This window comes from Amphritea balenae, from assembly GCF_003858655.1.
Classification (GTDB): domain Bacteria; phylum Pseudomonadota; class Gammaproteobacteria; order Pseudomonadales; family Balneatricaceae; genus Amphritea; species Amphritea balenae.
This window is the reverse complement of the sequence record NZ_RQXV01000004.1, coordinates 1-57,671: the sequence shown is the minus strand read 5'-3', so window position 1 is coordinate 57,671 and position 57,671 is coordinate 1. Positions and strand designations below refer to the sequence as shown.

Sequence of the window (57,671 nt, the reverse complement as noted above, 5' to 3'; positions counted from 1 at the left end):
GGCAAGGTTTACATTAATTCCTGCCGGAAACAGAGCTTTAAAGCGGCTATTCATATAGTGCCCTATATGATCGACCAACCAGGTACCAAAACTCTCACGACGATCTTTTATGGACCATTGCTCTGAGCTGCCAAAAATATAATCTGCCAGTTCAGGAATAGAGAAATCACTATCGGGAAAAATCACCAGATGAGGTTCACCGGTAAAGACCAGATAAGCGTTCATATACAGCTCAGTTTCTTCACTGAACGCTCGAAGGTCTCCCGCTCTGAACTTGATTTTAAGTTCGGTGTAACGATCAATTGAATGACTAAGAGGGTCGGTATTTGAAGGAAGAGCCAACTCGACGGGCGTTCTGCGCGGATGCCCCAGATTAACCCAGCCACCCAGCGTATTTTCACCGGCACCGATCTCTATCGTTTTCGGTTGCGCTAAGGGAATCTCAGTCATAATAGATGCGGAGGAAATATTATGAGCATTCAGGAGATGACCGGCCACACAAATAAGACCATTACCGCAACAAAGCGCTTCTTCGCCATCAGGCTCAAACATTCTGAATAGAAAATCTGCGCTATCCTCACCTGGAGGCCAGCGCCAATAAGGCCGCTCCTTTGCAATATTCTGTAAAACTTCTTTGGTGCAGCGCTGAATAACTAACAGGTTATCGCAACCAACGCCAAAACTGGTGTTAGTTGCCTGAAAAGCAAAACGTGACTTTTCAGCTTCATTCAGAAAAGAGTGTTCAGTCTCATCAACAATAACAAAGTTGTTACCACATGAGGTGTATTTCACAAACGGAATTATCTTCATTACTGGCATCCGATAGCTATTGTCGGTCAGACCGACCTTTGTTTTATCAGTACTGCAGCCAACACATCAGAAAGATCAACCAACAGTCTGACTGACTGGGAAGACAATGCATCAACCAAAAACAAACGTACGTTTTAAATTATCACACAAAGCTAAGCAATCTATCACCACCCGACAGCAATGATCAAACAAGAGATACCCAAAATGGGTCAGAGTTAATTAAAACAGAAGCGAGACATACAGAATGAGACTTTCATCAAAAAGCCTCAGCTTTTAACACAGTTACGACCGTTTTCCTTAGCCTGATACAACTTTTCATCCGCCCGGTGAAGTGCTTCTTCAAAACCGGTATCCGCACTCCAGACAACCACACCTGCACTGAACTTTACCGAGAGTAAAATACCGTCATCCAGCCCGATCATCGTTTCAGCGCAAGATATGCGTAGTTTATCTATCAGTTTAACCGCACTTTCAGGACTGGTATCAGGTAGCAGGATAACGAATTCTTCTCCTCCTATCCGGCCCACTATATCGGTCTTTCGCAGTTTCTCCTGCAACATATCAGCAAACTGTTTCAAAACCAGATCGCCTGCTGCATGGCCGTAACGATCATTAATCTGTTTGAAGTAATCCAGATCGAGAATAGCCAGGGAAATACCATATTCAGACCGGCTCGCTCTGTGTCTTTCGTTAATTGCTTCCTCAATAAGCGCCCGACGGTTCAATAAGCCAGTTAACTCATCTACACGGGCAAGACGCTGAAGCTCGTTCTCACTTAGCTGCAACGCCCGTGTCATTCGGTTAAAAGCCCGAGCCAACTGACCTACTTCATCATTACTGGAGATGTCCGCCTGAACCATCAGATCCCCGGCCTCCACCTTAGCGACTGAGCGTTTAAGCTTCACGATTGGCCTGACAATATTTCTGGCTAAAAAGAACACCAGCACAAACAAAAACAACAAGCTTAATAACAGCCATACAGATACTTTCAGCAACAAACGCTTACTAGTCTCATGCCACTCTTCATCGGCGATAAACACTAATAAGGACATCGTTGAAAAACGATCTATATACTCTTGATACTCTGCAGCAGAAACACCTTGTTCAGTGGCGTCAGCGCCTTCCATCAACTGATTCAACACTTTGGCATCCGCTATCGGCTGGATAGCCAGAAACCCACCAAACTTACGCTGATATCCCGCGCTCGCCGACATCTTTACTATTCCATGCAAACTACGATCAGTCAGGTAGCGGGTTTCCGTTTCATACTTTTGCGACTCCCTGTTCATCAACGCAATATCAACCTGATGGATACCCCGGTCATATAAACTCTGGCGTAGCTCATACAAGATATCTTCTATCTGGGTGCGGTCCAGAAACGCGGTGATATAGCCAGCAAGCTCACCTTCACAGGACACCAGAGGGCGGGTAAACAGAAAGGTATCTCGACGATATGGTAGCCCCATTACCTCAGCATGGAGTCCACCATTAAAGTAGATAACTGCAGGAGGCTGTTTCAAAAGATTGGTTATATTGAAGATCTGAGACTGAATATTATTGTACTTTGAAGAATTAATTTCCCCACGACGCTCCAGACTCAGCGCCTCTAGAAAAAGTTTACTCTTTTCTTTACGTAGCAGAGGAGCTTTCTCCTGCCATATATTAAAACCTGAGTTGAGGCGCTCTAACTGGGCTGCGGTAAACAACCAGCTATTCGCCAAAGAGCGAGGTAACATAAAGCGGTTACTGGGAGTTCCTGCCACCTGACCTAACTGAACTTTACCATCAATGCCAGAAACGATTAAGGCAGAGAATCCCCTGCTTTGCTGTAACGCATTCCGGGCTTTTAGCTGATAGAGCTCTTTGCTTGGTGAGCTTTCGCAAACAGCAAACTTTCCAGAGATAAGCGTAAACTCACTGGCTCGTAAACGTAGAAAATCATTCAATCGCTGCGCACCCGAGGCAGATACTAAAACGCCAACATTCCCGGTATGTTCTGCCCCGGCATCCAACTGAGCCTGATAATAACTCCAGGTAAACCCCATCACCGGCAGCGCTATAGGAAACATCCACAGCAGAATTTTGGTCAGCAGATTCATCAGGGCGATCCCTGCAGGCGTTGATCAGAGGGACTCACCACCCCCAGTTCTTGAATCACCTTTAAGCTTCCTTGCCGAAACTCTCCCAGATACATCGGTAAGTCAAAATGATGATCCTCACGTAGCATAACTTCCTGTTCAGGATCGGGCTCCAGTTGCAGACTGGCATCAATCACTTTCTCTCGATCCAGAACACCTGCTTTTTCAATAGCATCCCTGAGTAAATAGGTTAATTGATAGCTGGCTTTACTCGCATACGTAGGCACACTTTTATCACCAAACCGGGCCCGATAGTTTCTAACATACTGCTCCGTATCTGGACTCTTATGGCTATTGAAAAAATGTAAAGCCGTCATCACCCCCTCCAAAGCCTGCGGGGTAACAGATTGAAGATAATTTTCATCGGCAGCATATGCCATCACCCTGATATTACGATCAAAGGGATAGCGGGAAAATTGCTCTAGAAAACGAAACCCGTCCGGGCCCGCTAACAGAAGCATCAGATTGTCTGCACCTGATCGATTTATCCGTTCCAGTACTTCCAGATAGCTTGATATACCGAAAGGGGTGAACTCCCGTCCAACCACGACCCCTTCACCTTTATTGACCTCTGAAATGATGGATTTAGCTATAGATTGGGGCCAGATGTAGTCATAGCCAAAAATATAGAAATTATCACCGGAAATCTGTTGCAGGTATGGTACAACGGGCTTTACATAATGATCCGGAATAGCGCTCAGACAATACAAGTATCTTGAGTATTCTCCGCCCTCATAATCGATGCCATAAAACATCGGTATCTGGTGCTTTTCTGCAACCTCGAGTAATGCATTGCGCGCATTACTACTCACCGGGCCAAAGAGTGCAAATACATTATCTATCTGTATCAATTCCCGCCCCAGGCGAACGGTCTCAGATGGGCTGGTGTTATTATCCCTAACGATCAATTCCAGAGGCCGGCCATTCAGCACACCTCCTGCTTCATTAATTTCGGATACAGCAAGGCGAATACCATTCAGCCCCTGCTCACCATAAATTTTAAAATCTCCGGTTAGGGGTAGTACCACACCAATTTTTATAGACGACTGAGTCTGATCGCATCCTGTCAACAAGCAAAACAAAACAGAGAACAACAGAGCTTTCATGTGACGCCTCCACCAAAGACCAAAGCTGCGCAATAGCTTTAAGACACTCTAAAAACAACATTGCTTCGATCTCAGCAAACAAAAATAGCCCGCAAAAAAACCTGTATTTTTTGCACACGCATGTTACAGCCTAACGCGAGATAGCAAATTCCGAACGGTCAAGCTCATCAAAATGGGAGGTAGTAGTCTGTAGTCAAAAAGGGATTAACAGGCAGAATGGTGGGTCAGGCGAAGCCTGCTACGTAAGCGGCGAGCAAAAGTATCAACACCAATATTCACCAGAGCAGATATAAGAATCAACAGGATAGCGACATCAAAACGAATATCCTGAATTGCACTATCGACAAAGAATCCTAAGGTGTGAATACCAAGAATACCAAGAATCGCAGTCTCCCGAATAATCACTTCCCAGCGGTAGAAAAGAAATGCCAGAAACGAACTGTAGATACGAGGCAATATCTCATAGCTATAACGGTTAACACCCACCGCAGTATCCTGCCGTAATTTAAGTTCATTACTGCGCTGACCGATCAGAAAACCGATCAGGCTGCCATTATGAATAGCCAGCGCAACAATAGCCGGCAACATTGAAGGCCCCCATAGCTGGAGCAATATATAAGCCAGCAGATATTCAGGCGTTGAGCGGGCGACTATCAACAAAAGATGACCAGCAAACCGCCCTTTAGCAGAGACAAGTTTGCGTGATACCAGAGGAAACAACAGCAGCGTCAGGATTGCGGTTAGCACCAGAGCTATCTGGCTAAGCACTAAAGTATTCCAAAGCCCGGGCAGTGCCTGAGTCGACAGAATATCTTGCAACCAGTAGACAAACTCTAACCAGGTGTCAGAACTCCATAGGCTATCAGCCCGCCGTAAAGGCGCAGGAACAATATCCTCACTAAAGAAACGGCCGACATTACTCCAGATAATCGGTAGTCCCTTATCCAGCATAAAAGGTGCAATCAATATCATGGGCGGTATTAACCAGCCCTTGAGCCAGAATCGCATGGTGCCGATTAACAGATAGAACAGCAGCAATAAAGTCGCAACCTCGGAATAAAGCCCCTGAGCAAAGGAGGACTCCAGGTAATATCCCAGCGTCGGCATGCCGACAAATCCCAGAATAGCACTGGTACGAATACCGCATTCCAGGCGATAACGAGTGTAACTGACGAGATGAGGCCAGGCCTGTGGGATACGGGTATACAACAGAGCAACCAGTCTACCACTGCCATTAGGTAAGGTTCGCTGCGGAATGGTGGACGTTTCATCCAGAATTTCGGCATAAATCTTGGCAAACACGCCACTATAAGGGATAGCGATCGCCAATAAACCTGTTAATGGGTGCAGACCAAAAAACTGTAGAAAAATCAGTGCCCAGAACAGTTCATGAACAGCTCTTAGAAACGCCGTTAGACCGCGAACCCAGCGATGATGGTAGATAAGCGCCAGCAGAAAGCCACCCACAGCGGCCAGTGCGACCCCCAGAAAGGCAAATGCCAGTGTCGTGATCAGGGCTTTACCGACAACGCTGAGTATCATCAGATCCGGCGCTAGCATACCGCCGACAAAACGCCCCATTTCCAACCAGGGATTATATGAGGTAATCGATATGTCGGCGACAAAAAGACAAAGTATGGCGCTGATCAGAAAGCCAATACTGACCCGCAATCGGGGAGAAAAACTGAATTTATTCCGGACCGTCATTGTCTCAGTAAAATTCCAGCAAAGATTGCTGCGACAGCTTTTGCACCGGCTGATCTAACATTATCCGCCCATCACTGATGCCGATAATTCGCTGCCCATAACGCAATGCCAGATCGACATCATGCAGCGCTATCAGCGCGGTGGAGTACTGCTGCGTCAAACAGGCCATCACCTGATCAGCTTTCGGCCCATCCAGCGCCGAGACAGGCTCATCAGCCAGCAAAATCTCGGCCCCCTGATGCAACGCCCGGGCTATCGCTACCCGCTGTTTCTGGCCACCTGATAGCTGATCAACTGACTGCCAGATTTTGTCGTCTATCGACATTCTCTTTAGCCAGGGCCGAACATTATCAACCTGTTCAGAAAAAGGCCTGATCAAATTGATAATGTTGTACCAACGAGAGTGTTGGTCCAGCTGCGCCATATAAACATTGTGGTAAACCGATAAGGTATCCACCAGCCCCAGATCCTGAGGTAACCAGGCAGCCCGATGCCGCAACCGGTCATAAATCTGACTCAGCAGCGTTGATTTACCACAACCGCTCTTGCCAATAACCACCACAATTTCACCGGGTTTAAGTTCCAGTGACAAAGGGCCTAGTACCTGACGGTTATCATAGCTAACACTAATGTCCGTAAGATGAATAGCTGTCATCAGTCCCGCAGACCTACCCGTTTAAGCAGCGTTGATTTACCGCAGTTGCTCTTGTCAAAAACCACCGCAAAGTCACCGGAAGTAAGCTTCAGCGACAAAGGTCCCAGTACCCGAGGGTTATCATAGCTAACACTAATGTCCGTAAGATGAATAGCTGTCATCAGTCCCGCAGACCTACCCGTTTAAGCAGCGTTGATTTACCGCAGTTGCTCTTGTCAATAATCACAACAACTTCACCGGCCATAAGCTCCAGTGACAAGGGCTTCAGCGACAAAGGTCCCAGTACCTGAGGGTTATCATAGCTAACATCGATGTCCGCTATATGGATAGCTGACATTAGTCCAGCAGACCTACCTGTTTAGCCACTTGACGAATCGGCTCATAATCTTCATTTACAGCAGGAATAAACCCTTTACGAGGAAAACTAGCGAGCAGTTCAGGGTCATTCATACCGATCAATACCTGCGACACTTTTTCAGTAAAGCCTGTACCAAATAACGCATCCAGATCACCACGGACAGTCCACTGATAATCAGGATAAGCCGGTGTTTGCCAGATCACACTCACCGCATCGGTATCCACTTTACCTTCAGCAACTGCGCTCTCCCATACCTGGTAATTAACCGCACCTACCTGATAAGCCCCTGACTCCACCAAAGCGATAGTACGGGAATGGTTACCGCTAAAACCAACCCGACTGAAAGTTTCTTCAGGGGCCTGAGCAAACTGCTGACGCAGGTGAAATTCCGGCATCAGGCGACCGGAAGTAGAACCTTTAGAACCGAAGGTAAAGGTTTTACCTTTCAGCCCATCTTCCAGCTTATCTGCCGGCTTAAGGCCGGTACTCTTGTGAGCAATAATATAGGTTTTAAATTCAGGGTCTTCAACACCCTGGGCAACCGCCTTAGAACCTGCGACAAGCTCACGGGCTTTAACACCGGACAAACCACCAAACCAAGCCAGCTGCACCTGATTGTTACGAAACGCAGTAATTGCAGAGGCATAAGACTTTACCGGCACAAAACGTACATCAACTTCCAGTTGTTCCTGCAGATAATCTGCCACTTTCTGAAAACGCTGCTGAAGCTTAGTCTCATCCTGATCAGGAATCGCTGTAAACACAAAGGCAGGCGCCGCATGTGCAAGATTGGCAATGCACATTAGTGCAAACGCCCTTAGTAGATGTTTTATCATTGTTAATCCATATAAAAGTAATCTGAGCGGCGCTATTCTCGCATAAAGCGATAGTAGTTTTCAGCTTGCTTAAATGGATTATTCCGCTATCAGCTAATAACCAACCTAAACACTTGTTTAATCAACATCTTATCTTTTTCTAAGCAATCTAATCTGAAGCGACTATTCTTGTTATGCAAACTAAATTTACTGGACAGGATTTCACTCGCAATAAAGTAACCCATTAAGCAGTAATACTATGGATGGCTTTTAAAGGTAACAAGGACTGAGATAAGTAGGTATATGTTCTGTTCTTAGCAGCTTTTATAGAGATACTTCGGTAAATAATTTTATGCCCTGTTCCTTGTTAAGAACAGTCTGCCTCGGAATGAAACTATTACTGGTTTCACTCTCCGTCAACGCCACGGACCTACAACCGGTCAGTCTGCAACTTCTCTGGAAACATCAGTTCCAGTTTGCCGGCTATTATATGGCCATCCATAAAGGTTATTACCAAAGCGCCGGTATCGATCTCAGTATCCACGAATATGAAAACAATACCGATCCGGTTGAGATTGTCCTTAAAGGCCAACGGGACTTTGCTATAGGCCGTTCCACGGTTCTGGCACAAAAAGCTCAGGGAGCCAGAATCGTTGCGCTTATGAGCGCTTATCAAAGTTCACCGCTAATGCTACTCACGACTGAAGCATCAGGTATCACTAAACCTGGCGACCTTCGCGGTAAGCGAATTATGATGACCACTGATGCTGAACAACAGGTCGAATTATTGGCGATGTTACGTCAGGCGGGCTTAAGTAATGATAATTTCATTCGCCAGGACCACAGTTTCAACATCGACTCTCTGATCAAGGGTGAAACCGACGCTATGGCATCCTATGTATCGAATGAGCCTTATCAACTGCAAGAAAAAGGCATTGGCTATAACATTATCCATCCTAAGAACTTTGGCTTCAGTATGTATTCGGATCTGTTATTTACATCTGAAGACTTCCTGGCAAACAACCCGGATCTGGTGAAGCGGTTTCATCGTGCAACCATTGCCGGGTGGGTATATGCCTTTAATAATATCGAAGAAACTGCCGACCTGATTATTAACAAATACAACTCTCAACAGCGCAGTCGAGAGGCGCTGATTTTTGAAGGAAAAAAGCTGGCCGAACTGGCCTTTGATCAGGAAGGCAACTTTGGTTCTATTTCGGCAGAACAATTGAAATTAATGTCCAAACTGTATCTGCTGTTCAATATCATCGATCATGAATATTCATTTGAACAGTTTATTTATGACCCAAGACCCGGAAAACAACTGCTGCTGACTAAAGAAGAGCAGTCCTTCATTCGTTCGTCACCGGCCCTTAATATCTGCGGAGACCCCCTCTGGGAGCCCTATAGCCAGCTAACCTATAACGGCTATGAAGGTATCATTCCAGACTATATTGAACTCATCCAGCAACGCTCAGGCTTAAAGTTTAAAACCGTTAACACCCATAGCTGGAATCAAACGGTTACGGCAATGAAAGTCGCTAAATGTGATCTGATTGATGGGGCGATGCAAACCCATAACCGCGCCTTGTATATGGATTTCACCCGGCCTTATATGAGCATGCCAGCGGTACTTGCTGTATCAAAAAGCTATAATGGTGAGCTCGACCTGCAACGCCTGTTGCGACACCCGGTCGCTATTGTAAAAGAATCAGCATTTCATGAAATCATACTGGCCAGATACCCTGAGACTAAAATAGTACCGGTTGCCTCCCTCCTTGAGGGCCTACTGCTTATTCAGCAGGGTGATGCTGTTGCGATAATAGATGCAGCAGATAGCATCAGCAGTGTGGCCAGTAACAACAACATCAGTGAGATAAAAATTCTCAACCTGGTGCATGATAGTTTTGATATTAGCATCGCAATCAACCCCAAGTTAGGACACACACCGCTGCGCAGCATTCTTAATAAAACCATCGATAGCATTACCCCGGAAGAGAAATCGGCTATTCGTAATCGCTGGATTAAATTAACCTTTGAGCACGAAACAAATTACGACCTGATGTGGCAGATAATTTCGGTTGTAGCGCTACTTGTTATTTTTCTAGCCTACCGTTATCGCATAATCCAGTTACACAATTTACAGCTACAAGAGATGGCACGACATGATCATTTAACCGGCCTTTATAATCGTCGAATGTTGAGGGATATGCTCAACGACACTACTGCTATTTCAAATCGATATAACCGGCCAGTCTCACTTATCTTTTTTGATCTGGATGATTTTAAACAGGTAAATGACAATCTTGGTCACAATGAAGGCGATAAGGTATTACGAACGATTGCTGATATCTTAAAAAATAATTGCCGACTCACGGACTACTTTGGACGCTGGGGCGGGGAAGAGTTCCTGATTATTCTGCCCGAAACTGATCTCAGTGCGGCAGAACAAAGTGCTGAAAAGCTTCGCACTGCAATTGCATCACACCCCTTTAATCTGACTCAGGAGGTGAATATTACCGGCAGTTTCGGGGTGACGGAATACAAAACCCGTGAACCTATCGATAGTTTTGTTCACCGGGCAGATCAGGCACTTTATCGCGCTAAAGCCGCCGGTAAAAACTGCATCTGTAAAGATGAGCTTATACCGGATGGTCCGCGATAATTTACCCTACAGATTACTGCCCTGCGGCTTCCCGCATTTTAGTAATGCCTGCGACAAAGTTACTCAACGTATTAGACAGATCGCCCGATTCTATAATTGCTTCTATTAGATAGAAATTATCTTCATCCGCTACCGCAGTCCCTAACGCTGTTTGTAACTCAGCACGATTTGTCACCCGTTGACCAACCCCTCCCAGCTCATTGCCAATACCTGCATAATTAAGCTGTGGCAGATCATTGAATTTAGATTCTGGTTGAAAGGTTCGCAACATCTCCCAGCTGCTGTTATTAAAGACAATAACGATCGGATTCCAGCCATAGCGCCGGGCATTCAACAACTCCCAACCGGTCATCTGAAAAGCACCATCACCCACCAGTACGATAGGCCGTTTACCCGTAGCTGCCTGCATACCAAAACCAGCAGGTACGCCGAAGCCCATAGTGGCATAGAAACCAGGAGCCACAAGGTCAGTCTCTTCGATATCCAGAGTGGTAAAGAAGCAATCTCCCATATCCGCAGCAATAGGCATCGCACCTTGCTTATGAAACAGATCATTAATCGCTGCGGCTATATCGGTCGGCGTTATTTTCTGCTCATCGGCTTGCAGGTTACATGGGTAATTCTGTGCTACCGGTAACACCGGCTTACTGGCAGATTCAAGATTGTGTGCACGACGATTCAGTTCAGAAATAAATGACTGCAGCGGAATCTCCGGATAAATATGATAGCCCATAGAAACATTGCCATCACTGGCCAGAATAATCTTACGGAAGTCCATCTTTTTCTCTGATACGCCGAAATTACCATCGGTCAGTATTACACCTAACAATACCGGCATATCCGACTCTTCAACCAGCCGGGTAAGTTCCGGATCGCCGGCGCCGCCCAGATAAGTTCCCTGTAACGGCACATCCATACCGTTCAACAAACCCCGCCCCATCAAAGTGGTCACGACAGGAATCCCCAGGCGCTTGGCCAGCGCCGCCGTTTCCTGTTCAATACCGAAACGACGAATCTCAACACCGACTACCAATACCGGCGATTTCGCCCGTTGTAGCTGTTCAAGTGTGGCAGATACGCAGGCATCCAGAGCCGCTTCATGTACCTGCTGAGTATCAGGCTTATATGACACAACCTCTTCACAGTCATGGAACACCAGATCCCGTGGAATCTCGATATAAACAGGCCGGGAATGTTTAATACAGCTCGCAAGTACCCGGGCTATATCTTCAGGCGCTCGAGCAATATCATTCAAAATCACCTGATCACAGGTGACCTCCTTATACACTTCCAGCTGAGAATTAAGGCTTTTCGCCTGATGATGAACCAACAGACCTGTGCTTCGGTCCCCCTCACCGGGTCCACCAGAAATAACCACAACCGGAGATTTTTCTGCATAAGCAGCGGCTATCGGATTGACCATATTGAAGCCACCCGCACCATAAGTAATCGCCGCTACCGATGGCTTACCATGGCAACGGGCTGCGGCGTCGGCTGCATAGCCAACCGTCGGCTCATGGCTGAAAGTATAGAGTGGTAGAATTTCAGATTCTTCCGCCACTTTAAAAAATGGTAATGCGAAATCTCCTGGGATACCAAAAATTTCCTCTACACCATGATCTTTCAGCGCGTTAAGCAGTACTTCAGCCAGATTCATCGGATAACCTCTCTAAGAAAATTACGCGGCTTTAATCATACAAGTAGTGATGAAAGTACTAATACAGGCAGTAAGAAAAGCAGCTAAAAAACACTGCCATCACACTACTCGCCAAGCTGATCTAAAAAAAGCATAATAAATCACTCAACACTATCAATTATATTGATCATTAGGAGCCTTGCTATGCGGGTCGATATCGAAGCCCTACACGTTCTGGATGTCGTCATCGAACAGGGCAGTTTTGCTAAAGCGGCCGTTAAGCTACATAAAGCTCAATCGGCAATCAGCTATCAGATAAAGAAACTGGAACAACAATTTGATGTCGCCATCTTCGATCGCAGCAGTTATCGGGCTGAACTCACCCCTCAGGGGCGCGCACTATGGCAGGAAGGTCGCCAGTTATTGCAACAGGCAATGCGAATAGAAAACCTGGCCGACCAGTATTCCAAAGGCTGGGAACCGACATTTGAACTGGTGATTGATGGCGCCCTGCCCCTCGAGCCGGTAATGAAAGCGATGAAAGCCCTGGCCGATAAAGAGATCCCCACCAAGATTCAAATTAAGGTCGAAGCTCTGGGCGGTGTGCAGATGCGTTTCGATCAGGATGAAGCCAACATGATGTTGGTGGTTGATTACACTCCCAACCAGAAACTGAACGCCATACCCCTGCCTGAAGTGCCTATGGTGCTGGTGACCGCCAGCGACCATGCCCTGGCAGGACAACCTGATATCGATCTGAACCAGTTACTAAATCATGTCGAACTGACTATCCACGATTCCAGTGAAACCACTACCGGAAAACAGGATTTGTTGCAGTTTGGCGGTGATAAAGTATTTTACCTGCACGGTTTCGACAGTAAAAGAACCTGCCTGTTAATGGGCCTGGGCTATGGCTGGATGCCACTGTCGCTGATCTCTGAAGAACTGGCAACCGGCAAGCTGATCGAGCTGAATTACCTGGGTGGCTCACGCCATGCTTTTACCCCGCAACTGGTCTATTCCGCAGAACAACCACTAGGCAAAGCCGGCGAAGTCATTCTCAACGAGGTACTGTCAGAGTTCGCCGCGTACAGTCAGTAGCCCTTCAGTCTCATCTTCTACCAAGCCGAACATCATCTAATTAATAGATGATGTTTAGCTAAATATTATTCTTTTTATTTATATTGGCCCCATTAAAATTGATTTAAGTCAATTTTAGTCCGCTGTTACGCCGATCTGACATAACAGCGCTGATCTAACACCAAAATAAAAAAAAGGAAAAACCATGGCTGATCAGAATAATCCTCTGGGTTTACAAGGCATCGAATTTACCGAGTTTGCCAGCACCGATTCCGGTTTCATGCACGACGTCTTTACCGCATTTGGCTTTTCCAAGTTAAAGCAACACAGCACTAAAGACATCACCTACTACAACCAGAATGATATTCATTTTCTGCTAAACAATGAAACAGCGGGATTCTCTGCCGAATTTACTAAGCGCCATGGTCCTGCTATTTGCTCTATGGGGTGGCGGGTAGAAGACGCTGACTATGCACTTGAAACAGCGATCCAGCGTGGCGCAAAAGCGGTAGCTGACACCGATAAAGACCTGCCCTATCCAGCGATCTCTGGCATTGGCGACAGCCTTATCTATTTTATTGATAAATTTGGCGCCAAAGGCACCATCTACGAGTCTGATTTTCACCACCTCGATCAACCAGTCATCGTCGAGGACAAAGGCTTTATCAATATCGATCATCTGACCAATAACGTCTATAAAGGCACCATGCAGAAATGGGCTGATTTCTATAAAGACGTATTTGGTTTCACTGAAGTCCGCTATTTTGATATTAAGGGTGAAAAAACGGCGCTGATCTCTTATGCCTTGCAGTCCCCATGCGGTAATTTCTGCATACCGATCAATGAAGGCAAAGACGATAACAATAACCAGATCGACGAATATCTGGATATGTACAATGGCCCTGGCGTGCAACATATCGCCTTCCGTTCTAATGATCTGCTGACCTCGTTGGATAAACTGGATCGTGATGTAATCGACACCCTGGATATCAGCGATGACTACTACGAAGAAGTCTTTAACCGGGTACCCGGTGTTTCCGAAGACCCTGCCCGCGTTAAACACCACCAGGTTCTTCTGGATGGTGATGAGTCCGGCTATCTGCTGCAAATATTTACCAAAAACCTGTTCGGTCCGATCTTTATCGAACTGATTCAGCGTAAGAACAACAACGGCTTCGGCGAGGGTAACTTCCAGGCGCTGTTTGAATCAATCGAACGCGATCAGGAACGCCGCGGCGTCATTTGAGCAGGTCTGTCAGGCAAGGCTAACGGTCTCAGAATCAAAAGGGCTCTTATATAAGGCCCTTTAACCTTAATAGCCATGCCTGGCTCTGGTCCGAACAAAACCTCAGAAAATTAAAGCCCCACTTCCTTTTCTATGCAGAGGGGACGGGGTTGTTGTACCTGAAAATTGATAAATACAAAAATATAAAAACAGGGAACACCTATGTCTGATCTAACCGGTGCAATCACAGCACCAGCAGATGGCAGCTCAGCTGTCGTAACTGGAAAAAAACGCCTTCAATGGTCAAGCCGTATGGCTTTTATTCTGGCTGCAGCGGGTTCTGCCGTTGGCCTGGGTAATATCTGGAAATTCCCCTACATTACAGGTGAAAACGGTGGCGGCGCTTTCGTACTGGTCTACCTGGCTTGTATTCTGCTAATCGGTATCCCGGTGATGATGGCTGAAATCATGATCGGTCGCCGCGCCCAGAAGAACCCGGCGGAAGCGATGGAATCTCTGGCGCTTGAAGCCAAAGCCAACCGCTTGTGGAAAAGCGTTGGCTGGATGGGTGTTATCTGCGGTTTCCTGATCCTCAGCTTCTATACCGTCATCGCGGGCTGGGCAGTGTCTTATGTATTCACTGCCGGCAGCGGCGCCTTCGTTGATATCACTCCTGATCAAGCCGGTGCGATGTTTGGCGGCATGCTGGCCGATCCTATACGTCTGCTTTCCTGGAGCACACTGGTCGTTATCGTCACCATGTATATCGTTGGCCGGGGCGTTAATGCCGGGTTAGAAAAAGCGGTCAACTTCCTGATGCCGGGTCTGCTGGTACTGATCCTGATAATGGTTGGCTACGCCATGAGCACCGGCCATTTCATTGAAGGTGTTGAGTTCCTGTTTGCCCCTGACTTCAGCAAGTTATCCACAGAAAGCGTGCTGGTTGCACTGGGCCATGCCTTCTTTACCCTGAGTCTGGCATCCGGCGCTATCATGACGTATGGCTCATACCTGCCAAAAAACACCTCCATTGTAAAAACCTCAATGGCAGTTGGCATCGTCGATACTGCGGTCGCTCTACTGGCCGGTATGGCAATCTTTCCGATCGTATTTGCCTACGGCCTTGAGCCTGGCGCGGGTCCGGGACTGATCTTCGTGACTCTGCCGATCGCTTTCGGCCAGATGCCATTTGGTACTCTGTTTGGCGTGCTGTTCTTCCTCATGCTGTCGATAGCTGCTATCACTTCGGCTATCTCGCTGATCGAACCTGCGGTTTCCTGGTTAACCGAGAAACGTCAGTTCTCCCGCCTGAAAGCCTGCGTCACTTCGGGTCTTGGTTTATGGATATTGGGTCTTGGTACTGTGCTGTCCTTCAATGTCTGGGAAAACCACAAGCTGTTCGGTAAGACATTCTTTGACCTGATGGACTTCCTGACCGCAAACCTGATGATGCCGTTAGGCGGTCTCTGTGTCGCTATCTTTGCCGCATGGGTTATCAAATCGAAGGTAGCAGAAGAAGAGTTAGGCCTGGGCAAGGGCTTGCTCTTTAAAGCCTGGCAGTTCGCAATGCGCTACCTGACACCAATAGGCATCGTAATTGTCTTCCTTAACGCCCTGGGTGTGATCAGCCTGTAAAGCGCTGTTTCTGTTGACTCAGCCCCCCGGTAAACGATCACTTCCTGATCGTTTACCGTTCTTTCCTGACCGCTACCCGGCAATCTGAGCAAAAGATAATAAATATGACTTTAACAACAATACAAAATGATCATGATGGCCGTTCAGCAATCCTGAATCAGGCTATTAATGGCGATCTGTCAGAGCAGGAATCCGCCGCGAAGCCACAACTTGGCGCGAGTAGCAGTCAGGTACAGGAAGACCCGATATTTGAGCTGTTACAACAGTTCCGTCTGGATACCCGTACCGATAAGATCGATCTGGGTATCGGCGTCTACCGTGACCATATCAACCAGTCTCCGGTATTTTCAGCGGTGAAGCACGCCGAACAGTGGCGCGTCGACACCGAAGAAGATAAAGCCTATATCGGTCCCCTCGGCGATCTGCCCTTCTGTCAGGCAATTTCTGGCCTGGCATTCGGCGAACAACTGGCAGAAAGTCTGGCCTCCCGTTTCGCCTATGCACAAACCCCGGGCGGTGTTGGCGCCCTGCGCTTAGCATTTGAACTGTTGGCACAAAACAATCCCGACTGTTCGCTATGGCTAAGCGATACTACCTGGCAGGTACATATCCCTATCGCCAATGCCGCCGGACTCCCCCTGCAACAATACAGCTATTACGATCCCGAAACCGGACCATCCGGTTTCGAGGCGCTGCTGAGTAGCCTGAGCGCGGCTAAACCCGGCGATGCAATTCTGTTGCAGGTCAGCTGTCACAATCCAACCGGGTTGGATCTGAGCGAAGCCGAATGGCATCGGTTAGCACAGATCTGCAACGAGAAAGGCCTGCTGCCGATCATCGACATGGCTTACCATGGTTTGGGTGACAGCCTGGAGCAAGACCGTCGTGGCCTGCAGATCATGGCCGCCGAGCTGCCAGAACTACTGCTTTGCTACACCTGCTCAAAAAACTTCGGCCTGTATCGGGACCGTACCGGTATGGTGCTGGCGCTGACCGCCGATACGCAACGACGTGGGATGGTTGAAAAGCAGTGGATGCAACTGGCCACACGGCATTACTTCACCCCGCCAGCCCATGGCGCAAGCCTGGTACGGCAGATACTCAACGATGGCGAGCTGCGTAAACTGTGGCAAGCCGAGCTGGAAACGATCAGCGCCCGGATACGCGAGGTGCGGCAGAATATATTTAATACTCTGAGTGAAGATGCGCCTTCCAGAGACTGGTCCTTCCTGACTCAGGGCCGGGGCATGTTCTCCCTGTTCCCACTGTCAGAGTCCGAGATTAGCCGTTTACGTCAGGACTACGGCATCTATATCGTCAATAACGGCCGGGTAAATTTATCTGGCTTCAATGACCTGAACTTCAACCGCGCCATGCAGGCTATAGCTGAAGTGGCAAGATCGCCGCTACGCGGCTAGCCAGAACGTGGCGCAAGCGCCACTGTTCGTTGCTTGAAAATCAAACTATTAAAAAGGAGGCTATTAGCCTCCTTTTATCGTTCGACGGGCTACAGCCCCGTGATGCCATGGATTTCGTACGATGACTTATACTCAAGTACATCAGCTGTAAAGTTCTGGGTTAAGCGCAGGGCCGGCTGAATCAAGCGGAGCCAACAACCATGCCGACGTCAACGCTCACAACACTGCAACAGATGCCGATATTTGGCGGGATCAGCGACGAGGCTTTGCAGTTTCTGATGGCCAGAACCAAAACAGTTCATGTTCCTGCCGATGACTACTTCTTTCACGAGGACGATCTGGCAGATGCCCTGTATGTGCTGGAAGAGGGTAAAGTCTCCATCACCAAATGCTGGGAGAGCAAAGATTGCCTGATCAGATACCTTGGAGAGGGCGACTGCTTTGGTGAGATGGCGCTGATCGACCTCTGCCCGCGCAGCGCCACAGTATGCGCAGTAGAAGACTGCTGTGCCATCGAACTGCCCATGGCGGCACTTCATGAACTGTATCAAAAGGATCCAACCCAGTTTGCGATGATTCAGATGAACCTGGCGCGGGAGCTTAGCCGACGACTGCGGGAGGTTAATGATCGATTGTTTCAGATGCAGGTATAGGGTGGGGTTGGGCTGCGCTAACCTACGATGCTAACTCTTAAGCAGCTTGCTGGAGTTACTTTAGAAGGCCATCCAACTCGAATGCTTCAATGCCTTTTGCATGCAATGTATCTACAAAGTCAGCAAGATCTTCAGTAATTCCACCTTCTAGCCAATTAACACACAAGACAGACTCTCTCAGCAAAATATACAACTGAGTAAACAGACTACCCAAATTACGAAATAGCGTTCCTTTACTTAAAGGCTGTACTTTACGTAATTTAAACCCATCAGCTTCAAATAAGTGTTTAACTGAGTGTTCGCTAAATGAGCTGTGAGAAGAATGCGAATTAAAGTGATCACGGATCTCTTTGTGTATCCCATTAATTTTCTTTGCCCTTTCTCCTGCTTTGGGGAGTTTCCCAGAAAATGCTAAATCTACATCTTCAGGAAACAGTCTGAAATACTTCAGTAGCTCTAAATACTCCACCATTGGACGCATCAATGCTCCAGCCTCTTGCCCTAAGCCATCCAACATCATTCCGTAAGAACCTAAGGCGTAATTTCTACCTTTCACTAATGCAATAGCGCAGACGTTGTGCGGTGGGCTCGTTTCCGACTTATCTTCAAATATCTCGATACAGTGATCCATTAAACGAAAACACTGCTCTAATATAATTTTTTGAGAAGAAAGCTCTGTCTCTAGGAATTTCAACGACTCATTTCTTGTTTGCCAAATGTCCATAGTAACCCTAACGCCTCAATAACGGACTGACGAAACGCTTAGCTTTCTGGTGTGCGTTGATTGACTTGTTAGTTGAAAATAACACCACGAATCCTTTGAAAATCTGCCTCGATAGTATCCAGATTTATCAAAAACGCAGGAGCAGAAAATTGGGCAGCGGCTTCCCAAGGCTCTCGTTGCCTGTTCATGGGATAACGTAGCACTTGATCTTGTGGATATGATTTTAGGTGCTCTCTATGCATTACTTCTTTCTCTTCTTGTGACCTAGCCCCCAGGATTTCGACAGTGAACGGAATGTCCCAGAAAAACTCTGATTCAGGGTAATGTTTATTGTATTCGTCACGTAGCTCTTCTATTACATGGTGAAGCCTAATGTTCGGATCTTTTTTTAAAAGTGCCGCTTTCAAAAATAGCTCTACCGCAAGTCGCGCGTTAAACAGACACGCGCACCCCGTCTCGAAAGTTTCACTTGCAGGTAATCTTACGAGGTTCTCACACAAGACTCTCGCAGAGTGTAAGTAGGCTTCTGAAAATTTCAGATGTCGTTCTGGTATATCTAAATGATCCGAATCCCATGAATTTACGGGCACGATTGCTCCTTTGCAGCTAACGCTCAACACAAAGGGCTGGAGCGTAACGACGGTCCGAGCCCGTAGAGCGGTCTTTAATGTTTTTGTAATGCATTACTAACAGTCCGTTTTATTTACTGTTTCACGGTGTGCCCACAAGCCTTCATTTTCACCAGTAGAAAGCTTTATTTCTTTATCCTTGCTACACAAATATTGCACACGATCTTCAGGGAGGTTGGTCCAACTAGCAATGGTTCTAGTGGTGCGCCATTTTCCACCAGTAGAGTTCTCTTTAAGCCATTTGTTTATGCTGCGCATTTCAAGATAATCACGCAGCTTTTGATGTAGGTATTGAATTAGATAAACAGTAATACCCGCTATTGAACCACCAGACGCCCCAACTGCAACACCTTCCCAAATATTGCTTTCCATGCAATAGCTCTCCTTTGTGCATAACAACTAAATTGTGCGCATGCGCATATGTATTGCGTGTATAACTCTGAAATAGAACAATAACTAATTGATAAAACAGGATTATTGAGCAAAATCCATCTCCGGTGATTCCATGAAAACGCGCATGCGCGTTATTCTTTTTGCGTTGCGCATAAGCTCCGATGCACAATTTTGTAACTCCCTGATACTAATTACTTTTCTGCAGAACTACCAGTTGGAAACGTGCACGCCTTCCGAGCAATCAGTAAGTAACAACTTTGGTAGTGAATTTTAACTCAGTTTCCGTCTTCAAGACGGGTCAAGACCTTTAAACGGCCAAAGGTCTTAACAATCTAAAGCCGCCCCGCGGTTTGGTTGGCTGCGCCAACTCCCCTGCGCGTTTCGCTTACCAATGGGTGCTCAAAAACTCGAGCGCTTCGCACTCTCAGACAGTTCTCGCACTAATCCATTGGTAACCTGCAATGCTCAGCTGCACAGAAGGGGATAGATTTCCGTGCCAAGCGTACCTTACGGAGTAATAAGTAAAGAGATACTGGATAATCCAAAAAGAACGTTTTTGGCTCTTTCGAGCCACGAGCAAGTCACGAAGCGGCGTTCGAGCAACGAGCTGCGGCCTTCAGCCTTCGGCTTCAATCACCAAAAGGCTGTATCAAAACCTGTTGCCCGGCCTCGATCTGGGCAAAAGACTCCCCTATCTCAATCAAGCAATTGGCCTGTACCATCGAAGTCAGGATACCTGAGCCCTGGGCACCGGTACTGCTGACCACTAGCTGGCCCTGTTCGTTGATACGGTATATGCCGCGGCTATAGTCGATCCGATCAAGTCGTGATTTAAGGGTATGCTCCGCAACAGCGGTCATTCTTGCCGGTTGCCAGTCGCGCTGGCCCATCATTTTACGCAGGGCCGGTTGTACGAACTGCTGAAAGGTCACCATCACCGCCACTGGATTGCCCGGCAAACCGAAGAACGGCGTCTTATCTGCCTCTTTACCAGCTACGGCCCCTGAACCAGAGCTCAACTGACCAAACGCCAGTGGCCGCCCCGGACGCATCGAAATACGCCAGAAGTTAATTTCGCCCACAGCTTGCAGGGCCAGCTTAATATAATCCGCCTGCCCCATTGAGACACCACCGGAGGAGATCACCATATCAGCCTGACCGGCCGCTTCACTCAGGGTGCTTTCCATGACTTGCTGGTTATCTTCGATGATTCCCAGGTCAATAACCCGGCAGCCTAAGCGCTGTAGCATCCCCTGCAGGGTAAAGCGGTTGGTGTCGTATATGCTGTTCTCAGGCAATGGCTGGCCCTGGGCAATCACTTCATCGCCGGTAGAAAAGATCGCTACCGTCAATGGCCGATATACCGGTACTTGTGATAGTCCCAGCGAGGCCAGCAAGCCCATCTCCTGAGGTCGAATCATAGTCCCGGCGGTAAGCGCCACTGCACCGGCTTCTATATCCTCGCCTGCCTGGCGTATATGCTGCCCTGCTCCCGGACGCCCACTGAAACTCAGCCATTCGCCATCCAGTGAGGTCATCTCGCGGATCACAATACTGTCGGCACCTGCAGGTACAGTCGCGCCGGTGGTGATTTCCACAGTTTCTCCGGGGCCAACGTCCCCGGTAAACGACTCCCCGGCATAGACACGGCCGATCACTTTCAATCGGTGATTTGGCTCATCCGACAGACTCCCGGTATTAACTGCATAGCCGTCCATCGCAGAATTAGTATGCTGCGGCACATTAATCTTCGAGATCTGATCTTCAGCCAGCACCCGGTTAAGGGCATCAGGCAGGGCAACAGACTCACTGTCCCGGGCACTTTTCACCTCAGCCAGTATCCGCCGGAGACTTTCTTCAACCGCCAGCATGTCAGCCGGCACGATATCACAGCAACTATTCATATCAGCCATGATCACTCTCCTGCATATCACTCTTAATAAAACCCTTAGAAAAGTCTTCAATAAAGGCAACCATGGCGTCAGTATTATTCAGATCCAGTTGCGGCAGGTCACGCGCCAGCTGCATAGGCCCATCACTGGCCACCGCGATAATATTATTATCCTCGCCATGCAGCTGGGGTTTTTCCAAGGCCCTGCGATAGAGTTCAATTTTTGGTATTTCCGCTTTTTTGTAACCTTCCACCAGAACCAGATCAAGCTTCGAGCAGTCCATCTTACTCAGCATTCGGGTCAGTGATGGCATATCGCCCTGATTTTCTTCTACCATCAACGCCCAACGATTGGATGAACAGATCAGCACCTGATCGGCCCCGGAATGACGCAGTTCATAGCTATCTTTACCCGGGTGATCAATATCAAACTGGTGATGGGCGTGCTTTATTACACCCACTCTGATACCTGATGCCTTCAGTTCAGGCAGCAGTTTTTTCAATAGCGTGGTTTTACCCGTCCCACTCCAGGCCGCAAGCCCCAGCAACTTTGGCATCTGCTGCAGTTCAGCCAGATCATCACGGCGGTTAACGTTGATAAAGCCATCGGGACTGTCTGAAAAATCGACTTCGATCATACGGTGCTGGGCATACCAGCGATCAATTTTACGTTCGCCTGCAGCTAACACCGCTTGCAGGCTTTCCAGCAAGCTGCGCTTGATCAAAGCCACTACCGGTTGTAAGCGCTTACCATCATGGGCCACTGCGATATCAGCGCTCTGCTCTTCAGCCTGGGACAACATTCGTTCGGCCAGATCAACGGGCAGAAATGGACTATCGCAAGGGGCAAACAGAACCCACTCCGTCGCAGCGTGGTGCAAGCCGGTGGCAATACCCATGAGCGGCCCTTCGAAATCACCAGCCAGATCTGTGACAACCGGCAAACCAAGCGTGCCATATGCATCAAGGCTACGATTGGCATTGATCAGGCAGCGTCCGGTCTGCGGCTGGATACGATCCAGCACATGACGGATCAACGGTTTGCCATCCAGCCCCATCCAGCCTTTATCGATTCCCCCCATGCGTCGGGCCATTCCGCCGGCCAGGATGACTGCAGTAATCTGATCAGTGTTGGACATAGTATTTCAACTCCGGCTCATTATTTAATTCATTGCTGAAGGCGTTACCTAGTTCCTGCAAAGCAAGGTTCTCAAGGTGCAGGCGACGGCCACACAGATCGGTGACGGCATTCTTCTGATGACTGGAAACCATCACGGTTGTTCCCTTGTCCAGCAACTGGGTTACCAGCTCCGACACCGCTCTGACCGAGTGTTGATCAAGATTCGCCGTCGGCTCATCCAGCAACAATAAACTTGGCGCCAGTATCCACGCCCGGGCCAGCGCCAATCGCTGTTTCTCTCCTCCGGAAAGGGCATAGGCGGGCTGCTCAGCTAAATGTTCAAGGCGGGCCCAGGCCAGAGCCTGCTGTACTTTAAGTTTGACATCCCGGCGACTATAGCTACGTAGCCTTAGACCATAGGCTACGTTATCCCGTACATCCCCGCTAAAGATGTAAGGTGTCTGATGCAGATAGATCACTTGTGGGTGAATCCGGTCCGACCACCAGCGCCGGGCCTTGGGCGTCACCATAACACGGCCGCTACAAGGTCTTTCCAGACCAGCCAGGATCTTCATCAGAGTGGTTTTCCCACTCCCATTTTCGCCACTCAGATGCAGGCTTTCACCTTCACCAACACGCAACTGATCTACATGAAACAGCTTGCGCTGGCCAAAACTTTTAACCAGATTATCTACGTTTAATTCAAGGCTCATACTTTACCTCTTAACAGATGCCCACCTATTGAAGGCAACCCGATCAAACCAACTGCCCTTTGCCTCTTACTGAAGCCAGGGTGAAATTCAAAACCAATGCCAGTAACAGCAGCACTAAACCTAATGCAACACCCTGCGCAAACTCCCCTTTACTGGTTTCCAACGCGATCGCTGTCGGGATGTTACGGGTGTAACTAAGAATGTTACCGCCCACCATCATCGAACAACCCACTTCAGAAATAATCCGACTGAAGCCTGCTAATACCGCGGCCAGCAGAGCAAACCGTGCTTCGCAAACCATGGTAATTGCAGCGCGGCTGCAGTGTGCACCTAAGGTACGCGCGGTTTCCCATGCTCGGCGATCTAGTCCCTGAAATGCCGAATGACTCATACATACCAACACAGGCACACAGAGCAACACCTGACCGATCACCATGGCCGGCTGACTAAATAACAGATGCATCTCTCCGAAGGGGCCACTACGTGAAAGCAACAGGTATAACGTCAGACCGACTACGACCGTGGGAATAGCCATCAGGGCATTAAACAACGCGATAACCATCCAGCGGCCGGGAAAATCGATCATCGCCAGCATAAAGCCCACTGCGATAGCTGGCACGAGAGACAGTAGGATGGCCGTAATCGAAACCCTGAACGATACCCAGATGATGCTCCACAACTCGGCATCACCGCTAAATAGCAGATCCAGTGCAGCCATACAGGTAGCGAGCAATCCTGACTCCATCACCAACCACTACCAAAATTTATTGACTCGTTAATCAGCGCCATTAGTTAATTGTCACGGCCTGTTGCGCTGAACCATGGAACAGCACTTCACCATTGATTCGGAAATCATTGATCATGCGTTGCCCCTCCGTTGAAACTAACCACTGCGCTAAATCCCGTGCGCCTTTAGTATTCAGCCCTTGATAACGCTCAGGATTCACCAGAATCACCTGATAAGGATTAAATAAACGCTGATCACCTGCGACCATCAATTTAAGCTGCAAGCGCGCCTGATAAGCCAGCCAGGTGCCACGATCGGTCATGGTATAACCTTGCAGTTCATCGGAGACCTGTAGCACTTTACCCATGCCCTGACCGATCTCTTTATAGCCATCAAAACCTGGGGCTGATCCCGACATCTGCCATAGCTTCAACTCTTTCTTATGGGTACCTGAATCATCACCGCGGGAGATAAACTGTGCCTTGCTGTCGGCAATTGCACGCAACGCCTCAGCTACATCAGCTGCACCTTTGATTGCAGCAGGATCAGAGTCCGGCCCGATCAGCACAAAATCGTTATACATCACGCTTTTCGGCTCGACCCCATGGCCCTGATCGATAAATGCTTTTTCAGCGATCGGAGCGTGGGTCATAACCAGGTCAACATCACCATCCCGCCCCATGCGCAGCGCTTTACCGGTGCCAACCGCAATCACGTGAACTTTGGTGCCGAACTTTTGTTCAAATACCGGCAACAGTTTATTCAGCAGACCAGAATTGTAGGTGCTGGTTGTGGTTGCCAGTCGGATAATATTTTCTTCTGCCAGCACAGAGAGCGACAGGCAGCTAAGCAGCGCTGCGGACAACAGTGATGTGATCCATTTTTTCATTGTTATTACGCTCAAAAAGAGTGGTTGATCATTTTTTGTAGCTGCAGCCTTTTTACCTGGCTACTCCCCCATTACTTATCCTCTATAGAGCAATTTGAATGCCAACCCCCTGTCAGGCTAAAAACACTGCGCTAGAGTCGGGCTAAAACCCCGTATCGCAAGGCCCCTGCTGTTATTGCTATTTTTTGTTGCCGAGATTGATCCAGAGCAACCAAGACAATAGTTGTATCCGCAAAACCGGACTTATGGGTCATAATGACCAACCAATACATTCAGCGGGACATTTTGTCCCGAGCGCAATTAATTCCGACCTCAACCTCCTCCGTTGAGGTTATGCAGAGAGACTTTAATGAAAATGGATTCAAATAAGTCCGATTCTAATCCGATGGCAGTTTCAGTTCTGGTTGTCGATGATGAACCGGGAATGTGTAGCTTCCTGAATAAGGCTCTGCAGAAAAAATTTGCCCTGGTGGAAACCGCCGGCAGTGTTGAAGAAGCTGAAGAGTTACGCAAACGCTGTCACTTCGATCTGCTGATTGTTGATATCAAACTACCCGGCCGCTCTGGCATGGAGTGGCACGAAGCACTACAGCAAACTGAACGCAGCAGCGACGTTATCTTTATGACCGCTTATGCCGATCTTGAAACTGCCATCCAGGCGCTACGGGCCGGTGCCAGCGACTTTATCCTTAAGCCTTTCCGGCTTGAGCAGATGATGAACGCGGTCGATCGTTGCCTTGAACGGCGCGCGATGGCCCGGACAAATTTTGTCCTGCAGCGAGAGGTCGAAAGCGCCTTTCCTACCACCAGCATGATAGGTAACAGCCCTGCTATTTATCAGGTGCAGGAGGTTATCCACCGGGTTGCTCCCACCCCGTCTGCGGTAATGATTGAAGGCGAATCGGGTACCGGTAAAGAACTGGCAGCGCGGATGCTGCATCAGTTCAGTAGCCGACGTGGCGCTTTTGTACCTATTAACTGTGGTGCGGTTTCTCCGGACCTTTTAGAAGCTGAATTGTTTGGCCACACTAAAGGCTCATTCACCGGGGCAATTAAAGCCCGCGACGGCCTGTTCAACTTCGCCAATGGCGGTACGTTGTTTCTAGATGAAGTCGGCGAAATGCCGCTATTGATGCAGGCCAAACTACTGCGAGCTCTGGAGCAGAAAGCGGTACGTCCGGTCGGCAGTGAGCAGGAGATCAATATCGATGTGCGAATCATCGCCGCCACTAACCGACAATTAAAAGAGGAAGTCGCGGCAGGCCGCTTCCGCGAAGACCTTTATTACCGCCTGAATGTATTAAGTATTACCCTGCCACCATTGCGGGACCGCCGCGAGGATATTCCCGAACTGATCCACCATTTTTCTAATAAGCTGGCCCACGAACTTAGCCTGCCCGCGATCCCTTTCAGTCACGATGACCTGAAAGAGATGCAGCACTACCATTGGCCGGGCAATATCCGCGAGCTGAAAAACCTGATTGAACGCTGCATTCTGCTAGGCAAGTTGCCTGCGGATTATTTCCGCGAACAAAGCGCCGATGTGGCAAAAGCCGGCGCTAGTTTTGCCGGCTGGTCGATGGAGGCGGTAGAAAAGCATCATATTCTGCTGACACTCGAGCAGCATAAAGGTAATAAATCCTCTGCCGCCCGTGATCTGGGCGTGTCACGCAAGACTCTGGATCGCAAGCTTTCCAACTGGGCTGCAGCTGAAGAACCGTCCCCCGAGTGTGAGTTAAGCCTGTGATATCGGCGTTGTGGCATAAAATTAACAGTTCATTACGCAATAAACTGTTACTGCTAACCCTGCTACCCCTGATCCTCACGGCTATCGGTTTTGTCATTATGGCAGCCTACTGGGCCAGCAGTTATACCGATCGCCAACTCTACATGAAGGTCAGCGCAGACCTTGCTGTTGCCCAGGGCACGCTGGATATTATGCAGCAGGAGCAGCTCAACACCCTGAATCAGTTAGCGGGCAGCTATGAATTTCGCACCCACCTGCAACTGGGTGATCAACGTTCCATCCAGATACAAATGCTGGAGATCCGTAACAGCCGTGGACTGGATTTCCTGCGCTTTCTACCAACCGACCTGATCGCTGATATTAAGGACCCATCGTTAGCATCACTGTTGCCGCGCCTGTACCAGGGAGAGCAACTTAAAGGTCTGACAGTATTGGATTCGCAGATGCTTGACCGGATCAGCGCCGATCTGGAAAAACTGGCCCAGATCCCGTTAACCGAAACCCCAAGGGCGCTTCCCAGTAACCGTGCGGTAGAAGATAAAGCGATGGTACTGAGAGCACTGGTTCCGGTTAAGGATAAGTTCGGCAAGCTGATAGGTATTCTCGACTCAGGCAGCATCCTCAACAATACCACCCAGGCTGTCGATACTATTCGTGATCTGGTTTACGGCCCAGGCACACTTCCGGCAGGGGGTATTGGCACAGTCACACTGTTTCTGGATGATGTGCGTATCAGTACAAACGTGCCGCAAAAGCAGAGTATCGGTAGTAACAAAGAACTGTCGTTGCAGGAACGGGCGATCGGCACCCGGGTTTCCGCAGAAGTGCACAAACACGTTATGGGCCAGGGCCAAAAATGGCTCGACCGGGCCTTTGTAGTTAACGATTGGTATGTTTCTGCCTATCAGCCTCTCTCTGACCTGAACGGTAAGCGGATCGGCATGATCTATACCGGCTTTACCGAAGCGCCATTCAGCAAAATTTACTATAAGACTCTGTTCGAATCAGCCAGCCTGATTGGACTGATCATGCTGGTATCCGGGTTTGTCATACTTATCCACACCCGTTTACTGCTAAACCCACTGGCACGAATCCATTCGGTGGTTACCTCAGTACGCGATGATGGTTCAATTCAACCCCGTATCGGTCAACTCAACACCTCAGACGAACTGGTCGACCTGGCCCGACAGTTCGACGCTATGCTGGATCTGTTAGAGAGTCGGGAGCAGGAGATACTCCAGGCCAGGGACCAACTGGAGCTTACGGTAGAACAGCGCACCCGTTCACTGCGTAACAGAACAGAGGCCCTTAAACAGCATATACGCCTACTGAAAACCACCCGGGAAAAACTATTAGATAATGAAAAACTGGCAGTATTAGGTGAGCTGACCGCAGGTATCGCACACGAGATCAACAACCCCGCAGCGGTGATACTGGGTAACATCGATCTTCTGGTAGCAGAGCTGGGTGATGCCGTAGAACCGGCCCGGGAAGAGGTCGATATGATCATCCGACAGGTATATCGCATTCGGTCACTGATTAACAATCTTCTCCAGTACAGTCGTCCGGATCATTACGTTGACGGCTATGAAAGCCATCAGATCAGCCCGCTGATAGAAGACACCTTGTTACTGGTGTCCCATGCGCTTGAAAAGCAGCAGGTCACAATAGAAAAGAGCTTTAAAGCCAGTTGTCCGGCAGAAGTGAATTACCAACAGCTACAACAGGTACTGGTCAATCTTATAATCAACGCGTCTCACGCTCTGGAAGGACCGGGCAAAGTCCAGCTACACACTGCCAACTGGCTTGAGGACGGTGAAATCAAAGGTGTGGTTATACAGATCAAGGATCGTGGCAAAGGAATCAGTGAAGATAACCTGAAACATATCTTCGATCCTTTCTTTACCACCAAAGAAAGCGGCACAGGCCTTGGTCTTTCAGTGAGTTACGGCATTATCCGGCGTCATGGTGGCGATATCACCGTATCGTCCAGGCTGGGAGAAGGCACTGTCTTTTCGGTCTACCTGCTGCAACAGGCAAACATATCCACAGATAACGAACTGGAGGGTATTCTCGACGGACTGGCAGCAGCTGACCGGACTAATCGCCGCGCCCTGACCAGCGAATAAGCCAACGATGGATCAAAGGTCGTTTTAAGAGGTATAAAGAACTTTATTCGCCATCGGCACTCCACACCAACCGGCCGCTGCGACTCAGATCATAGCCCTGGAGGTTTTGTGCCAGCATGATGCCATCCGGGCTTTGCAGGAATTCAAATAGCTGCTGAAGTAAACGACGAAAATAGACATTACGCGGCACCACCAGATCGAAACTTTCCTCGCAGCCGGGAATAAATCCCAGACCAAACTCTTTTGCAGCACTGAGTGTCCCTGGGCCTATATCTGCTTCACCCTTGGCTATAGCGGATGCCAGCTCACGCTCAGAAAAAACAGTACTGCTCACCGTAAGCTGCTCATAAGGACGAGCATGACCTACTAACCACTCTTTCAGAAAACGCTGGGCGCCTGCGCCTTCCTGGCGTACCACCCAACGGGTCCGGTAATCCAGTGCCTGCAGCGGATCTTCCAATCGATACTGATCCTGGCTACGAACAACCAACCCCTGGCTACGGCAGAAAAGGTGCACCAGAATCCAGTTTCGGGACTCAGGATATTGCTGCAACAAGGCTGGATGTCGCACCTCACTTTCTTCCATCCGTCCCCAGTGGATGGCGCAAGCATCGGCATGCCCTTTAGCTAACAGCTCCAGACCCAGCTTAGTGCCGGTCACGGTATAGCCAAACAACGCCTTAGTTCTGAGCTTATGGGTTAAGCGGATTGCCACCGCCTGCAACAGAGGGTCATCGCTACCACCTAAAATCAGCCGGTCGGTCATCAGACCACCATGACAGCTCTCAAGTAACCAACGGTCCACCAGCGCTTTGGGGAATAACCATTTTCCAGTTAGCTTAGTCGCCGGAATCTGCCCCTCGGCCGCCATGGCATAGATCTTTTTCTCATTCAGGTTCAGATACTCCGTCACTTGACGGACATTCATAAACACCGCTGGCATATTACTCATGAAATAGCATCCACTGCTCTGTTACTCTGCTGCCCTTTAGCTTGTGTCTTTTCTGGTGTCTTAGCTTGAGGCATGGCATCCAACTCCAGTGTCTCTTCACCACTGAACACCAGAAAGTGTTTACCTTTAGCCCGGGCCAGCATTGTTATCCCCAGCTCACGGGCCAGTCCCAGGCCCATCTGTGTTACACCGGAACGAGACAACAGCACCGGGATACCTATTTGCGCCACCTTTATCACCATCTCCGAGGTCAGTCGCCCGGTGGTATAGAAGGTTTTATTCGCCTCGCTGATGCCATCCAGCCACATTCTGCCGGCTAACGTATCTACTGCATTATGCCGACCCACATCTTCGACAAAGGCGATCACCTGATCCTCTTCACAGATAGCGCAGCCGTGTACACCGCCGGCATTCTTATAAGTTTCATTGTGCAGATTGAGGTTATGTAACAAGCCATACACCGTACTCTGTTTCACTTCAGCCCTAGGCAATGAAACCTCTGCCAGCTTATCCATTACGCTGCCAAACATAGTGCCCTGACCACAACCCGAGGTCACGGTACGCTGTTGTAGTTTCTCCTCCAACCCTTCCGGTTCGCCATCAGTCACTACTGCGGCTGATTCAACCTCCCAGTCCACCTGAATCGCTAATACTTCTTCCAGACGATGGATAAATCCCTGATTACGCAGGTATCCCAGCACCAGCGCTTCGGGATCTCCCCCCAAGGTCATCAGGGTAACAATCTCCCGTTTATTCAGATAAATAGTAAGCGGTCGTTCGCAGGCGATCTGCACGACCCGGCTCTCACCATTTTCGTCGATAACCCGTACCGATTCGGTTAACTCTGCCACCGCCTGACTCAGCAACGGCTGCGCACTTTCAGTATTCATTGGCATTCACTCTGACTTTTATCGTTAAATGACTGTCTGCAATTTCTGTTCCTCCTCTCCAGATACAGTGTTAACAGCATAAACCGACAGTTCTCCCAGATACGCCACATACACCACTGGGACAAAATGTCCCACTTCGAAACAAAGCTGCCCCTTTTTTACCACCCTGTTCACCGTCAAGATCGGGCTATAAGTAACCTTGCCTCCTCACAATCCCCTCTCAATCCTGCTCTATCCTCCATCCCACCCTTCTTCCTACCCCTAAACCTGAGTGCTGGCCCGCCCTTTGCAGAGTCATTTAACCAACTTCTATAAAGCGAACCTTTATAGAGCGTTTTATTAATCACTCTGTAACCAGAAAAATAACAGGGAGTCAGATTATGACCGCCAGCAAAAGCAATGACCGTTGGCCCATGCAGGTCAGCCTGCAACACGAAACTGTACTGACACGCGGCTGGGAAACCGAACGCTGGAGCATTCGGGATTTATGTCCCGATGCAACAAAAGGCGATGGTTATACCAGTCTGGCCCTGGAGCTACATAAAGATGAACGCACCGCTTATCGCTTCAATCTGAACTCAACATCACCGCATCTGTTTCTGCTATGCGATGAAGACGAATCCAGCGGTGAATTAATTCCGATGCATATGACCGCCAGCCAGGATGAAGCAGCCTCCTTCATGGATGGTGAACATCAGCTGCTGGAAACACCGATGCCCGCGGCAGTGCAATGCTGGATCGATAGCTATCTGGGTATTCATGGTGAGCTGATCGAAGAAGGCAAGAAAAAGAAGAAACGAGGCAAGGGGCGCAGCAGTGAACGATGAAACCTTTCTTTCACGCTGGTCACGCCGCAAAACGGAGCAATCCTCTGCGCCTGCTGTAGAGGTCGAAACCAGGCCAGAACATGATCCGCAAGCGCTGGCACCGATCTCAGATGAAGTAACCGACGAGATTTCAGTAACGGCGGGCAAATCGGACAGCAATCCAGACCAGAATGCTGAACATGACGATCCTATACCGCTGACCGATGCTGATATGCCGGCCATTGAGAGCCTCAGTGAAGCGTCTGATTACAGTCAGTTTCTCTCATCCGGCGTCAGTGACGAACTGCGCAATCTGGCCCTGCGTAAACTATTCAATCTACCTCAGTTCAATATCGTCGACGGTCTCAATGACTACGACGAAGACTTCAGCAAGATGCCCGCCTTGTCACAAGAGGTGGTTGCCAGAATGCGTAGCTGGATGCAGGACAAGCAGGAGCAGGTCGTAAATGAGATCAGTGACGAAATAACCGATGCCAGCTCTCTAGAAAATTCGGCAGAAAACACCGAAGAAAGTACCGAAGCAAGCACCGATGAATCCCCTGACCAATTGACACAAAGCACCGCACTGGACTCGGTTAAAACCAGCGCTGTAGCGACTGACAACGACGAAGAGGACTCATTGGGTGATGCTGACCTGGAAGGCTAACGCGCCGAATTGATACATCCGCCCCGGGGCAGGCAGACAATTTGTCCCACCACAAAGCAAATCGCAGCAGGACGTCCTGACTAATACCCACCCTAAGGCGTTCTTTTCAGATTTTTCTGGTTTCGCTTTTGCTTTCTTAATAACAGTAATTACGACCGGTTCGGGTGAGTGCCGGTCGATACCACTGACAACATGAATAACCGTCAGCCGTGAATGCCAAAAACGGACTGACCAGCAACCGACCAAGGTTGCACATGCTGACAGCGGTCTGGTGAGGTAACAGATGACTAACGAGCAAAGCCTGAATTCCCAGGCACGGCAGACGGCACAAGCGCGAGTAATGCCACCACACAACCTGGCACCGGCGACGGTTAGCTTCAGTACCCAGGGCCACCTTCTGATCACAGGATCGGAGGATGTGATTCGCCTTGTCGCCGACCAGCTAGACTCTAATCAACAGTCAAATCAACTATCTGAACAACGGGGTATGGCCAGTATCACGCTGCTCTGCACTGAAGCTATTCAGAACACCGATAGCGCACACCTTGAAGCGGCACTCACAGCAGCACCAACATTACTTGCTTATCAAGCAAAACTAGAAGCGGTCAAAGGCTTCCTGGGCCAGTTTCAGGTCTCCATCAGGCATCAGGAACAAACAGTTGAACTGGCTAAAATGGCCCAGAATCGCGCCACTTTTGATTTGATCCTGAATCTCGGCAAAGAATCTTTGTTCAACACAGAACTGGCACCGGCGGGTTATTTTCACATCTCACCAGACGCTGATAACCTGAGCGAAGTGATTCAACAGCTACCTGAATATATTGGCGAGTTTGAAAAGCCGCGCTACTTTCAGGTCAATCAGGATCTCTGCGCACACTCCAGCCGTGGTCAGACCGGCTGCACCCGCTGCCTCGATGTCTGCCCTGCTGACGCCATCCGATCAATCAGGGATCTGATCAATATCGATCCGCATACCTGCCATGGTGCCGGCGGCTGTACGACAGCCTGCCCGACGGGTGCGATCAGCTATGCATTGCCGCAACCGGTACGGATGCAAAACTATATCCAGCAGCTGCTGGATAGTTATCAACAGGCTGGCGGAAAGCAGCCCGCTATTCTGCTGCATGACCACGAGCAGGGCCGCGAGATCGTAAACCAGATTCTTCCGCAACTGCCCGGCAATCTGATCCCGGTGGAACTTGAAGAACTTGCGGCGGCTGGCCAGGATATCTGGCTGGCGGCTCTGGCAGCCGGTGCCAGCCACATTATCCTGCTGGATACCCCGGCGGTTCCCGAATCAATGCGTAGTCTTCTGCAGCGTGAAATAGAGCTGACCCGAACCATACTCAGTGGCTTGGGTTATGGCGCCTCACGCATTAACCTGCTGCAGCAGACCGAACTTTCACAAAACCTGGTTGCAGCTCTGAATCAGCAATATGCCGGGCAGCAGATAGAAACTCAGCCAGCGGCTTCAGCAGAAAATAAAAGAGACCGCCTGCATCACACTTTAGATCACCTTATTACCCATGCACCACAGCCATTAGCCGATTACCTCGCCCTGCCGGCGGGCTCTCCTTTCGGTCAGGTTACCGTCGATCAGTCAAGTTGCACACTTTGCTTGTCCTGCGTCGCGGTATGCCCTACCCAATCACTGACCAGTGGAGGAGAAAAGCCGGCACTTAACTTTACCGAACAGAACTGTGTGCAGTGCAATTTGTGCGAACGCGCCTGTCCGGAGAATGCGATCCAGCTGGAATCACGCTTACTACTGTCTGAGACACGTAAGCAGACAATTGAAATCCATGCCGATGAAGCCTTTGCCTGTATCACCTGCAGCAAACCTTTTGCGCCACGCAGCACAGTAGAAAAAATGATTGAAAAACTGAGCGGCCACCGCCTGTTTGAGGGGCCAGCCATCAATCGTCTGAAAATGTGTGAAGACTGCCGGGTTACGGATATCTATGCCGACCTGACACAACACCCTGAAAAACAATTAGAGCTGTAAGGATAAAGGAGAGTGACACGATGAATACAATCAATGCTATTCCTGCCCTTACAGGTAATCGACCTGACGCAGCAATGTCCGAAAAACAACTTGAACTGTAAGGCTTAAGGAGAGTGACAAAATGAACACGATAAACACCGCTCCTGTCCTGCAGGAAACTGATCAGCTACGCGCCGATATTTACGCCCTGCTAGCTACTTTATTACGTCAGGCTCCCCAGGGAAACTTGCTGCAGTGGTTGTCCGGTCTGGAACCGGATCAGGATGAAGACACCCCCATGGCCCGTGCCTGGAGCACCCTGGCCCTGGCTGCAAAACATAGCCGACCACAGCAACTGGATGATGAATACCAGCACCTGTTTATTGGCGTAGGCCGCGGCGAGCTGATGCCATTTGCCTGCTGGTATCTGACCGGCTCTTTGATGGAGAAGCCTCTGGTTCTGCTACGCGAAGATCTCAGTCTATTGGGGTTTGAGCGTCAACCCGATGTGAAAGAACCGGAAGATCATATCGCAGCCCTATGCGAGGTGATGAGCCTGCTGATTAGCAATGGTCAGGGCTATGAGATACAGCATCGATTCTGGCAGCAACATCTGCAGAGTTGGAGCAACCGATTTTTTACCGATTTGCAAAATGCGGAAAGCGCAGTGTTTTACACCGCCGCTGGCCTGTTAGGCGCCGCTTTTATGCAACAGGAGGATAACTGGTTCCTGCAGTTATCCCCTGCCGCACTTGGGGGCGGAGAACAATAAAAACAGGACGCTTACCCGATAAGTGACTAACAGAGCGGAGATAAACAATGAGCCAGCAAAAGAAGCCTGATACAGGGCGCCGCGGGTTCCTGAAAACACTGGGTCTGGCAGGTACTGCCGTCGGAGCTGCTGCCGTTGCCGGCACGGTTCAGGCAAAAGTAACCACCGCAGAGTCCGGTGAGAAACAGGAAGGTTCCGGTTACCAGGAAACTGAACATGTTCGTAGTTACTACGAAACCTTACGTAACTGATACCGGGAACAGGTGAGGACCTAACAATATGAGACTTACAAAAAAATCAGACCAGCCAGCAGCAACCTCAGGTGCATCAGGTTTAGGCCTGAGCCGGCGTCGCTTTTTACAGAATTCGGGTATTGCTGCCGGTGGTGTAGCCACAGCCGGCATGATGGCACCGGGTATGATGCAACAAGCTGAAGCGGCAACAGTACCAACCGGTGCGCCAACGGAAATTAAGCGAACCATCTGCTCGCACTGCTCGGTTGGTTGTGGTGTCTACGCGGAGGTACAAAACGGTATCTGGACCGGTCAGGAACCCGCGTTTGACCACCCATTCAATGCCGGCGCCCACTGCGCCAAAGGTGCAGCACTGCGTGAACACGGCCATGGCGACCGCCGCCTGAAGTACCCGATGAAGCTGGTCGACGGCCAGTGGAAGAAGCTGTCATGGGAACAGGCGATCGACGAAGTCGGCGATAAGATGCTGCAGGTTCGTAAAGAATCTGGCCCGGATTCCGTGTACTGGCTCGGCTCTGCCAAGTTCAGCAATGAGCAGGCCTACCTGTTCCGTAAATACGCCGCTCTCTGGGGTACCAATAACGTCGACCACCAGGCCCGAATCTGTCACTCCACCACAGTTGCCGGGGTAGCCAATACCTGGGGTTACGGTGCGATGACTAATTCGTTCAACGATATCCATTTCTCCAAATCGATTATCCTGATCGGCTCAAATCCGGCTGAAGCACACCCGGTTGCAATGCAACATATCCTGCGGGCCAAAGAGCGCAACAAGGCGCACATCATCTGCGTTGATCCACGCTTCACCCGCACCGCAGCCCACGCCAACGAGTATATCCGTATCCGCCCGGGCTCCGACGTCGCCTTTGTCTGGGGTCTGCTGTGGCATATCTTTGAAAATGGCTGGGAAGACAAGCAATTCATCCAGCAGCGCGTATATGGCTTGGATGAAGTTCGCGAAGAAGTTAAAAACTGGACTCCGGAAGAAGTCGAAAACGTCACCGGCGTTCCGGGCAGCCAGATGCGCCGCGCAGCTAAAGAGCTGGCGGAAAACCGTCCGGGCACCGTTATCTGGTGTATGGGTGGTACCCAGCACACCACCGGTAACAACAACACCCGTGCTTACTGCATCCTGATGCTGGCGCTGGGTAATATGGGCACCTCTGGTGGCGGTACTAACATTTTCCGTGGCCACGACAACGTTCAGGGCGCTACCGACCTGGGCATCCTGTCGCACACTCTGCCAGGCTACTATGGTCTGTCTGACGGCGCCTGGAAGCACTGGTCCAAGGTTTGGGGGCTGGACTTTGACTGGGTGCAGAACCGCTTCGACCAGAAAGTTCATCGTAAGCTGAAACCGATTAATAACAAGGGTATACCTGTATCACGCTGGATCGACGGTGTACTGGAAGATAAAGCGCAGATCGATCAGAATGACAATCTTCGGGTGATGGTCTGCTGGGGGCACGCGGTGAATTCTCAGACCCGTGGTGCCGAGATGAAGAAAGCGATCGAGAAACTCGATACGCTGGTAATCGTCGATCCGTACCCCACCCATGCTGCCGTTATGTCGGATCGTAAAGATGGTGTTTACCTGATCCCGGCCTGTACCCAGTTTGAAACATACGGTTCCGTGACTGCGTCTAACCGCTCTCTGCAATGGCGTGACCAGATCATCGAGCCGTTGTTTGAATCTAAGCCAGATCACGAGATCATGCTCCTGCTGTCGAAAAAACTAGGCTTCAGCGAGCAGCTGTTCAAGAATATCGAGATCAAAAATGGGCAGCCGCTGATCGAAGACATTACCCGAGAATTTAACAAGGGTATGTGGACCATCGGCTATACCGGCCAGAGCCCTGAGCGTCTGAAATTGCACCAGCAAAACTGGCACACCTTCAACTACGACACGTTGAAAGGCGAAGGCGGCCCGATCTCCGGCGAATACTACGGTATGCCCTGGCCTTGCTGGGGTACTGCGGAACAGGGTCATCCTGGTACGCCGATCCTGTACGATACCAGTAAGCCGGTTGCTGAAGGCGGCCTGACTTTCCGCGCCCGCTTTGGTGTTGAGCGTGAAGGCGTCAATCTACTGGCTGAAAACTCCTTCGGCAAAGGTTCCGACATCAAAGATGGTTATCCAGAATTCAGCGATAAGCTGCTGAAAAAGCTGGGTTGGTGGAACGACCTTACCGCAGAAGAGAAAGCCCTTGCAGAAGGTAAAAACTGGAAAACCGACCTCTCTGGCGGTATTCAGCGGGTGGCTATCAAACATGGCTGCTCACCTTTCGGTAACGCTAAGGCCCGCGCCGTAGTCTGGACCTTCCCGGATAAAGTACCGCTGCACCGCGAGCCGCTGTATACCCCGCGTCGCGATCTGGTGAGTAAGTACCCGACCTGGAACGATTCCGAATCGCTGTATCGCCTGCCGACTATGTACAAGTCGATTCAGGACAAAGACCTGTCGAAAGAGTACCCGATCATCCTGACTTCAGGTCGCCTGGTGGAGTTTGAAGGTGGCGGTGAAGAGACACGTTCCAATCCTTGGCTGGCAGAACTGCAACAGGAGATGTTTGTTGAAGTGAACCCGGTTGATGCCAACAACCTGGGCTTCAAAGATGGAGACGATGTCTGGGTCGAAGGTGCTGAAGGCGGCAAGGTACGCGTTAAAGCGTTGGTTACCCGCCGCGTTGATGAAGGCGTTGTATTTATGCCGTTCCACTTCGGTGGCCAGTTCCAGGGTAAGGATCTGACCGATAAATACCCGGCAGGTGCAGCACCTTACGTTACCGGTGAAGCGGCAAATACGGCGACAACCTACGGTTATGACCCGGTCACTCAGATGCAGGAAACGAAAGTTACCTTGTGTCGTATCAACAAAGCTAACGCATAAGGGGTAACAGATTATGGCTAGAATGAAATTCCTCTGTGACTCCAAGCGCTGCATCGAGTGCAACGGCTGCGTCACGGCCTGTAAGAACGAAAACGAAGTGGAGTGGGGCATTCAGCGCCGCCGTGTTGTAACCATCAACGACGGTGATCCCGGTGAAACCTCGATCTCAGTGGCTTGCATGCACTGTTCAGATGCACCTTGTATGGCAGTCTGCCCTACTGATGTTTTCTATCAGACCGAAGATGGCATCGTACTGCACAATAAAGACGGTTGTATCGGTTGCGGTTACTGCCTGTTCGCCTGTCCGTTTGGCGCGCCGCAGTTCCCGAGCGACGCCGCTTTTGGTGAGCGAGGTAAAATGGACAAATGTACCTTCTGTGCCGGCGGCCCGGAAGAGGACAACAGTCCGGAAGAGAAAGCCAAATACGGCTCCAACCGTATCGCTGAAGGCAAACTGCCTCTCTGTGCCGAAATGTGTTCGACCAAGGCTTTGTTGGCCGGTGATGCAAGTGAAGTATCTGACATCTTCCGTGAGCGGGTCATCTACCGCGGCCACAATGATGGCGCCTGGGCGCAAAATCAGGCTGAACCTCAGCCCGAAGCAGACCTGGCTTACGACGTAACCCAGCCAAAAGTCTGAGCACCTTAACCCTTAACGCCGCCGGAGCGATCCGGCGGCCTGATTCTGAGGGGGATCTATGATTCCTAATAAATGGCTAACCGTTAAATTGCCATTTCATATCATGCCGTTCTTGTCTCTGATGCTGGTGCTGCTGATAACACTGTCATTTTCAGGTCTGGCACAGGCGGCATCACCTTCTGAAGCTAAAGTGGCTGGCTTTGCCAGTACTGCATACTGGGACGCTATCAGTAAAGGAGAAAGCGGCCGGACCCAGTCTCAGGCAAATGAAGCAGGTCAGCTGATCAACGTTCAGGGCGAAGAATGGCGTCATTGGCGCAACCAGTGGATCACACCTGCCGGAGCTTATGCGCTGGGTGGCACTCTCGCTGTGCTGCTGATTTTCTACCTGTTAGTCGGTCAGAATAAGCTCGACTCAGCCCGTACCGGCAACACCATTGAACGCTGGAAACGTTTCGACCGGGCCATGCACTGGACTGTCGCAACCTTGTTTATCATCCTGGCGATTTCGGGGCTTAGTCTGCTGTACGGCAAGTTCTTTCTCCGCGACGCTTTAGGCGCCTCACTCTGGGGTAACTACGCCACATTGTGCAAGCTGGCCCATAATTATCTGGGACCACTGTTTGTGCTGGGTCTGTTACTGATGATAGTGAAGTGGATGAAGCACAACGTCTTCAATCGCACCGATCTGACCTGGTTCCTGCAAGGCGGCGGTATGGTGGGTAAGGCTCATCCAAGTGCCGGTTACATGAACGGTGGTGAGAAAGCCTGGTTCTGGGTGCTGACCCTGGTGGGCATTGTGGTCTGTGCCAGTGGTCTGGTGATGGACTTCCCGAACTTTGGTCAGTACCGCGAGACCATGCAGTTGGCGAACCTGATACATGGAGGCGCTTCGCTGTTACTGATAGCAGCTTCTTTTGGCCACATCTATATCGGCACCGCCGGTACAGAAGGCGCGCTGGAAGGGATGAAAACCGGCTATGTCGACGAAACCTGGGCCAAGCAACACCATGATCAATGGTACGACGAAGTTAAAAAGAGCGATCGCTAGACAGAAACTCCGTTTTCCTTGCTAGTAAAAACAAAAAAGAGCGCTTAAAGCGCTCTTTTTATATTTAGTCTGTCGGCTGGATTACGACCGTCAACTGTTTACTTATCTTCTGATAAACCTTTAAAACTCAGATCCGGAAGATCAGCTTTACCAATAATAATCAACACGATACCGCAGGTAAAAAAGAAAAAGGTTGATGCCATAAAGCTGGCAGAGATCACATCCTGCATACCCAGTTCCTGCGCTTTAAGATATAGCATCACCAAGCAGATTAATGATACAACTTCACAGACAATTCCCATGAACAGGGAGGTTCTTTGCAATATGCCTTTTTTCTTCATGATACTCGCAGCACTAATAAGCAGAAATGAGCAGTAATTATACCACTTAACTCGCGAGTATATGTATAAAGCGGCATGTCCTTTGATCTCTGTGCGATCAGCGTTTATGTCTATCCGTTATTCATAAATGATTAAACAAAAAAAGAGAGCTCGCGGCTCTCTTTTTTAGTTTAACTACTCACAAGCTAGGAACGCCGTAACACCTCGACCAAAGCATTCACAAAATAATCCATCCGATCATCGTTAAGCCCGGCCACATTCACCCGGCTTGAGTCGACAATGTAGATGCCGTAATCCCGTTGAAGCTGCGCAACCTGTTGCGGTGTTATTCCCAGAAACGAGAACATACCGAACTGCTGCTCTATAAAGCTGAAGTCACGATCAATACCGGTTGCTGTAATTTTCTGTACCAGCATTTTACGCAAACTCTGGATACGTTGACGCATGGCCTGTAACTCTTCCTGCCACTGTTGATTCATCCCTGTATCACTCAGGATGGTCTCAACAATTGCAGCACCATGGGAAGGTGGCATAGAGTAATGGCTACGAATCTTATTGAATAGCTGACTGCCAGCATTCGCCGCCTGCTCGGCATTTCCTGCAACAATAAAGAGGGTGCCGGTACGCTCGCGATATAAGCCAAAGTTCTTGGAGCAGGATGTTGCCACCAGCATCTCAGGCAGTGTATCCGCCATTAGACGCACGCCGTAAGCGTCCTCATCCAGACCACTACCTAACCCTTGATAAGCCATATCGATAAAAGGAATCAGTCCTTTTCTGGCACATAGCTCTGTCACCGCTTGCCACTGTTCCTGGTTAAGATCGGCGCCACTTGGGTTATGGCAGCAGCCATGCAACAACAGAAAGTCACCCGCAGAAGCAGCTTCAAGTGAAGCTAACATCGCATCAAACTGAACATTGTTCTGCTCATAGTCATAATAGGGATACTCTTTAATAGTGACCCCGGCACCACCTAACAACGGTATATGATTAGCCCATGTCGGGGTGCTGACCCATACTGCACTGTCAGCATTACAGCCCTGAATAAATTCGGCAGCCATACGTAAAGCACCACAACCGCCCGGCGTTTGAGCGGAGGCTATACGACCCTCTTTTAATACAACGTGGTCTGCACCAAACACCAGCTCACGCATACGCTGATTGTATAAAATGGTTCCTGCCGGCGCGATATAGCTCTTAGTAGATTCGGTAATCAGCAGCTGCTGCTCAGCCAGATGAACAGACTCCATTATCGGTGTATTACCCTGTTCATCTTTATAAACCCCAACCCCCAGATCCAGCTTGTCCGGGTTAGTATCCTCACGAAACTTCATCATTAAGCCTAAGATGGGATCCTGGGGGAGTGCTTTCAATCCTTCAAACATCTGAATCTCCTCTGTTTATGCGCATATATCGCCGCTGCTAAAGAGCTGGCTCAACTTCAATTTTGTTGGCGCTGAACTGAGCCAGTAGCCGCTCTGCCTGCTGTTGTGCTTTCTCTGCGGCCTGCTCTTTCACCAGGCCAAAACCGCGAATCTCTGCTGGTAACTGCGCCAGCTCGACAGCGGTAGTATAGTTGTCACTGCGCAGGCCGCTGACCATTGTGGCAATCTGTGCCTTATATTCTGTCAGTAACTGACGCTCTAGCTTACGATCAGCGCTATAGGCAAACAGATCCAGGGTAGTCCCCCTTAAACCACGCATTTTAGCCAACAGTTTAAATGCTTTCAGTGCCCAGCTACCCACCTCTATCTTACGCGGACGTCCATTCACTTGTTTACGGGCCAATAATGGCGGCGCTACATGGAACTTAATCCGATAATCACCGCTAAAGGTATCAGCGACTTCGCTCAGGAAACTGGTTTCGGTATAGAGCCGTGCTACTTCGTACTCGTCTTTATATGACATCAGACGGAATAATTGAGTAGCAACCGCATCGGACAGAGCATTATCTGCTGACACTTGCTGTTCAGCTTTAGCTACTGAATCAACCAATACTTTATACTTTTCTGCATACGCAGCATTCTGATACTGGCTCAGGAATTCAATATTGCGCTTAATACGACTCTTCAAATCCGGGGTTTCAAGTTCGACAACACCGCCTGCGGCCTGCTCAACAAAGGCCAGATCAACCGCCGCCAGACGGCCCCAGTTGAAGGCGGTACGGTTTTTATCCACCGCAACCGCATTAAGCTCTATGGCTCTGTTCAACGATACCATTGATAGCGGAATAAGACCGCTCTGCCAGGCAAAGCCCAGCATCATAACGTTAGAAAATACGGTATCACCCAGCAATGCTTCAGCCAGACGGTTAGCATCCATAGTTGCCAGATTTCCGTCACCAACAGCATCCAGCAGAATTCGATTGCGGCGGGTTGCCTGCATATCGGCATCACGATACAGCACGTTATCGGCTGTCGGCATCTGCGCCAGGTTCATCACTGCCCGGCTGTGGCCGCGGCGTAAAACGCTCAACGCCTTATCGGACGTTCCCACCACCATATCGCAGGCCACCAGCGCATCCGCTTGCCCAACATCGATACGGACCTGATGAATGTCTTGCGGCGTTGGCGCCAGTCGTACATAGCTCAGTACTGTACCGCCCTTTTGGGCGAAGCCCATAAAGTCCAGCACAGAAGAGCCTTTCGCTTCGAGATGTGCTGCCATAGTGATTAGCGCACCGACCGTTACAACGCCGGTACCACCAACACCACCGACCAGCAGATTGTAGGTTTTATCCAGCGTTTTAATCTCAGGCTGCGGCAAAGCTGCAACCTTTTTATCAAACTGATCACCGGTAGAAACACCCGCTCCCCGTTTCAGCTCTCCGCCTTCAATAGTCACGAAACTCGGACAAAAACCCTTCACGCAGGAAAAGTCTTTGTTACATGAGGACTGATCAATACGACGCTTACGTCCCTGTTCGGTCTCGCGTGGTATCACGGACAGACAGTTAGATTGTTCGGAACAGTCACCGCATCCCTCACAAACATGATGATTGATAAAAGCACGTTTGGCCGGATCCGGAAACTGACCGCGTTTACGGCGACGACGCTTTTCTGCTGCACAGGTCTGATCATAAATCAGCACTGTAACGCCCTGAATGTCACGCAGCTCCACCTGCACCTGTTCCAGTTCATCGCGATGATGGAAGGTCGCCTGTTGCGGGAAGATACTCTTATCGCTGTATTTTTCTGGCTCGTCGCTAAGAATAGCGATTCGCTGGACCCCTTCGGCGTTCACCTGGTTAGCAATGGCCGGCACAGTTATCACTCCGTCAACCGGCTGGCCGCCGGTCATAGCAACCGCGTCATTAAACAGGATCTTATAGGTAATATTGGCCCCAGCCGCCAGCGACTGACGGATCGCCATCGAACCCGAATGAAAGTAGGTCCCTTCGCCCAGATTCTGGAATACATGGGTATTATTCAGGTAACGGGATTTACTGATCCAGTTTACCCCTTCGCCCCCCATTTGAATCAGTGACTCAGTTTTACGGCCCATCCAGGACGCCATAAAGTGACAACCGATACCTGCCTGAGCTTTGCTGCCATCGGGCACTTTAGTAGATGAGTTGTGCGGGCAGCCGGAACAGAAATAAGGTAACCGGCGTACACCACCGGGATCTGTTGCATCACTACCACGCTCACCGATAGTGGCCAAACGGGTACTGAAGTCGAGACCAAACAATCTACTTAATCGCTGGGCGATATAGCCCGCCAACATATTAGGGCCAAGCTCGCCAACGTAAGGGATCAGTGGCTCTCCGTTCTCATCCTGCTTACCGGTAATCAGCACTTCGCCGGGATGGTCCGGTTCGGACATATACTCTTTAATCTGGCTTTCGATGATGCCGCGCTTCTCTTCCACCACCAGCACTTCCTGCTTGCCATGGACGAAATCCAGTGCACCAGTGCGTTCCAACGGCCAGACCAGGCCGACCTTGTAAATATCCAGACCGATATCACGCGCTTGTGCTTCATCCAGTCCCAGCAGTTCCAGCGCCGCCAGCAGATCCAGATAGGCCTTACCGGTGGTTACTATGCCGAAGCGGGCATCGGCCAGGTCATAAATACGTTTATCAATCGGGTTGGCACGGGCAAAAGCGGCAACGGCAGCCAGTTTATGCTCAATACGGGTTTCCAGCTGCGGTCCCGGCAGATCGGGCCAGCGATAGTGCAGACCACCTTCCGGCGAGACAAAGTCATTCGGTATTTTAAACTCAGGTAAATCATTGATTTCAACAGACGCGGCACTTTCCACGGCCTCGGCAATCGCCTTAAAGCCACACCACATTCCGCTAAAGCGGGACATAGCAAAGCCCCACAGGCCAAACTCAAAGTACTCAGAAATACTGGCCGGATTGATGGTCGGCATAAACCAGGACATAAAGGCGACATCGGACTGATGCGGCATACTGGAAGAAACGCAACCGTGATCATCGCCTGCAACGACTAATACACCGCCATTGGGGGAGCTGCCATAAGTATTGCCATGCTTTAGGGCATCACCGGCCCGATCAACACCAGGCCCTTTGCCGTACCAGATGGAAAATACACCATCCACATTCTTATCGGCATCTGTCTCAACCTGTTGCGTACCCAACACCATGGTCGCCGCCAGATCTTCATTAATCGCCGGTATGAAATCGATATCGTGAGATTTGAGCAGATCACCCGCCTGCCATAGCGCCTGATCATAGCCTCCCAGCGGAGAGCCCCGATAGCCGCTGATAAAACCTGCTGTCTTGAGATTATTGTTACGGTCCAGCTGACGCTGCATCATCGGCAAGCGAACCAGCGCCTGGGTTCCAGTCAGAAACACCCGTCCGGTTGGACGCAGGTAACGATCATTTAGAGCATAGTTATCGAGTAATGAATCATCTAACAGGGGGCTATTCGGAACTAGGGTTTCTGGCTGACCCATGGCATACCTCACATAGAACTTTTATTGTTATTTGCAGTGGATTGCCCAACTGCATATTTAGTATCCAGTGTAGTTTTTTTTACCCGAAAGGTGCTTTCGAATACCAATCAAAAAGACTAACATTATGAAATAAACTTTAAATTTTTATGCCTTATCAGTAAGAATATTTCACAGTAATAGGTTTTATATAAATATGAGTGCTCCGAAGGATATTTTTAAGCCTGACAATTATGACCGCCACATCCTGCGAATTCTGCAGCAGGACGGCCGTATATCTAACCAACAATTAGCCGATGAAGTTGGTTTATCCACAGCAGCCTGCTGGCGGCGAGTAAAGGCATTGGAAGAGCGCGGTGTATTACGTCAGTACACCGCACTGGTTGATCCCCAAACCTTGAACTATGGGCTTTGTGTTTTCCTGCTGGTCAGCCTGACCCGCCACTCAAAAGACAATGCTCGCGAATTTGAAGAAGCAGTAAAAGCCTGTCCTGAGGTGATGCAATGCTATGCAGTGACCGGCAATGCCGATTTTGTCCTGCGGGTAGTGATTCCGGATATGGCTACTTACGACAACTTTCTGACCGAGAACATTTTTTCTCTGCCTGGGGTTTCTCAGGTGAAATCAAACTTCACCCTGAGAGAAGTAAAGTATGAAACTGCTATTCCGGTATAAGTGAGATCCACTGTATACTTATTAACCAATTTTATTAACACTGAAGCTGAATGATGACTTTCGAAAGAGCTGTGACTTTTTTTATCGCTATCTTTATCTTTGGCATTACGCCGGGCCCCGGCGTATTTGCGGTTTTAGCAAAGGCTATGATTGAAGGTGGCCATCGATGTTTTATGCTTGCATTGGGTATGGTCGTTAGCGATATCATCTATCTGATTTTAGCCTGCCTGGGTCTGGCAACCATTGCTGAACACTGGGGTGGGTTATTCACGGTGATCCGCTGGGTGGGTGCAGCTTACCTGATCTACCTGGGTTATAAGATATTTACCAGCAAACCAGAAGTAGATGCCACTACAGCCCGCATTAACAAGCGTAGTTCTCTTGAGTTTGTACAGGGGTTTCTGATCTCTGCTTCAAACCCTAAGGTGATTCTGTTCTATATCGCTTTTCTTCCTACCTTTATGGATCTGACAATCCTTAGCAGCAGTGATATAGCTTTGGCAGCGGGGCTAACAATGGTAGCCCTGATGCTGGGACTGATGCTTATTGCCTACGGTTCCCACTGGGCCAGCGCCCGCCTGCAATCTGAACGGGCGGTTAAACGCCTCAATCAGAGTGCAGGAGGTATCATGATGGGAGCGGGAGTCTATCTGGCCTCCAGAAACTAGCGCTGTTGATCTCGCAGATGAAACTGCTGTGTTAGCTGGTTGAGAGCCTGAGCTTCGTTACGCACCTCATTTATTGCAACCACAACCTGCTGCGCATCGTCTTTAGTATGTCCCGCAATATCTGAAATATTGACCACTCGCTGATCGATATCATTTGCGACTGCGCTTTGCTGATCTGTTGCTGTAGAGATCATCATATTCATTGACGAGATAGTTTCTGCCGAACTGATAATACCGTCCAACGCGATGGCTGCGGATTCAGCCAGTTCAATACTGGCTTCAGCCAGACTATTATTGACCTCCATTGAACTTACCGCTTCTTCAGCTCGCTCCTGAAGCTGTTGAATAATCTGTTGAATCTGTTGAGTTGATTGCTGCGTGCGCATCGCCAGGTTACGCACTTCATCTGCAACAACGGCAAAGCCACGTCCCTGCTCACCCGCACGGGCTGCCTCAATTGCAGCATTCAATGCCAGAAGGTTGGTTTGTTCAGCCACATCATTAATAACCGAGGTAAATTCTCCGACTTCGAGTGACTGTTGCTTCAAAGATTCAATTAACGCTGCCGTTTGCTGCAACATCTCTTTCATCTCAATCGCCTGGGTTTGGGACCGACCAACAACCCGCCCCCCTTCCCGGGCCTGCTCTCCGGTACTGATAGCTGCTTTTTCTGCTTCAGAAGTGTTGCTGGAAACCTCATTCACCGTTGCCGCCATCTCTGTCATCGCAGTAGCAACCAGCTCTATATCAGCATATTGACGACTGACACCCTGTTCAGTTGAATTAGTTGCCTGAGCAACATTATCTATGTGGCGCTCAGTATTTGCCGCAACCAACTGTACCTTCTTTAGCAATTCACTAACATGATCAAGCATTCGATTATAAGAATCGAACATATGCCCGACCTCATTATCGATATGAACAACATCGAAACGATGGGAGAAATCACCTTTTCCGACTTCAGACATACGGTTACGCAATCGCTCGATATTATCCATCAGCATGCGTAAGCCAAATACCCGTCCCAGTACAACAAATACCAGGATCATCAAAATACATACAAATGAGATTAATAACTGCGTTTGTGTCGTACTATTCGCTTCAGCAGTCATCATCATAACCGCCTTATTCATCTGTTTCAGTACGACCGGGGACTGCTTTTGGAGCTGTTGTAACGTCGCCGGACTATCTTCCTCAATATGTTTAAGAATCAGTGCTTTGTAAGCTTTCCACAATGAATCTACATGCTTCATCTGAGTAAGGGTTTCAGCATTGGAAAGTGCATTCATCCCGACATCCGGATCACCATCGACTATCTGTTTATGGGACTTTTCAAACAGTGATATGGTTTTTTCTAACGCGGCACGCTGTTCTACACCTGCAGCAACCAGCATCGCTTCTTTAGCAATACGCTGGCTCAACATACGCTGTCGACCAGCAACATTAATTGTTTCGGGGTTTATCGCCATACTCATATACAGTGAGATAGCTGAAACAGCAGCCAACAGGAAAATTAAAACATATGACAACATAAACTGACTGTTAATCGTTTTACAGCCTAATAACCTAAGGATGTTATCTATAACACCTGCCACCGACTTATACATTTAATTGCCCCTTAAACGGCATATGGCGCAGAAATACATTCTGCCACCCTGTGGATATTTGAACCTAATGACTAATAACCAATATTCCATCGGAGAGTTTACTGACAAATCACATACAAAGTAGAGCCAGCAACCTTCTTTCTACCCATGCTGAGTAGCCTATTATTTTGGTTGCAGCAATTAGATTGGGACGAATTTCGGCAGAGTGCTTAGCAAGTTTCCTATATACTACAGGCCCAATATTATCAGCAGCAGATTCGCTTTACATGGATACACTGACAGTACCGCAAGGCAACTTCCAACTGGCCCGTTTTCCCGTTCGAAATAAAGAAACACTGCGAGCCTGGGATGCCTCAGATGAATATCTGTTGCACCAACTTAGCGAAGAAGGTTATCCATCTCATGATTCCAGGGTGCTTATCTGCAACGATAGCTTTGGAGCCATCAGCATCGCTTTAGCCGATAATTTACCAACGATGCAAACCGACTCGTTCATATCGCAACAAGCGACGTTAAATAATCTCAGAATTAACGATCTACCTGAAAGCAGTGTCGCTCATATAAATAGTCTTACAAGCCTGTCCTCAGTTCTGCCAAAGGACGCTAAATTTGATCTGCTGATCATTAAGATCACCAAGAGTCTGGCTCAACTGGAAGACCAGTTACAACGGTTACGGCCATACCTGACAGCTGAAACCAAGATTATCGCTGCCGGTATGGTCAAAGGGATTCACACCTCAACCTTGCAGCTTTTTGAAAAAATTATCGGGCCAACTCATACATCCCTGGCGCGTAAAAAAGCCAGGCTCATTTTCTGTCAATATGATGCCACGCTTATACCACCGGAAAATAATTATCCTAAACACTACCTACTAGAAAATACTCAATATCAGATTACCAATCACGCCAACGTTTTTTCGCGTGAAAAGCTGGACATAGGCACCCGCTTTTTTATTCAAAATATGCCGGCCAATAGCCACTATCGGAATATTATCGATTTGGGCTGCGGTAACGGCATAGTGGGACTGATCGCAGGGGAAAAGAATCCCGCAGCAAAAGTCCACTTTATTGATGAATCCTATATGGCGGTGGCCTCGGCTAAAGAGAACTTCGGTCGGGCATTTCCTGAACGAAGTGCAGAATTTATAGTGACTGATTGTCTGAAGGGAGTGTCAGACAACAGCTGTGACCTGATTCTCAACAATCCCCCCTTTCATCAGCAAAATACGGTTGGGGATTTTATTGCGCAACAGATGTTTAAAGAATCATACAAGGTACTTAACAAAGGCGGCGAGCTATGGGTTATAGGCAACCGCCATCTCGGTTACCACGTCATATTGAAACGCTTATTTAATAATTGTGAAACTGTAGCCAGCAATAAAAAATTCGTTATATTAAAAGCCGTAAAGTAATTAATAAAGAGCTCAGCAATGAAGTTTAAACGTGCTACATATCGCATTTTTATTAAAAGGATAGCTTCGAATATATTTTCAAACGTTTGTTTATGAATTATTCAGCTATTCTTACACTTCAGTTCGACCCTATCCCACTAATACGGTATATTTGAGACTCATTTGATACCGCCTTTTACGACCATTTACTTGTCTATTGATAAGCATGTTGTAGGTCCGAACAAAATAATGGATTATCAAAAAATTATATATTTTTGATATAAGAAATTGGCGCTTTATTAAATAGGGTTAATACATGGATCTGAATAACCCTTGTTTCGGATTTCCACCACTATGCTATTTGATTCACGGCCTCTTCTATTCATACTGGCTTGCTCAGTTCAGTCTGTTAGCGCTGAAGAGCAAAATATTACTGAGCTTGATTACCTCAACGATCTTCCCATTACTTTTGCAGCGACCCGCTTGCCCCAACGGTTAAGTGCAGCACCGGCATCGGTAACCATTATTGATCGGGATATGATCGACGCTTCAAGTGCCATAACCATACCAGAGCTACTCCGGCTAGTACCGGGCATGCAGTCTTATCATATAGCAACCAACGCTTCTGCTGCTTCATACCACGGTATGAGTGATAAATTCCCTCCCCGCATGGAAGTAATGATTGATGGACGCTCAGTTTATATCCCTCTGTTTTCAGCCGTTATTTGGGAAACATTACCGATCAGTATCGATGATGTAGAGCGGATCGAAGTCGTCCGGGGTACTAACACTGTTACACAAGGCTCAAATGCTTTTCTGGGCGCGATAAATATTATTACCAATGATCCGCTAAGCTCTCGCGATAACCTGGTTAAGTACACCTCTGGAGAGTTTGATACTGATGCCGTTTATGGTCGCTTTAGTAGCCTTCATAGTCTGGGAAATTACAGCCTGTCTGCGGGGATAACCGGCAATGAAGGCAACCGGTTTAATAACGAGACCCAAGACCCATACTTTAATCGTTACCTGACATTCAATACGACATTATCTCCAACCCTATCAGATACTTTCACCATTAATTTGGGTATAAATTCAGGTTACTCTTCTGTTGGTGATATTAATACTAAACCTGACCCAAAGCGTAGAGAGTTTGAAACACATTATCAGAATATAGAGTGGTTTCATCAGTACGATAATGGTGATGTCCGTTTACGCTACTCGCACAGTGTTAATAGTTTAGAAGCACAATTACTTTCTGTTGCTGAAGCTGCAGCAGCGATCGATCCACCTCTTAACGCTTTCGCTGGTTTACTTCTGGAACGCAACGCCCCCTATCACGAGACTTCAGAATATGGTGATATCGCGCAACATCATATTGAACTAAGTGCTACCAGTAATATTTCTCCACTTAGCAAAGTACTCACTGGATTTGACTACCGCCTCAATCAGGCAAAGAACAATCAACTACTTAATACGCTAGCCTGGAAGGATGAAGAAAGCTTCCGTGTATTCGGACATTGGGAGCTCAGTTCGATTCCCGACTGGGTAATTAATACAGGTCTTTCTGCGGAACACTCTACCACGGGTTCGATCAGATTATCTCCTCGCCTGGCAGCCAACTACCATCTAAATCCTTCACTTACCCTTCGAAGCTCAGTAAGTCGGGCCTACCGTATGCCTTCGCTACTGGAGGCTAACTTTGAAAGTATTGTTTATGTCCCTGATGCCCTGCTGGGAGCAACAATGGGTGAGGACAAATATGACTATAACTTCAAAATTAACCCCAACCTAAAGCCTGAGCAGCTGGACACTATTGATATCGGAGTCCTAGGAAACTGGCCTGCTTATCACAGCATGCTAGATATCCGTTTCTTTTATGAAGATATTAATGATGGGATTACTGAAACCAATTCCGATGGGGATGATGTAGCAGGCAACGGAGTCCATACCTATACCAATAAAGCTGAATGGAACAACAAAGGTATCGAGTTTCAGTATAAGTACCAATCTGGTACAGGCCTTAAGCCCTTGTTAGTCATCAACTACGGATATATCCAAAGCAGTGGCCAGAGGGTTCTCGACGAGCGGCCAGGCGATATAGACATAGATAAATTGGACAGTCGCAATCCCCGTCATACCGCTTCGGCGCTTGCAAGTATTACCCTGCCTGAAAACCTCCAACTCAGTCTAAGCCATTATTACCTGAGCTCTGTACGCTGGATTGAGGCGGCACGAAGTAGTCTGGATCCAGGCAACAGCCCTTATCACCGTACCGACTTGAAACTATCTAAATCGTTACAACTCTCTGAAACTAATGAACTAAAACTTTCACTGATTATTCAGAACCTGCTGGATAATCCTTACTCTGAGTTTTATGCTAACAATATCTTCGAACAACGAACTTATCTGCAGGCTCAGATGAGTTTCTGAGTTTATAAAAAACTGGATTATGACTACACCGGAAGTAGCATCAGGCATGACCACCCGGTTAGCAGTAATTTTGCTGATGTGGGTCGTGTTTGCCTATTTTCCGGTAAATGCTTCAACCCTGATTGTTCAAAGTGACGCGTCTAGTACTTACCAGGAAGTGACAAATACTCTGATCAAGGAAAGCCCTTCGCTTCAGTTTGAAACACTTTCTCTTGAGCAGTTAAAAGAACAACCTGAGTCGACGCTTGCTGAATATCCACTGCTGATTACAGTGGGTACTAACGCCACTGCTTTTGTACTGGAAAAAGCCACTCACCAGAGCACTATACTCAGCACATTCATCCCTAGTCAGCGCTTTGAGCAACTAAACCATCAATACGCTTTCAAGTTACTTAAACACAAAATGAACTTAACCGGAGTATTCCTTGATCAACCGGTCAAGCGGCAGCTTCAGCTTGCTCAACTTATACAGCCGGAATTAAAAACACTTGGTTTGACCTTAGGCCCCAATTCGATAGAAATTTTGCCCAAATTAAAACTAGCAGCAAACGAGCTGGGTATAGAGCTTAATTATGAAGCACTTAGCCAGGAAGATAACCCAATACAGCGCATTCAACCCATCATTAAAGAATCAGATCTGTTTCTGGTTATACCTGATAGGAACACCTTTAATCAGACAACGGCAAAATGGTTGTTGTATATGTCATACAGAAATCGAAAGCCGTTGATCGCGTTTTCACAAAATTATGTAAAAGCGGGCGCGATAGCAGCCTGCATTAGCTCTCCAGAAGATATTGGCCGCATGACTGCGCAGCAGTTAAAAACCATCTCGAGCGGAGTAACTCCCCCCCCGACATACAGTCCATTTTTCTCTGTAGTCACTAACTCCAGAGCGGCACGCCAGATCCATTTAGCCATTCCAACAGCCGAACGCCTCCGACAGCAGCTACTGGAGGTAGAGAAACGATGATTACAAATAGTAATACCCGCTATGGAATCCGCCAACAGGTTCTATTGATTACACTGCTGCCTCTGGTAGTCATGACACTAATTATGGCCGGATACTTTGTATCGACCCGGATATCAGACAATCAGACAGCCTTGATTGAACGTGGCGAAACCATGTCTCGTTTATTAGCAGAAGCATCTGAGTTCGGTTTAATCTCCGGACTGACCCATCAATTGAGTGCCCTCAGCCAGGGCCCTATACAAGAGCATGATGTCGCTGATGTTATTTTCTTTGATGCGCATAAAAACACACTCTACAGAGCCAGAGATTTCGATCTGAATATTTCTCTGAGTAATCAGGCAATTAATCAGCGCAATGGCGAATACTGGCTGTTCTCTACACCCGTCAAAAGTAGTGGAGTACTGGTCGGAGACTCGCCAGAATTTAACAATGATGAGGAAACAACTGAGCTGCTCGGCTGGATCGTTGTCGCTATATCAACCCAGCCAATGCATGCGCGTGAAAACCAGATCATCAGTAATAGCTTATTGCTCCTGTTAAGTGGCTTTCTCATTACCTTTATTATTGCCGCCCGTTTTGCTGAAACACTGACGAAACCTATTTTATCGCTTACCTCCGTTATTAAAGAGTTACAAGAGGGCAAACTCAGCGCCAGGGTCGAGGTCAGGTCCACCGCAGAGCTGGGTTCTCTGGAACAAGGCGTAAACTTATTGGCAGAACAGGTTCAGCTGTCCAATCAAAGGCTGGAAAGCCAGGTAGATAAGGCAACACAACGACTTCGTAAGACAATGCATCACCTGGAAACTCAGAATATAGCGCTTCAGAGAGCCCGCCAAAGGGCTGACCAGGCCAACCTTGCTAAAGATGAGTTCCTGGCCCGAATGAGTCATGAGTTGCGAACTCCGCTCACTTCAGTGCTGGGCTTTACCAGTATGCTGAGGCAAACGGATCTGACTTATGAACAGCAGGAACATTGTCGAATTATCAATCAGACTTCAACCATGCTGCTGGCCATAATTGATGACATTCTCGATTTTGCAAAGCTTCAGTCCGACGCTATACGACTTGAAAGGATTGAGTTTAATCCCGAGCGGGTGATCTATGAAGCGATCGAAATGCAATCTCAAAGCGCCGCAACAAAAGGGCTGGAGCTGGCTTTTAGAGTGGAAAGTTCAGCTAGTAGTACTGTGTTAGGTGATCCTACCAGGCTAAGACAAATAGCGACGAATCTAATAAGCAATGCTATTAAGTTCACTGATAACGGCCAGATTATTATTAGCCTAGATACTCTGAAAAAAGAGAATAAAACCCAAGTACTTGAGCTATCTGTTAAAGACTCAGGTATTGGAATAACAGAAGAACAAAAAAAGCATCTGTTCAATGCGTTTTCACAAGCAGATTCATCTATCACCCGCCGTTTTGGTGGCACCGGACTAGGCCTGGTCATTGTGCGTAAGCTAGTACAACTGATGCAAGGTGAGATTAATCTCGAAAGTACACCAGCAAAAGGCACAACGGTCCGCTGTAGCTTTGCAGTCAAAACAATAAATCCGATCGGTAAACTTCAGAAAAAACCGTCACCTTCTGGCAAATTAATCATTTTTGATCGTCACCCAGAGACGCTGGCATCACTGGTTGAGCTCACAGCTCCCAATGTATCTAAAATTGAGCAGTGCGCCACTATGCAGTCTCTTGAGTCGACATTATCGAGAACAGACGATCGCGACACTTCATTAATCTTTGGTGTCAGCGCAAACCCCGATATAGCCACCCAACAAAAACTCAAATTGAATAGTATTATCAATTCATTTAAAGGCAGAATATTGCTAATAACACCCGCCATCGCTGGGCACTTCACCGAGCTATCCGAACTGAACAATCGTATTGAATTGTCAGTAGCAACTAAGCCGTTACAGCGAGATTTAGTTCAAAAATGGCTTAGCCACGCTTCACTTGAACAAAACAGCGTTAAACCACCGGAAAGCAGTAACAAACTGCCCCCTGGACATAAAGTATTAATAGCAGAGGATAATGACTTTAACAGGCTACTACTGAGAAAAATCGTAGAAGCCGCCGGCGCTGAAGTTTTTGAAGCCAGAAACGGTCAGCAAGCCATTGAGCTGACAAGGAAACTCAGGCCTTCAGCGGTGATTATGGATGTTCATATGCCAGTGCTGGATGGCATCAGTGCAACCCGGACTATTCGTAATGATATGCCGGATCTGCCGATCATAGCCCTGACGGCAAACGTCATATCAAGTGAAGAGCATGAGTTACGGCAGGCAGGTATTAGCCGAATAGAGTACAAACCGGTAAAAGATGAAAAACTAATACACTTGCTCTGCTTACTTTGTGATAACAGTAGCGGCTCAGATATTTCATCAAATAAAGCAGTTCAGGAGGTTCAGGAGGTTCAGGAGGTTCAGGAGGTTCAGGAGGTTCAGGAAAACAGCATATCAGGCCCTAACGCCAAGTCTCCATTACTGGACAAATATGAACTCAGTCAGGACAGCTTGCATCAGGAGTTAATTGATCAATTAGACAAGCTTAAAAGCGCTTTTAAAGATCAGGACGACTGCAAAATCCGTGATCATTGCCACCAATTAACCGGGTTAGCCGGACTACTCGAACTACCCGAGCTTGAGTCATGCAGTATTGAATTAAACGAAGCGATAAAAAAAGAAGATCGTAGAGAAACCTGGCAGCAACTTTGGCGCTTACAGAGGCTAATAGAGCATCAGCAGTATTAGGTGATTAAAAATCTATCTTTAAGGGTGCTTCCTGAATTTTCTTTTCCAGATCATCGGCCAGCGTTGAGATAAAAATCCGACTGTCTGAATCATAAATATAGCCGTTTATACCCTGACGAGCGACAGCACCTTCGAGTTCACCCTGATCAAACTGATAGCAACGTAGCCGCAAACTTTCTAACTCAGGATCATGGGTAATAGGCGTATGCAGAAACAGACTCCAGGCTTGCTCTGAGGTCGTACGGTTAGCAATACCTCTAAGTAACTGAAGCACTTCTTCAGGCTCTGGCTGGTATACAGGCGAGCGCCCAAATGCTAAGCCAGCAACTAATATAAATAAAACAAACAAACAAACCAGAAATACCGCGATAAATTCCATCTATACCTCAGTGGTAACGATCAAAATCTTGCTTAACTAAAGCTTTAGCAGCCTGATTGATAGCATCTGTATACTGACTTTCAATTGCTTCCATCTCATCGAGATACTTTATTTTTTCTGGGCCTTTTAATCCCTTCCAGGCTTCAAGCCGGGGGATGTGCTTAGTTAGCTCGTATACCTCATTAAATACAGTGTAAGTGACATCATTGGATAACTGTGGGTCAAGATTATCCAACAGCACTTTACATCGAATACTGGCTTCTGTGAGTGGGACTTCCCCATTTATTACGGCCCTGCTAATCACCTGTAAGCTTTCAACAATATGTGATCTCCGCTGCTGTACCTCATCGGCCAGAGCCTGTAATTTCTCCTCCGCCTGAACCCGTTTCATTTTCTGCTGCTGGAGTAAACGCCAGATATAGAGAGATAATCCGGTGATGATAAACAGATTAACTGCTATTAAGATGAATATTGCTGTATCAGACATATACTGTCACTCTCCAGATTGATAAAACCCTAGGATCTTTTAGTTATGCAGATTATGAATCAACCGCCTACTGTGGGCGATATTATCCATGAAATGTACCTTAAGCCTAGTAATTTATCTTTGAAAGAAGCAGCTCAACTCTGCAACCTGACTGAGCAACAGCTGGACAGCATCATAAGTGGCAAGTTAGAGATTGGTTACGAACTCGCTTATAAGCTAGCAACGGGCTTCAATACCAGTCATTCCTTCTGGCTCTCTATCCAGCAGGACGCAAAAAACAATAAAAAGGCATAGTAAGATGAGTAACAGGGCTAAAATCCATTATAGATCGCTCGAACAGATGTATCTTTCTGCCGCCATAAACGAGCTCTACAAACCCTCAATAGAAATATGTAAATCAGAAGCCATTATTAGTATGCCGGTCCAGGAACAGTTTTTTCATGCGGCGGGATCACTGCATGGCTCTGCCTACTTTAAATGTCTCGATGATGCAGCCTACTTTGCCGCAATGAGTCGTGAGTTTAATGAATTTCTACTTACCGCTTCATTTAACACCTACATAACCCGACCCGTAGCAAAAGGACAGCTTAGAAGTGAAGGGCGTATTATCTCATTTGGTAAAAAACTGATCATTGCCGAAGCTATCGCTTACGATGAACGAGGTCGTGAAGTAGCCCGCGGCAGTGGCACCTTCATGCCATCAGGTATCCCCCTCGATGAGAAGGTCGGATATGGCGATTTAAAAAGTTAGATCATCACTAAAAGCCGAAGTCCGATCGTTTCATTGTCCGATGCGGCTTTGCCGCGTGTCCGAAAAAGCAGAAAAGTTAAGAGCGAAATGATAAGTGCGGCTTACCACGGAGAACACAGAGAAGGTCAAAAGCAAAGAATGTTGGTAAGAGCATTACATGTTTCTTTCCATCTTTTCTCTGTGTCCTCTGTGCCCTTAGCATGCCCCTTGGGTACTGTGGTGAAAATTGTTTTTAAAGCTGGTTAGGGACTTACTTCTGACCAGACAAGTAGCGCAGCTACGATCGGACAAGCAAAGCGCTCGGACGTGGCATAGCCACATCGGACTTCGGCACTTAAGATCGGACAAGCAGACGTAGCCTGCGTTCTGAAACGAAAAAACCCCAACACAGCGTGTTGGGGTTTTTCGTAATTAGGTGCTTGGCGATGACCTACTCTCGCATAGGGAATCCCTACACTACCATTGGCGCTAAGACGTTTCACTTCCGAGTTCGGTAAGGGATCGGGTGGTTCCATCTCGCTATGGTCGC

At 48.5% G+C, this 57,671-nt stretch carries 49 protein-coding genes and 1 rRNA gene (1 of these 50 running past the window's edge); 24 read left to right on the top strand and 26 right to left on the bottom strand.

The window, feature by feature from the left end:
- The 8 genes from EHS89_RS08675 to EHS89_RS08650 form a co-directional block, all read right to left on the bottom strand.
- Nucleotides 1-810 carry the 5' portion of a diaminopimelate epimerase gene (locus tag EHS89_RS08675; RefSeq protein ID WP_124925759.1) on the bottom strand. 387 nt of this gene lie to the left of the window's left edge, so 810 of the gene's 1,197 nt are visible here — the first part of the coding sequence; it begins with the start codon at nt 808-810; its stop codon lies beyond the left edge, outside the window.
- Nucleotides 811-1,076: 266 nt separating this feature from the next.
- The gene (locus EHS89_RS08670) at nt 1,077-2,909 is read right to left on the bottom strand and encodes a GGDEF domain-containing protein (RefSeq protein ID WP_124925758.1); all 1,833 of its coding nucleotides are present in this window, start codon (nt 2,907-2,909) and stop codon (nt 1,077-1,079) included.
- Nucleotides 2,909-4,054, bottom strand: coding sequence for a substrate-binding protein (locus EHS89_RS08665; protein WP_124925757.1), 1,146 nt, complete (start codon nt 4,052-4,054; stop codon nt 2,909-2,911). The genes EHS89_RS08670 and EHS89_RS08665 overlap by 1 nt, the downstream gene beginning before the upstream one ends.
- A 204-nt stretch (nt 4,055-4,258) precedes the next feature.
- Nucleotides 4,259-5,761, bottom strand: coding sequence for a PhnE/PtxC family ABC transporter permease (locus EHS89_RS08660; RefSeq protein WP_124925756.1), 1,503 nt, complete (start codon nt 5,759-5,761; stop codon nt 4,259-4,261).
- Between the two features lie 4 nt (nt 5,762-5,765).
- On the bottom strand, nt 5,766-6,416 hold the full coding sequence (locus tag EHS89_RS08655) for an ATP-binding cassette domain-containing protein (RefSeq protein ID WP_124925755.1): 651 nt from the start codon (nt 6,414-6,416) through the stop codon (nt 5,766-5,768).
- A complete protein-coding gene (locus EHS89_RS21085) occupies nt 6,416-6,577 on the bottom strand; it encodes a hypothetical protein (RefSeq protein ID WP_170167456.1) in 162 nt (53 codons plus the stop codon). The genes EHS89_RS08655 and EHS89_RS21085 overlap by 1 nt, the downstream gene beginning before the upstream one ends.
- Nucleotides 6,577-6,753, bottom strand: a complete 177-nt coding sequence (locus EHS89_RS21080) for a hypothetical protein (RefSeq protein WP_170167455.1) — start codon at nt 6,751-6,753, stop codon at nt 6,577-6,579. Before EHS89_RS21080 ends, EHS89_RS21085 begins: the two co-directional genes overlap by 1 nt.
- The gene (locus EHS89_RS08650; RefSeq protein ID WP_124925754.1) at nt 6,753-7,610 is read right to left on the bottom strand and encodes a putative selenate ABC transporter substrate-binding protein; all 858 of its coding nucleotides are present in this window, start codon (nt 7,608-7,610) and stop codon (nt 6,753-6,755) included. The genes EHS89_RS21080 and EHS89_RS08650 overlap by 1 nt, the downstream gene beginning before the upstream one ends.
- Nucleotides 7,611-7,977: 367 nt before the next feature.
- On the opposite strand from EHS89_RS08650, the gene EHS89_RS08645 reads away from it, so the two are divergent.
- On the top strand, nt 7,978-10,254 hold the full coding sequence (locus EHS89_RS08645; protein WP_170167454.1) for a transporter substrate-binding domain-containing diguanylate cyclase: 2,277 nt from the start codon (nt 7,978-7,980) through the stop codon (nt 10,252-10,254).
- 13 nt (nt 10,255-10,267) lie between these two features.
- On the opposite strand, the gene ipdC is transcribed toward EHS89_RS08645, so the two are convergent.
- Nucleotides 10,268-11,911: an indolepyruvate/phenylpyruvate decarboxylase gene (ipdC, locus tag EHS89_RS08640; protein WP_124925752.1), complete on the bottom strand. Its 1,644-nt coding sequence runs from the start codon at nt 11,909-11,911 to the stop codon at nt 10,268-10,270.
- A gap of 183 nt (nt 11,912-12,094) precedes the next feature.
- Here ipdC and EHS89_RS08635 point away from each other — a divergent pair, with 183 nt between their 5' ends.
- From EHS89_RS08635 to EHS89_RS08615, 5 genes are all read left to right on the top strand, one after another.
- Nucleotides 12,095-12,991, top strand: coding sequence for a LysR family transcriptional regulator (locus EHS89_RS08635; protein WP_124925751.1), 897 nt, complete (start codon nt 12,095-12,097; stop codon nt 12,989-12,991).
- 184 nt (nt 12,992-13,175) lie between these two features.
- Nucleotides 13,176-14,216: a 4-hydroxyphenylpyruvate dioxygenase gene (hppD, locus tag EHS89_RS08630; RefSeq protein WP_124925750.1), complete on the top strand. Its 1,041-nt coding sequence runs from the start codon at nt 13,176-13,178 to the stop codon at nt 14,214-14,216.
- A 201-nt stretch (nt 14,217-14,417) separates the two neighbouring features.
- Nucleotides 14,418-15,830 carry a sodium-dependent transporter gene (locus EHS89_RS08625; RefSeq protein WP_124925749.1) on the top strand — a complete coding sequence of 471 codons (1,413 nt, stop codon included), beginning with the start codon at nt 14,418-14,420 and terminating at the stop codon, nt 15,828-15,830.
- 104 nt (nt 15,831-15,934) lie between these two features.
- The gene (locus tag EHS89_RS08620) at nt 15,935-17,248 is read left to right on the top strand and encodes an amino acid aminotransferase (protein WP_124925748.1); all 1,314 of its coding nucleotides are present in this window, start codon (nt 15,935-15,937) and stop codon (nt 17,246-17,248) included.
- 200 nt (nt 17,249-17,448) lie between these two features.
- Nucleotides 17,449-17,901 carry a Crp/Fnr family transcriptional regulator gene (locus EHS89_RS08615; protein ID WP_124925747.1) on the top strand — a complete coding sequence of 151 codons (453 nt, stop codon included), beginning with the start codon at nt 17,449-17,451 and terminating at the stop codon, nt 17,899-17,901.
- A 55-nt stretch (nt 17,902-17,956) separates the two neighbouring features.
- On the opposite strand, the gene EHS89_RS08610 is transcribed toward EHS89_RS08615, so the two are convergent.
- From EHS89_RS08610 to EHS89_RS08575, 8 genes are all read right to left on the bottom strand, one after another.
- Nucleotides 17,957-18,625 carry a hypothetical protein gene (locus tag EHS89_RS08610; protein ID WP_124925746.1) on the bottom strand — a complete coding sequence of 223 codons (669 nt, stop codon included), beginning with the start codon at nt 18,623-18,625 and terminating at the stop codon, nt 17,957-17,959.
- Nucleotides 18,626-18,693: 68 nt separating this feature from the next.
- Nucleotides 18,694-19,032, bottom strand: coding sequence for a hypothetical protein (locus tag EHS89_RS21075; protein WP_170167453.1), 339 nt, complete (start codon nt 19,030-19,032; stop codon nt 18,694-18,696).
- A 279-nt stretch (nt 19,033-19,311) separates the two neighbouring features.
- Complete coding sequence (locus EHS89_RS08600; RefSeq protein ID WP_124925744.1) at nt 19,312-19,626, bottom strand: hypothetical protein; 315 nt, start codon at nt 19,624-19,626, stop codon at nt 19,312-19,314.
- A gap of 650 nt (nt 19,627-20,276) precedes the next feature.
- On the bottom strand, nt 20,277-21,560 hold the full coding sequence (locus EHS89_RS21240) for a bifunctional molybdopterin-guanine dinucleotide biosynthesis adaptor protein MobB/molybdopterin molybdotransferase MoeA (protein WP_124925743.1): 1,284 nt from the start codon (nt 21,558-21,560) through the stop codon (nt 20,277-20,279).
- Nucleotides 21,553-22,677, bottom strand: coding sequence for a molybdenum cofactor guanylyltransferase MobA (mobA, locus tag EHS89_RS21585; RefSeq protein ID WP_124925742.1), 1,125 nt, complete (start codon nt 22,675-22,677; stop codon nt 21,553-21,555). Before mobA ends, EHS89_RS21240 begins: the two co-directional genes overlap by 8 nt.
- Nucleotides 22,664-23,371 (bottom strand): energy-coupling factor ABC transporter ATP-binding protein, encoded by a 708-nt coding sequence (locus EHS89_RS08585; protein ID WP_124925741.1) that lies wholly within the window; start codon nt 23,369-23,371, stop codon nt 22,664-22,666. Before EHS89_RS08585 ends, mobA begins: the two co-directional genes overlap by 14 nt.
- 43 nt (nt 23,372-23,414) lie before the next feature.
- A complete protein-coding gene (locus EHS89_RS08580) occupies nt 23,415-24,104 on the bottom strand; it encodes an ABC transporter permease (RefSeq protein ID WP_244937378.1) in 690 nt (229 codons plus the stop codon).
- 55 nt (nt 24,105-24,159) lie between these two features.
- Nucleotides 24,160-24,987, bottom strand: coding sequence for an ABC transporter substrate-binding protein (locus EHS89_RS08575; RefSeq protein ID WP_124925740.1), 828 nt, complete (start codon nt 24,985-24,987; stop codon nt 24,160-24,162).
- 349 nt (nt 24,988-25,336) lie between these two features.
- Here EHS89_RS08575 and EHS89_RS08570 point away from each other — a divergent pair, with 349 nt between their 5' ends.
- Both EHS89_RS08570 and EHS89_RS08565 read left to right on the top strand, forming a co-directional pair.
- On the top strand, nt 25,337-26,734 hold the full coding sequence (locus tag EHS89_RS08570) for a sigma-54-dependent transcriptional regulator (RefSeq protein ID WP_229753735.1): 1,398 nt from the start codon (nt 25,337-25,339) through the stop codon (nt 26,732-26,734).
- A gap of 8 nt (nt 26,735-26,742) precedes the next feature.
- Nucleotides 26,743-28,863: a sensor histidine kinase gene (locus EHS89_RS08565; protein WP_124925739.1), complete on the top strand. Its 2,121-nt coding sequence runs from the start codon at nt 26,743-26,745 to the stop codon at nt 28,861-28,863.
- Between the two features lie 43 nt (nt 28,864-28,906).
- Here EHS89_RS08565 and EHS89_RS08560 read toward each other — a convergent pair whose 3' ends face one another.
- Both EHS89_RS08560 and EHS89_RS08555 read right to left on the bottom strand, forming a co-directional pair.
- The gene (locus EHS89_RS08560; RefSeq protein WP_211340313.1) at nt 28,907-29,815 is read right to left on the bottom strand and encodes a helix-turn-helix transcriptional regulator; all 909 of its coding nucleotides are present in this window, start codon (nt 29,813-29,815) and stop codon (nt 28,907-28,909) included.
- Nucleotides 29,812-30,705, bottom strand: coding sequence for a formate dehydrogenase accessory sulfurtransferase FdhD (locus tag EHS89_RS08555; RefSeq protein ID WP_124925738.1), 894 nt, complete (start codon nt 30,703-30,705; stop codon nt 29,812-29,814). The genes EHS89_RS08560 and EHS89_RS08555 overlap by 4 nt, the downstream gene beginning before the upstream one ends.
- Nucleotides 30,706-31,085: 380 nt before the next feature.
- Here EHS89_RS08555 and EHS89_RS08550 point away from each other — a divergent pair, with 380 nt between their 5' ends.
- The 8 genes from EHS89_RS08550 (at nt 31,086) to EHS89_RS08515 (ending at nt 39,769) form a co-directional block, all read left to right on the top strand.
- Entirely contained in the window at nt 31,086-31,532 is a 447-nt protein-coding gene (locus EHS89_RS08550; protein ID WP_124925737.1) for a DUF3305 domain-containing protein, read from the top strand.
- A complete protein-coding gene (locus tag EHS89_RS08545) occupies nt 31,522-32,178 on the top strand; it encodes a DUF3306 domain-containing protein (RefSeq protein WP_124925736.1) in 657 nt (218 codons plus the stop codon). Before EHS89_RS08550 ends, EHS89_RS08545 begins: the two co-directional genes overlap by 11 nt.
- A 283-nt stretch (nt 32,179-32,461) precedes the next feature.
- On the top strand, nt 32,462-34,183 hold the full coding sequence (locus EHS89_RS08540) for a 4Fe-4S binding protein (RefSeq protein ID WP_124925735.1): 1,722 nt from the start codon (nt 32,462-32,464) through the stop codon (nt 34,181-34,183).
- Between the two features lie 121 nt (nt 34,184-34,304).
- Nucleotides 34,305-34,934 (top strand): TorD/DmsD family molecular chaperone, encoded by a 630-nt coding sequence (locus EHS89_RS08535; protein WP_124925734.1) that lies wholly within the window; start codon nt 34,305-34,307, stop codon nt 34,932-34,934.
- Nucleotides 34,935-34,981: 47 nt separating this feature from the next.
- Complete coding sequence (locus EHS89_RS08530; RefSeq protein WP_124925733.1) at nt 34,982-35,185, top strand: twin-arginine translocation signal domain-containing protein; 204 nt, start codon at nt 34,982-34,984, stop codon at nt 35,183-35,185.
- 28 nt (nt 35,186-35,213) lie between these two features.
- Nucleotides 35,214-38,078 (top strand): formate dehydrogenase subunit alpha, encoded by a 2,865-nt coding sequence (locus EHS89_RS08525; RefSeq protein WP_124925732.1) that lies wholly within the window; start codon nt 35,214-35,216, stop codon nt 38,076-38,078.
- Between the two features lie 13 nt (nt 38,079-38,091).
- Nucleotides 38,092-38,718 carry a formate dehydrogenase FDH3 subunit beta gene (fdh3B, locus tag EHS89_RS08520; RefSeq protein ID WP_124925731.1) on the top strand — a complete coding sequence of 209 codons (627 nt, stop codon included), beginning with the start codon at nt 38,092-38,094 and terminating at the stop codon, nt 38,716-38,718.
- A 58-nt stretch (nt 38,719-38,776) separates the two neighbouring features.
- A complete protein-coding gene (locus EHS89_RS08515) occupies nt 38,777-39,769 on the top strand; it encodes a formate dehydrogenase subunit gamma (protein ID WP_229753734.1) in 993 nt (330 codons plus the stop codon).
- A gap of 98 nt (nt 39,770-39,867) precedes the next feature.
- Here EHS89_RS08515 and EHS89_RS08510 read toward each other — a convergent pair whose 3' ends face one another.
- From EHS89_RS08510 to EHS89_RS08500, 3 genes are all read right to left on the bottom strand, one after another.
- Nucleotides 39,868-40,071: a hypothetical protein gene (locus EHS89_RS08510; protein WP_124925730.1), complete on the bottom strand. Its 204-nt coding sequence runs from the start codon at nt 40,069-40,071 to the stop codon at nt 39,868-39,870.
- Between the two features lie 224 nt (nt 40,072-40,295).
- Nucleotides 40,296-41,495 carry an amino acid aminotransferase gene (locus EHS89_RS08505; protein ID WP_124925729.1) on the bottom strand — a complete coding sequence of 400 codons (1,200 nt, stop codon included), beginning with the start codon at nt 41,493-41,495 and terminating at the stop codon, nt 40,296-40,298.
- 37 nt (nt 41,496-41,532) lie between these two features.
- Nucleotides 41,533-45,036 carry an indolepyruvate ferredoxin oxidoreductase family protein gene (locus EHS89_RS08500; protein WP_124925728.1) on the bottom strand — a complete coding sequence of 1,168 codons (3,504 nt, stop codon included), beginning with the start codon at nt 45,034-45,036 and terminating at the stop codon, nt 41,533-41,535.
- 193 nt (nt 45,037-45,229) lie between these two features.
- On the opposite strand from EHS89_RS08500, the gene EHS89_RS08495 reads away from it, so the two are divergent.
- Both EHS89_RS08495 and EHS89_RS08490 read left to right on the top strand, forming a co-directional pair.
- Nucleotides 45,230-45,709: an Lrp/AsnC family transcriptional regulator gene (locus EHS89_RS08495; protein ID WP_124925727.1), complete on the top strand. Its 480-nt coding sequence runs from the start codon at nt 45,230-45,232 to the stop codon at nt 45,707-45,709.
- Between the two features lie 53 nt (nt 45,710-45,762).
- On the top strand, nt 45,763-46,377 hold the full coding sequence (locus EHS89_RS08490) for a LysE family translocator (protein WP_124925726.1): 615 nt from the start codon (nt 45,763-45,765) through the stop codon (nt 46,375-46,377).
- Here the strand turns inward: EHS89_RS08490 and EHS89_RS08485 are convergent.
- Nucleotides 46,374-47,984: a methyl-accepting chemotaxis protein gene (locus EHS89_RS08485; protein WP_124925725.1), complete on the bottom strand. Its 1,611-nt coding sequence runs from the start codon at nt 47,982-47,984 to the stop codon at nt 46,374-46,376. The genes EHS89_RS08490 and EHS89_RS08485 overlap by 4 nt on opposite strands.
- A gap of 266 nt (nt 47,985-48,250) precedes the next feature.
- Between EHS89_RS08485 and EHS89_RS08480 the strand changes: the two genes are divergently transcribed.
- The 4 genes from EHS89_RS08480 (at nt 48,251) to EHS89_RS08465 (ending at nt 55,525) form a co-directional block, all read left to right on the top strand.
- Nucleotides 48,251-49,396 carry a methyltransferase gene (locus EHS89_RS08480; RefSeq protein WP_124925724.1) on the top strand — a complete coding sequence of 382 codons (1,146 nt, stop codon included), beginning with the start codon at nt 48,251-48,253 and terminating at the stop codon, nt 49,394-49,396.
- 333 nt (nt 49,397-49,729) lie between these two features.
- Entirely contained in the window at nt 49,730-51,805 is a 2,076-nt protein-coding gene (locus EHS89_RS08475; protein ID WP_124925723.1) for a TonB-dependent receptor plug domain-containing protein, read from the top strand.
- Between the two features lie 19 nt (nt 51,806-51,824).
- On the top strand, nt 51,825-52,775 hold the full coding sequence (locus EHS89_RS08470; RefSeq protein WP_124925722.1) for an ABC transporter substrate-binding protein: 951 nt from the start codon (nt 51,825-51,827) through the stop codon (nt 52,773-52,775).
- A complete protein-coding gene (locus tag EHS89_RS08465; protein ID WP_124925721.1) occupies nt 52,772-55,525 on the top strand; it encodes an ATP-binding protein in 2,754 nt (917 codons plus the stop codon). Before EHS89_RS08470 ends, EHS89_RS08465 begins: the two co-directional genes overlap by 4 nt.
- 4 nt (nt 55,526-55,529) lie before the next feature.
- On the opposite strand, the gene EHS89_RS08460 is transcribed toward EHS89_RS08465, so the two are convergent.
- Nucleotides 55,530-55,904, bottom strand: a complete 375-nt coding sequence (locus tag EHS89_RS08460) for a hypothetical protein (RefSeq protein ID WP_124925720.1) — start codon at nt 55,902-55,904, stop codon at nt 55,530-55,532.
- A gap of 7 nt (nt 55,905-55,911) precedes the next feature.
- Nucleotides 55,912-56,391: a DUF2489 domain-containing protein gene (locus EHS89_RS08455; protein ID WP_124925719.1), complete on the bottom strand. Its 480-nt coding sequence runs from the start codon at nt 56,389-56,391 to the stop codon at nt 55,912-55,914.
- Between the two features lie 45 nt (nt 56,392-56,436).
- Between EHS89_RS08455 and EHS89_RS08450 the strand changes: the two genes are divergently transcribed.
- Together EHS89_RS08450 and EHS89_RS08445 are read left to right on the top strand one after the other, a co-directional pair.
- On the top strand, nt 56,437-56,685 hold the full coding sequence (locus EHS89_RS08450) for a HigA family addiction module antitoxin (RefSeq protein ID WP_124925718.1): 249 nt from the start codon (nt 56,437-56,439) through the stop codon (nt 56,683-56,685).
- Between the two features lie 4 nt (nt 56,686-56,689).
- Entirely contained in the window at nt 56,690-57,142 is a 453-nt protein-coding gene (locus EHS89_RS08445) for a PaaI family thioesterase (RefSeq protein WP_124925717.1), read from the top strand.
- 417 nt (nt 57,143-57,559) lie between these two features.
- Here the strand turns inward: EHS89_RS08445 and rrf are convergent.
- Nucleotides 57,560-57,671: ribosomal RNA gene (rrf, locus tag EHS89_RS08440) — 5S ribosomal RNA — on the bottom strand; the annotation flags it as partial.

What these genes read in the sequence shown, in the direction of transcription:
- EHS89_RS08535 (WP_124925734.1), top strand. Translation starts at nt 34,305, where the DNA reads ATGAACACGATAAACACCGCTCCTGTCCTGCAGGAAACTGATCAGCTA.
- EHS89_RS08485 (WP_124925725.1), bottom strand. Translation starts at nt 47,984, where the DNA reads ATGTATAAGTCGGTGGCAGGTGTTATAGATAACATCCTTAGGTTATTA.
- hppD (WP_124925750.1), top strand. Translation starts at nt 13,176, where the DNA reads ATGGCTGATCAGAATAATCCTCTGGGTTTACAAGGCATCGAATTTACC.
- EHS89_RS08515 (WP_229753734.1), top strand. Translation starts at nt 38,777, where the DNA reads ATGATTCCTAATAAATGGCTAACCGTTAAATTGCCATTTCATATCATG.
- EHS89_RS08460 (WP_124925720.1), bottom strand. Translation starts at nt 55,904, where the DNA reads ATGGAATTTATCGCGGTATTTCTGGTTTGTTTGTTTGTTTTATTTATA.
- mobA (WP_124925742.1), bottom strand. Translation starts at nt 22,677, where the DNA reads ATGTCCAACACTGATCAGATTACTGCAGTCATCCTGGCCGGCGGAATG.
- EHS89_RS08575 (WP_124925740.1), bottom strand. Translation starts at nt 24,987, where the DNA reads ATGAAAAAATGGATCACATCACTGTTGTCCGCAGCGCTGCTTAGCTGC.
- EHS89_RS08625 (WP_124925749.1), top strand. Translation starts at nt 14,418, where the DNA reads ATGTCTGATCTAACCGGTGCAATCACAGCACCAGCAGATGGCAGCTCA.
- EHS89_RS08525 (WP_124925732.1), top strand. Translation starts at nt 35,214, where the DNA reads ATGAGACTTACAAAAAAATCAGACCAGCCAGCAGCAACCTCAGGTGCA.
- EHS89_RS08530 (WP_124925733.1), top strand. Translation starts at nt 34,982, where the DNA reads ATGAGCCAGCAAAAGAAGCCTGATACAGGGCGCCGCGGGTTCCTGAAA.
- EHS89_RS08505 (WP_124925729.1), bottom strand. Translation starts at nt 41,495, where the DNA reads ATGTTTGAAGGATTGAAAGCACTCCCCCAGGATCCCATCTTAGGCTTA.
- EHS89_RS08615 (WP_124925747.1), top strand. Translation starts at nt 17,449, where the DNA reads ATGCCGACGTCAACGCTCACAACACTGCAACAGATGCCGATATTTGGC.
- EHS89_RS08600 (WP_124925744.1), bottom strand. Translation starts at nt 19,626, where the DNA reads ATGGAAAGCAATATTTGGGAAGGTGTTGCAGTTGGGGCGTCTGGTGGT.
- EHS89_RS21080 (WP_170167455.1), bottom strand. Translation starts at nt 6,753, where the DNA reads ATGTCAGCTATCCATATAGCGGACATCGATGTTAGCTATGATAACCCT.
- ipdC (WP_124925752.1), bottom strand. Translation starts at nt 11,911, where the DNA reads ATGAATCTGGCTGAAGTACTGCTTAACGCGCTGAAAGATCATGGTGTA.
- EHS89_RS08650 (WP_124925754.1), bottom strand. Translation starts at nt 7,610, where the DNA reads ATGATAAAACATCTACTAAGGGCGTTTGCACTAATGTGCATTGCCAAT.
- EHS89_RS08540 (WP_124925735.1), top strand. Translation starts at nt 32,462, where the DNA reads ATGACTAACGAGCAAAGCCTGAATTCCCAGGCACGGCAGACGGCACAA.
- fdh3B (WP_124925731.1), top strand. Translation starts at nt 38,092, where the DNA reads ATGGCTAGAATGAAATTCCTCTGTGACTCCAAGCGCTGCATCGAGTGC.
- EHS89_RS08510 (WP_124925730.1), bottom strand. Translation starts at nt 40,071, where the DNA reads ATGGGAATTGTCTGTGAAGTTGTATCATTAATCTGCTTGGTGATGCTA.
- EHS89_RS08550 (WP_124925737.1), top strand. Translation starts at nt 31,086, where the DNA reads ATGACCGCCAGCAAAAGCAATGACCGTTGGCCCATGCAGGTCAGCCTG.
- EHS89_RS08670 (WP_124925758.1), bottom strand. Translation starts at nt 2,909, where the DNA reads ATGAATCTGCTGACCAAAATTCTGCTGTGGATGTTTCCTATAGCGCTG.
- EHS89_RS08665 (WP_124925757.1), bottom strand. Translation starts at nt 4,054, where the DNA reads ATGAAAGCTCTGTTGTTCTCTGTTTTGTTTTGCTTGTTGACAGGATGC.
- EHS89_RS08475 (WP_124925723.1), top strand. Translation starts at nt 49,730, where the DNA reads ATGCTATTTGATTCACGGCCTCTTCTATTCATACTGGCTTGCTCAGTT.
- EHS89_RS08465 (WP_124925721.1), top strand. Translation starts at nt 52,772, where the DNA reads ATGATTACAAATAGTAATACCCGCTATGGAATCCGCCAACAGGTTCTA.
- EHS89_RS08570 (WP_229753735.1), top strand. Translation starts at nt 25,337, where the DNA reads ATGAAAATGGATTCAAATAAGTCCGATTCTAATCCGATGGCAGTTTCA.
- EHS89_RS08500 (WP_124925728.1), bottom strand. Translation starts at nt 45,036, where the DNA reads ATGGGTCAGCCAGAAACCCTAGTTCCGAATAGCCCCCTGTTAGATGAT.
- EHS89_RS08655 (WP_124925755.1), bottom strand. Translation starts at nt 6,416, where the DNA reads ATGACAGCTATTCATCTTACGGACATTAGTGTTAGCTATGATAACCGT.
- EHS89_RS21240 (WP_124925743.1), bottom strand. Translation starts at nt 21,560, where the DNA reads ATGGCTGATATGAATAGTTGCTGTGATATCGTGCCGGCTGACATGCTG.
- EHS89_RS08450 (WP_124925718.1), top strand. Translation starts at nt 56,437, where the DNA reads ATGCAGATTATGAATCAACCGCCTACTGTGGGCGATATTATCCATGAA.
- EHS89_RS08470 (WP_124925722.1), top strand. Translation starts at nt 51,825, where the DNA reads ATGACTACACCGGAAGTAGCATCAGGCATGACCACCCGGTTAGCAGTA.
- EHS89_RS08490 (WP_124925726.1), top strand. Translation starts at nt 45,763, where the DNA reads ATGACTTTCGAAAGAGCTGTGACTTTTTTTATCGCTATCTTTATCTTT.
- EHS89_RS08620 (WP_124925748.1), top strand. Translation starts at nt 15,935, where the DNA reads ATGACTTTAACAACAATACAAAATGATCATGATGGCCGTTCAGCAATC.
- EHS89_RS21085 (WP_170167456.1), bottom strand. Translation starts at nt 6,577, where the DNA reads ATGACAGCTATTCATCTTACGGACATTAGTGTTAGCTATGATAACCCT.
- EHS89_RS08455 (WP_124925719.1), bottom strand. Translation starts at nt 56,391, where the DNA reads ATGTCTGATACAGCAATATTCATCTTAATAGCAGTTAATCTGTTTATC.
- EHS89_RS08635 (WP_124925751.1), top strand. Translation starts at nt 12,095, where the DNA reads ATGCGGGTCGATATCGAAGCCCTACACGTTCTGGATGTCGTCATCGAA.
- EHS89_RS08480 (WP_124925724.1), top strand. Translation starts at nt 48,251, where the DNA reads ATGGATACACTGACAGTACCGCAAGGCAACTTCCAACTGGCCCGTTTT.
- EHS89_RS08645 (WP_170167454.1), top strand. Translation starts at nt 7,978, where the DNA reads ATGAAACTATTACTGGTTTCACTCTCCGTCAACGCCACGGACCTACAA.
- EHS89_RS08560 (WP_211340313.1), bottom strand. Translation starts at nt 29,815, where the DNA reads ATGAGTAATATGCCAGCGGTGTTTATGAATGTCCGTCAAGTGACGGAG.
- EHS89_RS08555 (WP_124925738.1), bottom strand. Translation starts at nt 30,705, where the DNA reads ATGAATACTGAAAGTGCGCAGCCGTTGCTGAGTCAGGCGGTGGCAGAG.
- EHS89_RS08495 (WP_124925727.1), top strand. Translation starts at nt 45,230, where the DNA reads ATGAGTGCTCCGAAGGATATTTTTAAGCCTGACAATTATGACCGCCAC.
- EHS89_RS08445 (WP_124925717.1), top strand. Translation starts at nt 56,690, where the DNA reads ATGAGTAACAGGGCTAAAATCCATTATAGATCGCTCGAACAGATGTAT.
- EHS89_RS08585 (WP_124925741.1), bottom strand. Translation starts at nt 23,371, where the DNA reads ATGAGCCTTGAATTAAACGTAGATAATCTGGTTAAAAGTTTTGGCCAG.
- EHS89_RS08660 (WP_124925756.1), bottom strand. Translation starts at nt 5,761, where the DNA reads ATGACGGTCCGGAATAAATTCAGTTTTTCTCCCCGATTGCGGGTCAGT.
- EHS89_RS08610 (WP_124925746.1), bottom strand. Translation starts at nt 18,625, where the DNA reads ATGGACATTTGGCAAACAAGAAATGAGTCGTTGAAATTCCTAGAGACA.